The organism is Pseudomonas sp. (assembly GCF_036404235.1).
In the GTDB taxonomy this organism is placed as follows: domain Bacteria; phylum Pseudomonadota; class Gammaproteobacteria; order Pseudomonadales; family Pseudomonadaceae; genus Aquipseudomonas.
Genome location: NZ_DASWOT010000014.1, coordinates 57,672 through 106,635 on the forward strand (window position 1 = coordinate 57,672; position 48,964 = coordinate 106,635).

Here is a 48,964-nt window from a genome sequence, read left to right on the forward strand (position 1 = left end):
CAGGGCTGACGAGAAGGGTGCTATGCCATATCTCAGATCGAGAACCCATATATATATTTATGGGCTACTCGACATCCGCATTCTGTAACATTTGCGTTAGCCTTCGTCTGAGGCTCTCACTTTTAAATTCTGCCTGCACTTGCTTAGCAACATTAATGTGTTGTGTAAGCGAGCGCGCAAAAGTTGATGACAGTATTTATATCCGGCCAACTAATGGCGTAAAAATCGAGGAGATTACGATGCATATCAGCATCTTTGGTTTGGGCTATGTCGGCGCAGTATGCGCTGGTTGCCTCTCTGCGCGTGGTCATGATGTTGTGGGTGTGGATATTTCCAGCGCCAAGATCGATCTGATCAACCAGGGCAAGTCGCCTATCGTTGAACCGGGACTCGGCGAGCTTCTGGAACAGGGTATCAAGACCGGCAAACTGCGCGGTACCACGGACTTTTCCGAAGCCATTCGAGCCACTGACTTGTCGATGATCTGCGTCGGCACGCCAAGCAAGAAAAATGGCGATCTGGAGCTTGATTTCATAGAGTCGGTCTGCCGCGAAATCGGTTTCATCCTGCGTGAAAAGACCTCCCGCCACACCATCGTCGTGCGCAGCACCGTACTGCCAGGTACTGTCGCCAACGTGGTCATCCCGATCCTCGAAGACTGCTCCGGCAAAAAAGCCGGTATCGATTTCGGTGTTGCCGTAAACCCTGAATTCCTGCGCGAAAGCACCGCGATCAAAGACTACGATCATCCTCCGATGACTGTGATCGGCGAGTTCGACAAAGCGTCCGGCGACGTTCTGCAATCGCTGTACGAAGAACTCGACGCACCGATTATCCGCAAGGACATCGCCGTCGCGGAAATGATCAAGTACACCTGCAACGTCTGGCACGCGACCAAGGTCACCTTCGCCAACGAAATCGGCAACATCGCCAAGGCTGTCGGCGTTGATGGTCGTGAAGTGATGGAAGTGGTTTGCCAGGACAAAACCCTGAACCTGTCGCAGTACTACATGCGCCCAGGTTTCGCGTTCGGTGGCTCCTGCCTGCCGAAGGATGTTCGAGCCCTGACCTACCGCGCCAGTTCGCTGGATGTCGATGCGCCTTTGCTCAACTCGCTGATGCGCAGCAACGTGTCCCAAGTGCAAAACGCGTTCGATATCGTCGCCGCCCACGACAGTCGCAAAGTTGCGCTGCTGGGTCTGAGCTTCAAGGCGGGCACCGACGACCTGCGTGAAAGCCCACTGGTGGAACTGGCAGAGATGCTGATCGGCAAAGGCTTCGACCTGAGCATCTACGACAGCAACGTTGAATACGCCCGTGTTCACGGAGCCAACAAAGATTACATCGAGTCGAAAATCCCTCACGTGTCGTCCCTGCTCAATTCGGACTTCGACGCGGTGATCGACAACTCGGACGTGATCATCCTCGGCAACCGCGACGAGCGCTTCCGTGCCTTGGCCAATCAAGCGCCCGCTGGCAAGCGCGTCGTCGACCTGGTCGGCTTCATGACCAGCGCGACCGAAGAGAATGGTCAAACCGAAGGTATTTGCTGGTAAAGCACCTGTAGGAGCAAGGTCGGGCGGGCGTTCCGCTTGCCCGCGAAGCTCGCGACGCGGGCTTCTTTGACACACCGCGGCGCTTCATTCGCGCAAGCGGAACGCCGCCCGGCCTCGCTCTAACGGTCCTCAGTTGTTCACGATGCGGATACACACTATGCAAAGGCTCAAGCACGGCTTGCTCCAGGCCGCAGGTTGGCTGTTTTATCTAAGTTTGCTGGCCGCCATCGCGATGGCTTTGCCGGCAAGCCTGTTCGACTCGCAGTCCAAAGACTTTATTTTCCTGATCGGGATCGTCGGTATCTGGCGTTACTCGATGGGCGCAACGCACTTTGTGCGGGGCATGTTGTTTCTGTACGTGGTTTACCCGCACCTGCGTCGCAAAGTACGCAAGCTCGGCCACTCGGCAGACCCGTCCCATGTGTTCCTCATGGTCACCAGCTTTCGCATCGACGCATTGACCACTGCGCAGGTGTACAGCTCGGTGATTCGTGAGGCCATCGAGTGCGGTTTCCCGACCACGGTTGTGTGCTCGTTGGTGGAAATGTCCGACGAACTATTGGTCAAGTCCCTGTGGGCCAAGTACAACCCGCCGGAACACATCAAATTGGATTTCGTGCGCATCGCCGGCACCGGCAAGCGTGATGGCCTGGCCTTTGGTTTCCGCGCCATCTCGCGTCACCTGCCGGACGACCGTGCCGTCGTGGCAGTGATTGATGGCGACACTGTGCTCAGCGAAGGCGTCGTGCGCAAGACCGTGCCGTGGTTCCAGCTATTTGAGAATGTCGGTGGACTGACCACCAACGAGTTCTGCGAAGTGCGCGGTGGTTACATCATGAGCGAGTGGCACAAACTGCGTTTCGCCCAACGCCACATCAACATGTGCTCAATGGCGCTGTCCAAGCGCGTGCTGACCATGACAGGCCGTATGTCGGTGTTTCGCGCCACGGTGGTCACCAACCCTGATTTCATCGCCGACGTAGAAAGCGACTCGCTGCAGCATTGGCGCCTGGGCCGCTTCAAGTTCCTGACCGGCGATGACAAGTCCAGTTGGTTCAGCCTGATGCGCCTGGGCTACGACACATTCTATGTGCCGGACGCTGCGATCAATACGGTTGAACACCCGCCTGAGAAGAGCTTTCTCAAGGCCAGCCGCAAACTGATGTATCGCTGGTATGGCAACAACCTGCGCCAGAACTCTCGCGCCTTGGGTCTTGGCGTACGCCGCCTCGGCCTGTTCACCAGCATTGTGCTGTTCGATCAGCGCGTGTCGATGTGGACCTCCCTTCTGGGCCTGACCGTCGCGATGATCGCCAGCTTCAAGTACGGCATCGCGTTCCTGATGGTTTATCTGCTGTGGATCGGTATCACCCGCTTCATTCTCACGTTGTTGCTGTCTTGCTCCGGGCATGCCATCGGACCGGCTTATCCGATGATTCTCTATTACAACCAGATCGTCGGGGCGCTGATGAAAATCTACGTTTTCTTCCGCCTTGATCGCCAGTCCTGGACGCGCCAGGACACCAAACTCAGCCGCGACATGGCCAGTTTCCAGGGTTGGTTCAATACCTGGTCGTCTCGGACCATGACGTTTTCGGCTGGCAGCATCTTCGTCGCCGTGCTGCTGACGATGGTCTGACCGGGTCTGTGACCGAACGAATGGATCAACTCGATTAATCAGGAATTACCGCCATGAATACAGCCGTGAATGTGAATGTCGTCCATGAGTCCGAAGCCCAGCGCCAACATGCTCGGATCAAGATTCCCGCCAAACTGCGCTTGCTCAACGGGCAGCCTAACGCCCCGCTGGTACGCCTGGAAGACCTTTCCGCCGGAGGGCTGAGCTACGTTGCCCCCGCAAACCTGCGCCCTGCCGTGGGTGAAGTGATTAAAGGTCGTCTGCAATTTCTGATCGACAACCTCGGGTTGGCAATGGACGTTGAGTTGCAGGTCCGCTCGCTCGACTCGGCTACCGGCCGTGTCGGCTGCCAGTTCCAGCACCTGGAAGCCCAGGACATCGCCACCCTGCGCCACCTGATCACCTCGCACTTAAGCGGCGATATCGTGAGCATGGGTGAAGTACTGGCGACCTTGCAGCGCGACAACTTCACCAAGGCCCGCAAAGTGAAAGACGGCGGCAGCGGCATGTCCGCTTTCGGTCGTATGCGCGCCGTGACCTTCAGCGTCGGTATTTTCATTGTCGGACTGGCGGCATTTGGTTTTGTCTTCAAGTCGGTCTACGGCATGTACTTCGTCAGCCACTCGACGGCAGGTCTGGTCAGCGTACCGACCACCGACGTGACCATGCCCCGTGAAGGCACTGTCACCAGCCTGGTGGGCGCCGACGGCAACGTCGCAAAAGGCGCGCCACTGGCTTCGTTCACCACCAGCATGCTGGACATGCTCAAAGGCAATCTTGATCCGGACGAAATGCAACCGGCCAAGATTGAAGAGCTGTTCGGTCGCCAACTGGCCGGCACCCTGACCAGCCCATGCGATTGCGTGGTCGGCAAACAACTGGTGGCTAACGGTCAATACGCCAACAAGGGCCAGGTGATCTTCCAACTGACGCCGCGCAATGTCGCTGCCAATGTCGACGCCCGCTTCACCTATCGCCAGTTCGCCGATGTGCAACCGGGTGCTCGCGTCAACTTCCAGGTGGCCGGCGAAGGAGGCACTCGTGGTGGTCAGATCGTCAGCGCGACCAGTCTCAATCCAGTGGATCTGTCTTCGGACATTCGCGTACAGATCAAGCCGGACGAATCCATCAGCAGCAGCCTTGCTGGCCGCCCTGTAGAAGTCGTCAGCGACCGTGGCCCTTCGTTGAACTGGCTGATCGATAAAGCCACGGCCGCAGGTCTCTAAATATGGCTAGCCCACTACGAAGCTTGTCAGCCCCTACGTTATTGAGCCTGGCGATTGCGATGGGGATCAGCGGCTGCGCCGGTCTGCCCGATCAACGCCTGGCCAACGAAGCCCTCAAGCGCGGGGACACCGCGGTCGCGGAGCAAAACTATCGGCAACTGGCGGACCTGGGCTATAGCGATGCACAGGTCGGCCTGGCCGACATCCAGGTGGGCACCCGCGATCCAGAGCTGATCAAACAGGCCGAGGCCACTTACCGCGCCGCTGCCTCCACCTCGCCGCGTGCGCAATCGCGTCTGGGCAAGTTGCTGGCGGTCAAGCCGAACTCGACCGAAGCCGAGCAGCACGAGGCTGAAGGTCTGTTGAAACAGGCATTCGCCAATGGCGAACAAGGCACGCTGATCCCACTGGCCATGCTTTACCTGCAATACCCGCACAGTTTCCCGAACGTCAACGCGCAACAGAAAATCAGCCAATGGCGCGCTCAAGGCTACCCGGAGGCCGGTCTGGCCCAGGTGCTGCTCTATCGCACCCAAGGCACCTACGACCAGCATCTGGCAGACGTCGAGAGCATCTGCAAACAGGCGCTCAACACCACCGACATCTGCTACGTCGAGCTGGCGACCGTCTACCAGAAGCGCGGCGAAGCCGACAAGCAAGCAGCACTGCTTGATCAGATGCAAAAAGGGTATGCCCTGGGCTCGGTCACCGCACAACGCGTGGACAGCGTGGCGCGGGTGTTGTCCGACGCAACACTGGGCAAGCCTGACGAGAAAACCTCCCAGCAGTTGCTGGAAAAAGTCGCACCCACCTACCCCGCTTCATGGGTGAGCCTGGCGCAACTGCTATACGACTACCCCGAACTGGGTGACGTCGACAAGATGATGGAATACCTGGACAACGGTCGCGCAGCCGATCAACCGCGCGCCGAACTGCTGCTGGGGCGTCTGTATTACGAAGGCAAAATGGTGCTGCCCGATGCGCACAAGGCGCAGGAACATCTGCAAAAAGCTGCCGCCACTCAACTGTCCGCGCACTACTACCTGGGCCAGCTTTATCGCCGTGGCTACCTGGGCAACCCTGATCCGCAGAAAGCCGTAGATCAGTTGCTGACCGCCGCTCGCGGGGGGCAGGCCAGCGCCGATTTCGCCATTGCGCAGTTGTTCTCGCAAGGCAAAGGCATCAAGCCAGACCCTGTGAATGCTTGGGTATTCGGCCAGTTGGCGCTGGTTCAGGACACGCCTGAGGCCAAAGACCTTGCCGCGCAACTCAATGATCAATTGCCGCCGGAGAAGCGTGCGACAGCACAACGCCTTCTCCAACAAGAACAGCAGGTCCGTGGTGCCAGCGCTCAGAACGCTTTAGCCATGCAAGCCCTGCAACCAGAACAAGACGGCGAGGATGCACCTCTATGAAGCTGAAGTTAAATTCACTGATGGCTGCAGGCCTGGGCCTGGGGTTTTCCCTGGTGTGGGCAACCCCGACACTGGCAGCGCTCACCGAAGACAAGAACTTCGGCCTTGAAGCAAAACTTACCGGCCAGATGGAAGACGACCGCGACCTGGGCACTCGAGGCGGTGGTGACGTTAACGGTATCGGCCTGGACCTGCGCCCCTGGATGTACGGCCAATGGGGTAACTGGAGCGGTTACGCAATGGGCCAGGTGGTGACTGCCACCGACACCATCCAAACCGACCCGCTGCAACAGGAAACCACCAACAACCAAACCGGCCAGACCGGCCAGCGCGCTCGCGGCACCGCCGACAGCCGCAAGGTCTCGGACAGCTATGCCGCGCTGCGGGAATTCTGGGTCGGCTACAGCGGCTTCACGCCCTACCCTGGCGAAATCCTCAAGTTCGGTCGCCAGCGCCTGCGCAATGACGACGGCCAGTGGCACGACGTCAACATCGAAGCGCTGGACTGGACCTTCGACACCACGTTGCTCAAGGCAGAAGTCGGCGCCGCTCAGCGCTTGAGCGAATACCGCACCGACCTCACCGAACTGGACCCGCAAGACAAGGACCGTCAACACCTTTACGGCGATGTCAGCTACCAATGGGCCCCCGGTCACTGGGCCGGTATTCGCGGGCATTACAGCCATGACGACGGCAGCCTGAAACATCAGTGCGAGGCGCTGGATAATCTGGACAAAACCTCAACCGGCGATCTGACCTGGCTCGGTCTGCAAGCCAACAGCGACGCCTACAACTACCGCAACACCAACCCGATCAACTATTGGGGCAGCGTGACCTGGCTCAACGGCGACCGTGATCGGATCGGCGCAGCCTACGACGCCACCACCGATCAGTACCTGGCCGGCGCCAAAGACAAAAGCAACGTCAACGGCTGGGCCAGCGATCTGGGCCTGCGCTTTCGTCTCGATCCAATGTGGCAAGTCGGCGGCGCCTATTCACGCGCCAGCAAGAACTACGAACAGAACGGCCTGGAAAGCAACCGCTCGAACTGGACCGGCACCCGCTCACGGGTACACCGCTTCGGTGAGGCGTTCCAGGGCGAAATGGCCAACGTTGAATCCGGCTCGCTGTTCGCCTCCTGGCAACTGCGCGACGAATACGACGCGTCGCTGATCTACCACAAATTCCGTCGCGTCGATGGCCACACAGGTATCGGTGGCTCCGGGGTGAATCCGGCTCGCGATAACGTTGATGCAGACGGCGTCAGCACCGGCACGTTTGACTCGCTGCCACTCGAAGACGGCCGCAAGGACCTGGGTCAGGAATTGGACCTTGTCGTCACCAAGTATTTCAAACAAGGCCTGCTGCCCGCCTCGGTCAGCCAGTCGTTCGATGAGCCTTCGGCGCTGGTGCGTCTGCGCGCAGGCGTGTTCAAGCCCGGCGATGCGTATCACAACGGTGTGGATGAATACATGCACCGCGCCATCGTCGACGTCATCTGGCGCTTCTGATGCAAGCCGCGAAAGGAGTGCAATGAAATGAACAGTCAAGCAAGCAGATTGCGTAGCAGGGCATGGCCCCATGCCTTGCTCGAATGCGCCGTGCTGGGCAGCGCCTTGCTACTGGCGAGCACTGCGTCCATGGCCAACAGCGTCCCGGCAGCCCCCGTGGCTGCGGTCAACAAAGACGCCGCCAAGCCAGGTGTGGTCAAAGAGTTGCAGCAGGCGAAAACCTACACCATCAGCAGCCCGCCTACCGGGCCGCTGATGATGGACAAGCCCAAGCTGCCTGACCTGTCGGGCTATACCGCACAAGCGGTGGAAAAGAAGATCGTGCGCAGCAAGCCGGGCAAGGTCTCGATCAAGCGCATGATGCAGGAAGACTCGCTCAAGGAATTCATCGGCGGCGATAACAAGATGGCCGAGTGGGTCGCGCGTCAGCACGGCATACCACAGGCGATTTTCATCGACGACGGCTACATCAACCTTCGCGACCTCGCCAAAAAGGTGCCTAACCAGTACCTGAGCGAGACATCGCCTGGCGTGTTCATCGCACGCCTGCCGATTGTGGTCGGCAAAAAAGGCATCCTGGAGGTCGACAAAAAAACTCAGGAACTGCGCCTGTCCCAAGAGGCTGGCGCGTTCGTCGTCAACGACAACATGCTGTTCATCACCGACACCAAAGTGACGGGTTGGAGCGAGAAGGCCAACGGCCCTTCTGTCTACAAGACTCCCAAGGAGTTTCGTCCGTTCCTGCTGTCCTGGGGCGGGACCCAGACCTACATCGTCAATACCAAAATGGCGAGCCTGGGCTACAACAACAGCAAATCGTACGGGGTGAGTATTTCCCAATACACGCCAAACATGAAAGCCGTGATGAAGCGCCCCGACCCGACCGGCTGGATCGTCAATTCCGAGTTCTCTGATCTGTGGTACGGCTTCTACTGCTATGAGACCCGCAACTTCGTGGTCAAGGGCAGCACCTACCGTGACAACATCATTTACGGCATTGACCCGCATGACCGTTCGCACGGGCTGATCATCGCCGAGAACACGGTTTTCGGGACCAAAAAGAAGCACGGCATCATCGTCTCCAGGGAGGTGAACGACAGCTTCATCATCAACAACAAAAGCTACGACAACCACTTGTCCGGCGTCGTGCTCGACCGTAACAGCGTGAACAACCTGGTTGCCTACAACCAGATTTACCGCAACCACACCGACGGCATCACGCTGTATGAAAGCGGCGACAACCTGCTGTGGGGCAACCGAGTGTTCGCCAACAAGCGTCACGGCATCCGGGTTCGCAACAGCACCAACATCAAACTGTACGAGAACCTCGCCATCGGCAATGGCCTGATGGGTGTTTATGGCCACATCAAGGATCTGAGCGACACCGATCGCGACATCAAACTCGACCCGTTCGACGCCGAAGTGTCGCTGATCATGGTCGGCGGTGAGTTGGCCTCCAATGGCTCGGGACCTTTGTCCATTGATTCACCGCTCAGCGTCGAGCTGTACAAGGTGTCGATGATGGCCCCGACCAAATCCAGTGGCATCACCTTCAACGGGATACTGGGCGAGCGCCAGGACGAAATCCTCGACCTGCTGGTGCGCCAACAAAAAGCCGTATTGATCGACCCGGTCGAACGTCAGACAGACTTGCGGGACTGAGGAAGGTATTTCTATGCACGCTCAATTGATCAAGTTTCTCAGCCTCTCGGGCCTGACCGCAGCGCTGTTCGCCGCGGGTAACGCCTACGCGGACGATGCAGCCCTACCGACCTTCAAGGCCGAACCCTGCTGCAGCCTGTGCCCAGAGGCGCACGACGAGAAAAACTACGTCTCACGCTATCAGCAAAACTTCACCACGCTGGTCCAGGCCCAGGGTGACTGGCTGTTTCGCACCAAGGAAGATTTACGCACCGAGTTCGACACCACGCCTGAAGGCTACGCGCGGATGAAAGAACTGCACGACGCGTTCAAGAGCAAGGGTGTGGAGCTGGTAGTGGTTTATCAGCCGACTCGTGGCCTGGTGGATCGCAACAAACTGTTCCCCTCCGAGCGCGACAAGTTCGACTACGACACGGCGCTTAAAAACTATCAGGCAATGCTCGGCCGCTTCGCGAAAATGGGCTACACCGTGCCGGACTTGTCGCCGTTGACCAACGAGCAACAGGCGCATGATTTCTACTTCCGTGGCGATCAACACTGGACACCCTACGGCGCCCAGCGCACGGCGAAGATCGTCGCCGAATCAGTAAAAAAACTGCCGCAGTTTGCCAGTGTTCCCAAACGAGAATTCGAAACGCACCTCTCAGGGCGCATGGGCAAGAAAGGCACCTTGCATAACATGGCCGGGCAACTGTGTGGCTCCAGCTACGCGATCCAGTACATGGACATGTTCGAGACCGAACCCAAAGGTGAAGCCGCCGACGGCGATCTGTTCGGCGATTCCGGCACCCCGGAAATCACCCTGGTGGGGACCAGCCACAGCGGCAAGAACTACAACTTCGCCGGTTTTCTTCAGGAATACATGGGCGCCGACGTGTTGAACGTGGCGTTCCCGGGGGGTGGTCTTGAAGGCTCGATGCTGCAATACCTGGGCAGCGAAGACTTCCAGAAACACCCACCGAAGATTCTCATCTGGGAGTTCTCGCCGCTGTACCGCCTGGATCAGGAGACCATCTACCGCCAGATGATGTCGCTGCTGGACAACGGCTGCGAAGGCAAACCGGCGCTGATGAGTACCAGCACCTCGCTCAAGCCAGGCACCAACGAGCTGTTGGTGAACGGCAAAAATGGCATCAAGGACGTGCGTAACGGCAGTAATCAGATCGATATCAAATTCGCCGACACCTCGGTGAAAACCCTTCAGGCCCGACTCTGGTACATGAACGGCCGCCACGAAGACTTGAAGATCGAGAAACCTGAAACATCCGATACCGACGGGCGCTTCGCCTTCGAACTGCGCGATGACAAAGACTGGGCCGACCAGCAATTGCTCGCGTTGGAAGTGCAGGGTCCCGAAGCGGGCACTGCGCCACAGCAAGTCGAAGCCAAAGTATGCAAACGCAACGTGTTCCCGAATGTCGCGCGTAGCACCGCGCAAGCCGGGTTATGAGGCTCCTATGCACATGCCAAAAATGATGCTCCCAACCCTTCTGTCGCTGGCAATGCTGTCATCGGCAGTGTTTGCCACCAGCGCCAGCGCTGCCGCGACCCTCGTCCCGCCGCAGGGCTATTACGAAGGCGTGGAGAAATTCAAAAGCAGTGAAGGCAAATTCACCTGCGAGGCCATTCCCCAACCGTACACCGACAAACTGGTGTTTCGCAGCAAGTACGAAGGCTCGGACAAAGCCCGTGCCACGCTGAACAAGGACTCGGAACAAGCGTTCCGGGATGCCACTAAAAGCATCACCACCCTGGAGCGCAACACCAGCAAGGTGGTCATGCAATACATGCGCGACGGTCGTCCCGAACAACTCGACTGCGCGCTGAACATGCTGACCACTTGGGCCAAGGCCGATGCGCTGGAGTCCACGGATTTCAATCACACGGGCAAGTCCATGCGCAAATGGGCGCTGGGCAGCATGGCGTCCTCGTATCTGCGCCTGAAATTCTCCAACTCGCACCCGTTGGCCACCCGCCAACAGGACGCACAAGTGATCGAAGCCTGGTTCAGCAAGTTGGGCGACCAGGTCGTCAGCGACTGGAACAACCTGCCACTCGACAAGACCAACAACCATTCGTACTGGGCGGCCTGGTCAGTGATGGCAACGTCTATCGCCACCAACCGCAAGGACTTGTTCGACTGGTCGGTGAAAGAGTTCCGTATCGCCGCCAATCAGGTTGACCCGCAAGGCTTCCTGCCAAACGAACTCAAGCGCAAACAACGCGCCCTCGCCTATCACAACTATGCCCTGCCGCCGCTGGCGATGATCGCCAGTTTCGCTCAGGCCAATGGGGTGGATTTGCGTCCGGAAAACAACGGCGCGCTGAAACGCCTGGGTGATCGCGTATTGGCCGGGGTCAAGGATTCCGATGACTTCGCCGCTCGTGGTGGCGAAAAACAAGACATGACGGACCTGAAAACCGACATGAAATTCGCCTGGCTGGAACCGTACTGCTCGCTCTATGACTGCGGCCCGGACGTGCTGGAACAAAAACACAAGATGCAACCGTTCAAGAACTTCCGCCTCGGCGGCGACCTGACCCGCACCTATGACCCGACGCATGAGAAGGGTGAGAAAGGCGGTTCTTAAGCTACGTACCTGATCTGTAGGCGCCGCCGCAGGCCGCGATGCCGTGTGCCGCTGAAGATGCAGGAGTGCCTGCGCTTCGCAGCCTTCGTCAGCGCCTACAGGGATCAGCGCCAGCTGTGAGATTTATGTTTTACCTCCTCCACTTTTCAGTGGGGGGTTTGGGGGGGCTTCGGCCCTTGGATGTTGGACAAACGGAGATATCAGGATGGTTTTCTCATCCAACGTGTTCCTGTTCTTGTTCTTGCCGGTGTTTCTCGGCTTGTACTACTTGAGCGGGCAACGCTATCGCAACCTGCTGCTGCTGATCGCCAGCTATGTGTTTTATGCCTGGTGGCGAGTGGACTTCCTGGCCCTGTTTGCAGCGGTGACGCTGTGGAACTACTGGATCGGCCTCAAGGTGGGCGCGGCTGGCGTTCGGACCAAACCGGCGCAGCGTTGGCTGCTGCTCGGCGTGGCCGTCGACCTGTGCATCCTGGGCTACTTCAAATACGCCAACTTCGGCGTCGACAGCATCAACGCGATGATGACCTCGGTCGGTCTGGAACCGTTCATCCTGACCCACGTGCTGTTGCCCATTGGGATCTCGTTCTACATCTTCGAGTCCATCAGCTACATCATCGACGTCTACCGCGGCGATACGCCGGCGACGCGCAACCTGATCGACTTTGCGGCGTTCGTCGCGATCTTCCCGCACCTGATCGCGGGCCCCGTATTGCGTTTTCGCGACCTGGCCGATCAGTTCAACAACCGCACGCACACGCTGGACAAGTTCTCCGAAGGCGCCACGCGCTTCATGCAGGGCTTCATCAAGAAAGTCTTCATTGCCGATACCCTGGCGGTGGTCGCCGACCATTGCTTCGCTTTGCAACATCCCACCACCGGCGATGCATGGCTGGGCGCACTGGCCTATACCGCGCAGTTGTATTTCGACTTCTCCGGCTACAGCGACATGGCCATCGGCTTGGGCCTGATGATGGGTTTCCGCTTCATGGAAAACTTCAAACAGCCCTATATCAGCCAGTCGATCACCGAGTTCTGGCGGCGCTGGCACATCAGCCTGTCCACCTGGCTGCGCGACTATCTGTACATCACCCTGGGTGGCAATCGTGGTGGCAAAGTCGCGACCTACCGCAACCTGTTCCTGACCATGCTGCTGGGCGGTTTGTGGCACGGCGCGAACATCACCTACATCGTGTGGGGCGCCTGGCACGGGATCTGGCTGGCGATTGAAAAAGCGCTGGGCATCAACACCACGCCACGCAGTTTCAACCCGATTCGCTGGGCGCTGACCTTCCTGCTGGTGATCATGGGTTGGGTGATTTTCCGCTCCGAGAACCTGCACGTTGCGGGGCGCATGTACGGCGCGATGTTCAGCTTCGGTGAGTGGCAACTGTCGGAACTCAATCAGGCCAGCCTGACCGGGCTACAAGTCGCGACCCTGGTGGTCGCTTACATCACCTTGGCGTTCTTCGGCCTGCGCGACTTCTACAAGAACCGCGCACCGTTAAAAACCGACCGGAACAAGCCGGTGCAAGCCGATGGCGCTGTGCGAGCAGATGGTCCTGGCACCGCGCAGCCGGGCCTGATCAAAGCCGTGCCGGGCGACAAGCCGGGCAGCATTCATCAACCCGGCTACACCGTCGGCGTCGAGGCTCAGGTTCAGCCTGCCTACTGGACCGTCAACTGGTCACGCTATGTCATGCGCGGTTTGATCCTGCTGATGTTCGTGGCCTCGATTCTCAAACTCTCGGCGGCCAGTTTCTCGCCGTTCCTGTACTTCCAGTTCTGAGGAGCCTGACATGACCCGCTCATTACGAATCCTCTACATCGCGCTGTTCCTGGCGATTCTGCTGGCGCTGGGGCTGTGGTCGTTACGCAGCTTCATCGGCTTCACGACTTCGAAGGAAACCACGGTGCTCAACGGTCACTGGACCAAGGCCCTGGAAACCCATTACGACGAAGAGTTTCCGATCAAGCGCCTGGGCACCAACCTCTGGGCTGCGCTGGACTACAAGGTGTTCAACGAAGGCCGTCCGGGCGTGGTGCTGGGCAAGGACCAGTGGCTGTATACCGACGAAGAGTTCGATGCGGTGGCCAATGGCGAGCAGAACGAAGCGGACAACCTGGCGCTTATCCAGGGCGTGCGCGACCAGCTGAAAAAACAAGGCACGCAACTGGTACTGGCGATCATCCCAGCCAAGACCCGTCTTTACCCGGAACACATCGGCGACAACCGGCCCGCGACGCTGCACACCGATCTGTATCAGCAGTTTCATGCGCAAGTCAGTCAGGCCGGTATCTTCGCCCCTGATCTGCTGGCGCCCCTGGAAATCGCGAAAAACAACGGTCAGGTGTTCCTGCGCACCGACACCCACTGGACGCCGATGGGCGCCGAAGTGGTCGCGCAGCAACTGGGCGCCGCCATCTCCAGGCAAACCCCGTTGGACGGCGAGCCGCAGACCTTCATCACCGAAGCGAAAGCGACTGAACCGTACAAGGGCGACCTGACCACCTTCCTGCCGCTGGACCCGCTGTTCAGCAACTTGCTGCCAAAACCCGATGACCTGCAACAACGCAGCACCAACCCTGCCGAGCCTGAGGCCGACAGTGGCGATGCGTTGTTTGCCGATAACCAGGTCGCCGTTGGTCTGGTCGGCACCAGCTACAGCGCCAACCCCAACTGGAACTTTGCTGGCGCCCTCAAACAGGCCCTGCACAGCGATGTGGTGAATTACGCCGAAGACGGCCATGGCCCGATCTTGCCGATGCTCAAATATCTGCAGACCGATGCCTTTAAGAGCAGCCCGCCGCAGGTGCTGATCTGGGAATTCCCGGAGCGTTACCTGCCCGCTCACAACGACCTTGCCGAGTTCGATCCGCAGTGGATCGCTGAACTGAAAAAGGCGCGTGACCCTCAACAAAATCTGGCGCAAAACGCCAACAACTCCGAGTCGCCCAGCCGGGCGCAAAACTGAGAGGACTCTCAAATGACCTTACAGAACCCAGCTCACACGACCGCCCTTAAAGCCAAAGGCAGCCTGCTCAAAACCTGTGTCCTGGCTGCCAGCCTGGGCTTGGTATCTCTGCAAGCCTACGCCGGTGATTCCGCCCTCTACGGCCCGACCGCGCCGAAAGGCTCGACCTTCGTGCGCGTCTATAACGCCAGCAATACCGAAGTCAGCGCCACCGTTGGCAACACCAACCTGAGTGAAATCGGCCCACTTGCCAGCAGCGATTTCAGCTTCATGCCACAGGGTGACTACAGCGCCAAAATCGGCAGCCAGACGCTACCGGTGAAGCTTGCGGGCGATCACTACTACACCCTCGTCAACAACACGTCCGGCGCGCCCCAACTGGTCGAGGAGCCGCCCTTCAAGAACAAGCAAAAATCCCTGGTGCGCGTGCAGAACCTAAGTGACAAGCCACTGACCCTGAAAACCGCCGACGGCAAGACCAACGTGGTTGAAGCAGTCAAGCCCAAAGGCAGCGGCGAACGTGAAATCAACCCGGTCAAAGTCAGCCTGGCCTTGTACGAAGGCGACAAGAAAGTCAGCGACGTCAAACCCGTCGCGCTGGAGCGTGGCGAAGCCGCGGTCCTGTATGTCACTGGCAGCGGAAGCAGCTTGTCGCCGGTCTGGGTAAAGCGCCCGACCGCGACTCGATAAACGATTTTTAGTGAACGCGCTGGTTCGGATACGCCGTGATCTCAGGATTACGACGGGTTCCCCCCCGATCGCCGGCAAGCCAGGCTCCTACGCCTTTGGCAGAAGCCCGAATAGCGACCGGCGCTAGGCATTGTTGCCAAGAGAGCGCCGACCGATGCAGCACAAAAAGAAGTTGCTTCATAGAAAGAAACACCGAAACGACAGAAACCGATTACAGCCCTTTCGAACGCTTTTGCTATTGGAGAAACAAAATGATTCCAGTGATCTTGTCAGGTGGCAGCGGTTCCCGACTCTGGCCGCTTTCGCGTAAACAGTTCCCTAAACAGTTCCTGGCACTGACCGGCGAACACACCCTCTTCCAGCAGACCCTTGAACGTCTGGTGTTCGAAGGTATGCAAGAGCCGATCGTGGTCTGCAACAAGGACCACCGTTTCATCGTCAACGAGCAACTGGGGGCACTGAATCTGGAAACCCAAGGCATCATCATGGAACCGTTCGGACGCAATACGGCGCCAGCCGTTGCCCTGACCGCCATGATGCTGGCCAACGAAGGCCGCGATGAGCTGATGCTGGTGCTGCCAGCCGACCACGTCATCGACGATCAAAAGGCCCTGCAACGCGCGCTGGCCCTTGCGACCGTTGCCGCCGAGCATGGCGAAATGGTGCTGTTCGGTGTCCCGGCGACCAAGCCGGAAACCGGCTACGGCTACATCAAGTCCACCGCCGATGCGCTGCTGCCTGAAGGCGTGAGCCGCGTGTCGCACTTCGTCGAAAAACCTGATGAAAAACGCGCCACTGAATTCGTCGAAGCCGGTGGTTATTTCTGGAACAGTGGCATGTTCCTGTTTCGCGCCAGCCGCTTCCTTGAGGAGCTGAAAAAGCACGATCCCGACATCTACGACACTTGCCTGCTGACCCTTGAACGCAGCAAACGTGACAGCGACACCATCGAGATCGACGAAGCCACCTTCGCCCAGTGCCCGGACAACTCCATCGACTACGCCGTGATGGAAAAAACCCAACGCGCCTGCGTGGTGCCGTTGTCGGCTGGCTGGAACGATGTCGGCTGCTGGGCTTCGTTGTGGGAAGTGCATGACAAAGACGTCAACGGCAACGTCAGCAAAGGCGATGTGGTCATCCAAGACAGCCGTAATTGCATGATTCACGGCAACGGCAAACTGGTGTCGGTGATCGGCCTGGACAACATCGTCGTCGTCGAAACCAAAGACGCCATGATGATCGCCCACAAAGACAAGGTTCAGGGCGTCAAACAGATGGTCAATACCCTGAACGAACAGGGTCGTAGCGAAACCCAGAACCACCTTGAAGTCTACCGCCCATGGGGCTCGTACGACTCCGTGGACATGGGTGGCCGTTTCCAGGTCAAGCGCATTTCAGTCAAGCCGGGCGCCAGCCTGTCGCTGCAAATGCACCACCACCGTGCCGAACACTGGATCGTGGTCTCGGGCACCGCTCAAGTCACCTGCGACGAGAACGTGTTCCTGCTCACCGAAAACCAGTCCACCTACATCCCGATCGCCTCGGTCCACCGCTTGCGCAACCCTGGCAAGATTCCGCTGGAAATCATCGAAGTGCAATCGGGCAGCTATTTGGGTGAAGACGACATCGAGCGCTTTGAAGACGTTTACGGTCGTTCCAATAACAGCATAGAGGCAGGCGTGAAGACTCAGACCATCGCGCGTTGACGCTTTTGCTCTGAGCCTCGACCACTTTCTGCGTATTTCCCATTCGCAGAAGGTGGTCGAGTTTTTTACATCCAGTATCCCGGCACAAGGACCGCAAACTGAAATAGCCACTTCCGGGCCTGACAAATACCGCCTAAAACACTTCCTTGTATTTTTTGCCAAAGCTAGACGAACTGGCTGCTGCATTTTTTTTACGCATGATTCGAGCAGGTAATTTGGTGCCCATAACGAAAGACGAGTAGGTATCAGCATTGCGAAGCAATACGGAGGCTCGGACAAAGGGGTTGCCAATAAATTCAAGGTTTTGCATGGCGGGGGTAATTGAATGCCCAGCCGCGTGATCCATAATATTCGAATAATGCGTAGCGTTAACTGATACGCCTTCAAGACCTCTACTAGCAACGGTTCTCAAACCTGCCCTAATACTTTTAGACCATCCCTCAACTGCTTGGGAGTCAGCGCCCTGAGGCAACTGAGGTGTTCTATTATAAAAAACATCCACCGTATCTGCTGTAGCGTGACTGCTTTCATGAATAAGAGTTCTTGCGACGTGTAATATATGATCACTTTCTATACTGGCTGCCGACAAAGCAATTACCTTTTCGGGTTGATAACTGTTTTTATTATACGTTATACCTTCTATATGAGGCGCCCCTGTAAAAAGGCTAATCTTCCAACTAGACTCGCCCGAAAGCGACCTTATATAGCTTTGCTGTTCATCCAGTGAAAGCTTCAGGGTGTTGACTATATAGCTGCCATGTTCTTGACTAACTTCGCCAAACATATTCTCAAGCACTTTCTGGACTCCTTTACCGGGCACCTCCTTAGAAAGCTCGACACTCACCCTACCCAACAAGTTACCGGCTAGCTTCATCCCCTTCAACACGGTACTCTTTTGGCTAGGACTAAACTCCGAAAGCCCTCTAGCAACATTTTTTAATCCATACTTCTCAGAGACTGATACTTCCTGTTCACCCAGCACATCGTAAGGAGCCTCTCCCTCTCTATCACCAAACCTCAGTGGAGAATTCCTGACGAACCGAAATCTATTCAACCCATCCACCACCCCCGCCGGGTCCGGATTAATCCACCTCATCAACCAAGGCGCGTAATACCTCAAGCCATAATAATAAAGCCCTGTGGCATCCCGCTCTTTACCTGAATAGCGCACCGTCTTATAGCGTGCGTCAACCTCACTTCTGCCCGCCCACCACGATGTGCCGCCAAACGGGTAATAACTTTCCTGGCTGATGCGTTGCGCTTGCTGGTCCAGTTCCAAGGTGCAGGACCCCAGATGGTCGGTCAGTGCATAACGATACTGATCATTGTCGATGCCATCAGGCTTGTCACTTTGCCAATGCAATACACGCACCGAGTTGCGCCCAGCCTGGACCGTGATCACCTGCAACACCTCGCCGGTTGCGGTATTACTGCGAACTTCCAGTCCCGGCAGGTAACGTACCTCGTCCGTATGCACAACGGCCTTGGCTTGGGTCATGCGTATTTTCCGCATGCGCTGGCCGCTGGCGTCGTAGATGTAACGCTCACAGTCGTCATTGCCTGATTCCCGAACAACAGGACGTACTTGCTGCAACTGGTTACGCAAATCCCACTCAAGCGTTTGTCCCGGTTGCAGTGCTCGCAAATTGCCATTGGCATCAAAACCGTCCGCGATGTCCGCCTCAGTGGGTGGTATGTCATCAACGACCGGCAAGCTACGGTTGCTCTGGTTCGCCGTCACCATGACGATGGAGTGGTTCTGCGCACCGACATGGCTGAGCTTTTGTAGATTGCCTCCCGCATCGTATTGGTAAGTTTGTGTGTAGTTAGCGAGTTGCGATGGATCTGCCGGAGACTGAAACGAAGGGAAGACCGGGCCTTGATTAACAACTGCCGCCTCGCGTCCGGTGGCTTCGATCAACTGGTAAAGCGTGTCGTAGGCAAAGGTGCTGACCGCGTCGATCTTCTGGTTGGCAAAGTACCGCGTCGATTGAGCGTGGTCTTCGATACGGGTTACGTTGCCCACCGGGTCGTAGGCGTAATTAAGATCCTGAAGCATCCCGCCCTCTTCACGCAGTGCTTGAAGCTGGATCAGGCGACCGTCTTCTTCTCGATATCGGGCGGTGGTTACAACACCATTACCTGCGGCTTGCGATTCAATCCGGCCTTGGGCGTCATAACGAATGCGACTGACCAGTGCCTGTTCAGGCTGATCCTTGAGTTGCAAGCGACATTCCTTTAACTGCCCTGCGACCATGTGGGCAAATGATTGAACATTGCCCAGCGTGTCGGTTTGCGCGATTGCCTCGCCCAAGGGGTTATAAGCCCAGCGCGTCGTCGCCCCGGTACCCGGCTCCCGCAAGGCATCACGCTCAGCCAGCGGTTCAGGCCAGTCGGGGTGGTCGAATGCGCCAACAAAGTGCTGCGTTTGCTCAAGCGCGCCCCCGGCGAGGGTGAATTCGGTACTCAGCCTCGTGCCTGCCGGGTCATCGTGGCGAATCAACTGCCCGCATTGGTTGGCCGAGCTTAAATCGGCCCCGCCATAGGACAAGCGCTCAACACACTGACCATTTTCGAAAACAGCCGAGGGCCTGAGCAGGCCGTCGTATGCGGTCTGCAGAACCGTGCCTCGACTGTCCCAGACCTGCAACGGCTTCCCACTTTCACCCGACAACGAAATACGCCAACCAGCGTCGACACTTTCGCTGAGCAGAACCTGTCCGCTGACGGAGTGAATAGAGGTGAGGTTGGCCGGCGCCTGATCACGCCAAAGCCTGGCGTCCCAACGATTGACCAGTCGACCAGCTTGATCAAACGTTGAACCGTTGATACGCACCTCAGGCGAGTCGAACACTTGGGTACGGCACCAGTCCACCGAGCGCACGGGCAAGCGGCGTGGGTCAATGACAGAAATTGTCGGCGTACCTCGATGCAGCGCTACGGACTGGCCATCCATGACTTGAGCCTTCGCGTTCGGTTGCTTAAAGCCTAGTCCACCCCTAGAGAGTTAGCCCGTCGTGCAGCAAACACGGAGTCTAACTGGAGCGAGGCTTGCCCGCGAAGGTATCCTGCCTGAAAAATCCACGGCGATTGAAACACCGCCATTCGCGGGCAAGCCTGCAACAGGTGAGTTACCGTCTGCTAAATCAATGACCTATTTCTTGGGATGAGAGCCTTGCACAGGCGCGTCAGCGCCTACCGCCAATTAAGGGCGCGACGACATCAGCGATTTGGTCTATCCCTCCCCTTTCGGTACGATGCGCTCATCTGCCTGCTCCGGAATCACCTCATGTTCATCGGTGTCATCCTCATTTTCACTTGGCTCATCCTGCTTTTGCGTTATCCGGCCAAGGCATTGTCGGTTTCGCTCGCGGCAGCCGTTGGGCTGGGCATCGTTGCCTCGTTCGTGATCTGGCAGGACAGCCGCGATACGCAGCGACTGTCACGGCTGCAATTGCGCCTGGACTATGCTCCGCAACAATGCCCGGCGGGCCGACCGTTGTTGGTCCTGATTGACAACGGCAATAACGTGCCGCTTAGTGAACTGCGCTGGCAGGTCGCCGCCTATGCGCCGGGCGACACCGTCAATCTCGCCGAGGACACTTACACCGCACCACGTTATCGCGGCCCCGGCGAACTGCTCCCGGGCAGTCAGTGGCAAGACTGCCTGCCGCTACCGCCATTGCGCGCAGGTTACCGCCCGCAAACCCTGGAGTTTCGCGCCGAGCATTTGCAGGGTAGTTTTTCGGGTTAGATGTGTTCCCGTCTCGCCTCTACACAAGGAAGAATAGGCATATGCCCGTCGTCCTCATCACCGGTTGCTCCAGCGGCATGGGCCGCGCCATGGCGGATGCCTTCAAGTCGGCCGGTTACAACGTCTGGGCCACGGCCCGTAAGCCTGCAGATGTCGCGGACTTGAACGCTGCTGGCTTCACCGGGATCGAACTGGACGTCAACGACGCACCAGCGATCAAACGTCTGGTGGCGGCGCTGGAACAACAAAACACCCCACTGGACGTGTTGATCAACAACGCCGGTTACGGCGGCATGGGCCCGCTGCTCGACGGCGGTGTCAACGCCCTGCACAGGCAGTTCGAAACCAATGTGTTTTCCATCGTCGGCATGACCCAGGCATTGTTCCCGGCCCTGCGCCGCAGCAAGGGGTTGGTGGTCAATATCGGCAGTGTTTCCGGGGTATTGGTCACACCGTTTGCTGGCGCCTATTGCGCGTCAAAGGCCGCCGTTCACGCAATGAGCGAGGCGTTGCGCCTTGAGCTGGCACCCTTTGGCATCCGCGTCATGGAAGTGCAGCCCGGCGCCATCGACACCCAGTTCGCCAACAACGCCAAGCGCGAAGCCGAGCAGGTGATTCATGAGGATTCCGCCTGGTGGCCATTGCGCGAAGGCATCCTCGCCAGGGCCAACGCTTCGCAAAACAACCCGACCCCCGCCAGCGATGTCGCCCGCGATGTACTCAAGGCCGTTCAACAACCGAAACCGCCCGCCCTGCTGAGGTCTGGCAATGGCAGCCGCGCATTGCCATTGATCGCAAGATTTCTGCCCAAAGGGTTGCTGGATCGAGTCCTGAGCAAACGCTTCAAACTCGACACCAAGTTGTAATACGCAGCCCGGACCGAGTTGGTCCCGCAGCGCGGCTCACAACCAAGCGCAAGAGGAACTGACCGAGCGCCTGGATACCCGCCGTGTCGGGCAAACTGCGCCCGACAAGATGTCTACCTTTGAGCGACGAGAGTCGAACCTGACCTGATCACTCAGGATTCACGATCACCGTACAGGTAATCCCCGCTGCCAGCACCACACCTTCAGGTACGTGATCCAGGTGAATGCGTACCGGTACTCGCTGGGCCAGGCGCACCCAGTTAAAGGTTGGGTTGACGTCGGCGATCAGTTCGCGGCTTTCCGGGTTGTCGCGGTCGTAGATGGCGCGAGCGATGCTTTCGACATGGCCTTTCATGACTTCGCCGCTCATCAACTGCATGACCGCCGGGTCACCGACACTGACATGAGGGAGTTTGGTTTCTTCGAAGAAGCCATACACCCAGAACGAGTTCATGTCGACCACGGCCATCTTCGCTTCGCCAATACGTGCATAGTCCCCGCGGTGGACGTTGAGGTTGGTCACATAACCGTCCACCGCGGCCAGCACGCGAGTGCGCTTGAGGTTGAGTTCAGCGGCTTCCAGTTGCGCCTGGGCCAATTGATAATCCGCCTGCGCCGAACTGGCGACGTTGGAGGCGTCCTCACGGTTTTCAGCGGATATCACCAGATTGTCCATGTCGGCCCGGCGGCTGGCGTTGACCTTGCGCATTTCCCAGGTGGCCTTGCGGGAGGCGACCAGCGCCTGAGCCTGCTTGACTGCCAACTGATAGTGCTCGGGGTCGATCTGCATCAGCAAATCACCTTTTTTCACTTGCTGGTTATCGCGTACCGGCACATCCACCACTTCCCCGGTAACGTCCGCCGCGACGTTGATCACGTCGGCACGCACCCGTCCATCGCGGGTCCAGGGCGTGTCCATGTAATGAATCCACAGTAGGCGACCCAACCAGATGGCCAGTGCCAGCACTAACAAAGTGGCAATCAGACTGAAAAGCTTTTTCATCTCAACCAACGTGCCTCAACGGTAAACAGTGAGCGCCATAGCGCCAAAAATGCAGCAGAACAAACTCAGGCGTAACAACGCCGGGTGCCAGAAAAATTGGTACAGATCGAGCGCTGACATCAACCGATCCAAGGCCCAGGAGAGCACCATCGCGACCAGAAACATCACTGTCACGGTCGGCATGTAAACGCCATGGAAAGCAAATTCACGAGTCATGCAGAAGTCCTTGCGGCTCATGGTTTGGAGCGTAGACCGCCAGTGGCGATTGCGGGTCGAGCAGCGAGGTGCGGATGAAGTGCAGATAGCTCTTGACCCGACGCAGCGCCGAGGTGTCGAAGTGCGGCGCGAATGGCTCGTCTGTCTGCGCAACGCAGGTAATCGCGTGGTCGACAGCATACAGACTGCGCGCCAGATTATTGCGATCGGGCTGAATGAACAGACGAATCAACGAACGCCCCATCACCCGGATTGCCTGACGCCAAGGCTGCCACTCGGCATAGCTTGGGTGGACCGGCAGAATATCTTGCTCGCGGCGCAGCTCGATAATCGACTGGCCGATTTCCAGCACCACGAACATCCAGCGCAGCAGATTGCGCTGGACTTCAGGTCTGCCCGCCGCCAAACCGTAAGCTTGATTCATCAAGTCACGCGTACGGCTTTCGAAGCTTGAGCGCATGCCTCGCAATGGAGCACTGATGGCAAAAACCACTTGTCTGCGCAAATCATCTTCCAGGCGCCGCCACAGCCAACGACTGTTGGGCGGCAGAATGACCGCTCCCGCCGCCGCACAGAGCAGCATGCCGATGACCATGGCGATGTAGTCGTTGATGAACACGTACGGGTTGTAGACCGTGAGATTGTCCGGCACAGAACCCATGCCGAAAAAGATCAGCAATCCCAATCCATAGCCTGCCCACTGCGGGCGCGAAGTGAGAAAAGCCCCAAGCATAAACACTGGCGCCAGCACCAGGCACAGCAGTGGAAAGCCGTCGATCTGCGGAAACACGAAGAACGTTACAAAGAACCCCAGCACGGCGCCCAGCGCGGTACCACAGGCCATCTGAAACGACATGCGTCGCGGATTGGGTGTGGTAGCCGACAACGCCACGGTCGCGGCCGACACCAGGGTCATGGTGGCGCCACTGGGCCAGGCGGTTGCCACCCAATACACCGACATCACGCCCAGGATAAACGTCGCACGAATGCCCGATGCCGCCGACGTCATCCAGTTGGTCTTGGACATAAACGGTTCGACCCATTTTTCCCGCGCGTGGTTGTGATCGGCCAACGAGGCATGGGTCAAGGCGTAATCGTGCATATCGTCAACGAAGCGATAGAGCAGTTCGTAAGCGGTATGAAAGTCCAGCTGTTCATCGTCGCTCGGGGCGCCCTTGAGAAACTCACCGCGCAAGCTGCGAACGCGCTCAGGCAGATCGGCCTTGTAGCTACTCAGGCGATTGGCAAGTAACGCGGCGTCCGCATTGGTCAGTGCGCGCGCAGCAAAATGGTCGAGCAGATCCGCCAGCGCCTCCAGGCCAGGCTCAATGGCCTTGAGCACCGTATTGTCGCTATGACTGCGCAAGCGTTCGAGCAACTGATGCAGCGCATTAAAGCGCGTGGTGATCGTCATGAACTCGCTGTTGAGGCGGTTGAGTCGCCCGTTGCGCCGACGCATGTGCGGGTCTTCAAACACCGTGACCGCACGCAGCCCTTCCAACCCGACGGCATCGGCAATGAAGCGCACGTTATTGGCTTCAAAGGCTGCGGGGTCCGCCGTGCCACGCAAACCGTTATTGACGAATTGGGCGAACACGCCGAAACGCCGGTACAGCGCGTTGCGCATGGCCGCAGCGGAGCTTTGCGGCAGGATCGCAGCACTGACCACCGCCGAGCAGGCAATCCCCAGGGAGATTTCCAGTACCCGCCACATGGCAGCCATAAATGAGGTTTCCGGATGCGCCAATGCGGGCAGACCGGTCATTGCTGCGGTGTAACCGGCGAGGACGAAGCCGTAGGCGCGAAAGTTGCGATAGCGCGCCGCGCCAGCACAGCAGAAACCGACCCAGATCGTCAGACTGCCGAGGAACAGTTCGCTGTTCTGCGCGAACAGCGCCATCAATAGCACCATCACGGCCGAGCCGGCCACGGTGCCGAGGAAACGGTAAAAGCTCTTGGCAAACACGTGCCCGCTTTGCGGCTGCATGACGATAAAAACGGTGATCATCGCCGTGCGCGGCTGCGGTAGTTCCAGGCGCATCGCCAGCCAGTAGGTGAGAAACGCGGCGATCAGGACCTTGAAGATATAGATCCAGGTCACCCCATCGCTGCGCGCCCAGCCGTTGAATTCGCGTCGCCATTCCAGGGATTTTAACCAGTGCAGGGCGTTAGTCATTGGTTTGCGCATGCCATGAAGATCGCAGCCCTGTAGGAGCGTGGCGTGTCCCGAGATCGGATTGAGCCAACACTGAATGGGATGACTGAACTGACGAAATCGCGGGACACGCCACGCGCCTACAGTTCGAAAAACGCGTCATCATCGATCAAACACCGTCAGCGCTTTCGGTGTCTTCGGTGCCTGAGTCTTGTCTTCGGCTGGCGTATCGTTGCCCGCCATCAGACCGCCGCCCAACGCCACCACCAACTCCGCATGCACGGTCAAACGCTCCGCTTGCACTCGCTGCTGGACCTGCTGTTGATGGAACAACAAAGTCTGGGCATTGAGCACATTCAGGTAATCGGTCAGCCCGCGTTGGTAAGCAACCATCGCGATGTCGTAGGTCTTCTGTGCTGAGGCCACAGACTCGTTAGAGAAGCCTAGTTGCTTGTCCATCGAGGCGCGACGAATCAGTTGATCGGAAATGCTCTTCAACGCATTCACCAGTGTCTGGTTGTACTGCGCGACCGCTTCGTCGTATCCCGCCGACGCCTCACCCAACTCAGAACGCAAACGCCCGCCATCGAAGATCGGCAAGGTAATCGCCGGTCCCACGCTGTAGTTGAATTTCTTACCGGCCAAAAACTCCAGCATGCCGCCGCCGGTGGCCATGTAACCGAGGCTGCCCACCAGGTCGACGTTGGGGTAAAAACCAGCATGCGCGACGTCAATGCCACGCGCCTGAGCCGCTACCCGCCACCGACTGGCGACCACGTCAGGACGCTGACCCAGCAACTGGGCAGGCACTGTCGACGGTAACTTCAGCGCTGCTTGCAGGGACAAGGTCGGACGCTGCAACTGTGCGCCTTCTCCCGGCCCTTTGCCCGCCAAGGCCGCAATCTGGTTACGACTCAATTCAATGGCCTCGTCCAGCTCATCAATCTGTCGATGGGTTTCCGGCAACGGCGTTTCAGCCTGGCTGACCTCGAAATGGGTGCCGATGCCGCCCCGCAGACGACGCTGCGCCAATTCAAGAATCTGCTGTTGCTGCGCCAGGGTAGCCTCAACGATGTCGCGCTGGGCGTAATTAAGCGATAACTGGATATACGCGCGGACTATGTTGTCCTGCAACTCCAACTGCGCCTGGCGCTCTTGGGCCACGCTCATGTGCGCAAGGTCCAGCGCGCGTTCGGTGTTGTTGCTCTCGCGGCCCCACAGATCCAGAGAGTAACTCAGGCCCAGCGACGCGTTGTTGTCCCAGGTGCTGGTGTTCGACAACGTGCCCGGACCGTAAAACTGGTCAGCGGGCCAATTGTGCCGTTTGAGGGTGCTATCGGCATTGATCTGCAGCGATTCTGCCGACTCGGCAACACCTGCCATGGATTTGGCTTGGCGCACTCGCGCAGCCGCAATCGCCAAACTCGGACTGCCCTGTGCGGCCAGATCGATCCAGTGATTGAGCTGAGCATCGCCATACGCACGCCACCATTGGCCTGATGGCCAGTGGGCGTCGTTGGCGGCGTGTTTAATAGCCTCATCGGTCGCCAACGCGTTAGCGGGCATTGATGTGCCTTGGGGGCCAATTCCGCCGGTTCCGATGCAGCCGCTGATGAGTAACGTTAAAGCCCAGACACTGAGAGGCTTGAGCCCCCTGATGATGCGACGCGGCACAGCTGCAATTACCCGAATGAGGAGGAATATAAATTCTGCAGGGATTCTAGGATGCGTCTGCCACGGCGATAAGCCGGGACTTATGCGATTCTTTGTTACCGAACGGAGAATAATCCTTTGGTATGGCTGACATGGATCAGTTACTTCATGTCACAATTTGCTATCTCTCCAGAGAATAGCCAATGGACACTCTGCAAAACATGCGCGCTTTCAGTTGCGTGGCACAAGCGGGAAGCTTCACTGCTGCTGCAGCTCAGTTGGACACCACTACCGCTAACGTTTCGCGGGCAGTCTCTAATCTTGAAGCACACCTGCAAACCCGGCTTCTCAACCGCACCACACGACGCATCGCCCTGACCGAAGCAGGCAAGCGTTATTTGCTCCGCTGCGAGCAGATTCTCACTTACGTCGAAGAAGCCGAAGCCGAAGCCAGCGATGCCCATGCGCGCCCTTCCGGGCAGCTCAAGGTCCACTCGATGACCGGCGTCGGTCAGCATTATGTGATTGATGCTATTGCGCGTTATCGGCGTAATCACCCGGACGTCTCGTTCGACCTGACCATGACCAACAGCGTGCCCGATCTGCTTGAAGAGGGCTACGACGTGTCAATCGTGTTGGCCAGCGAACTGCCCGATTCGGGTTTCGTATCGCAGCGCCTGGGCATTACCTACAGCATCGTTTGCGCATCGCCCGCCTACGTTAAAGCGTTTGGTCTCGCGCAAAAGCCAGTGGACCTTTTGAATCACGCCTGTCTACGCCTGGTAAGCCCGGTATTTCCCCTTGAAAAATGGGCGTTCGACGGTCCGGATGGCCAGGAAATGGTAACGATCAACAGCTCGCCGTTTCTGGTGAACTCCGCTGACGCCATGAAGACTGCAATCAGTAGTGGCATGGGGATTGGCATTCTGCCGATCTATTCGGCCATCGAAGGCCTGCGCAACGGCACACTGGTGCGGGTGCTGCCGAGCTACAGATCGCATGAATTGAATCTGTACGCCATCTATCCCTCAAGGCAGTACCTGGACGCAAAGATCAAGACCTGGGTCGAGTACCTGCGCGGCTCGCTGCCGGAAATCATGGCGGCCCACGAGGCAGACCTGCAAACCCATGCGCTGCTAGAGTCGGTCTGACACGCCATTATTTACTGTAGGAGCCAACTTGTTGGCGAGACGCCTGAGACACCGCCTCGCGAATAAGTTCTCTAGAGTGCGTTTTGGCCCTGTCCCCCCTTGAACTGCTGTCGGAGCGCGGCTTGTCCCGCGACCGATGGGGAACCCGTCGTAAACCTGCGCACGCGGTATGACAGGCAGACCGCACGTATCGGGTTTACTGCCGCTGCTCGCCAGGTCGCGGGACAAGCCGCACTCCTACAGCTGATCACCCGCCATATTGAAGACATACGCCATCCGCCGTGGCGAAGCATTTGATACGGCCACGCCTTTCAGAAAAAACACCGCCTGAAAGCTTGACCGGAAACAGAGTATCTACAGAGACCACATGACATCTCCCGCTGCCAATCGCCCGGCAAGAATGTTAGCGTGCTACGCACTGTCTATCTGAACTGCCCGAGAGAAGCTATCCGATGAAAAAGACCGTCCTTGCCTTCAGTCGCGTGTCCCCGGAAATGGCCGAGCGCTTGCAGCAAGATTTCAACGTGATCATCCCCGACCCCAAAAACGGCGACCTGAACCAACAGTTCAACGACGCGCTGCCGCACACCCACGGCATGATCGGTGCGGGTCGACCGTTGGGCCGCGAGCAATTGGCGAGCGCCACGCAGTTGGAAGTGGTGTCGAGCATCTCGGTCGGCTACGACAATTATGACGTTGGCTACCTGACCGAACGCGGCATCATGCTCACCAACACCCCGGATGTGTTGACCGAAAGCACCGCCGACCTGGGTTTCTCGCTGATCATGAGCAGCGCCCGTCGCGTGGCCGAATTGGACGCCTGGACCAAAGCCGGCCACTGGAAGCGCAGCATCGAAGCAGCACAGTTCGGCACCGATGTGCATGGCAAAACGCTGGGTATCGTCGGCATGGGCAACATCGGCGCAGCCGTTGCGCGTCGTGGACGCCTGGGTTTCAACATGCCGATCATTTACAGCGGTAACAGCCGCAAGACCGACGTCGAGCAGGAACTGGGCGCGCAATTTCGCACGCTGGATCAACTGTTGGCTGAAGCGGATTTCGTGTGTCTGGTGGTGCCGCTGAGCGAGAAGACCAAACACTTGATCAGCACCCGTGAGCTGTCATTGATGAAGAAGAGCGCGATCCTGATCAATATCGCGCGCGGTCCGATTGTCGATGAGCCGGCGCTGATCGAAGCGCTGCGCAACGGCACCATTCGTGGCGCGGGTCTGGATGTGTACGAGAAAGAGCCGCTGTCGGAGTCGCCGCTGTATCAGTTGAGCAATGCCGTGACCCTGCCACACATCGGCTCAGCCACCCACGAAACCCGCCAGGCCATGGCCGATCGTGCCTACGCCAACCTGCGTGCCGCGCTGTTGGGCGATAAACCGCAAGACCTGGTGAATCAGCAGGTGTGGAAAGGTTGAAACTGGTCATCGCCTGAACCGAGCCTGCGATTGCGGTCCGTCATGTAAACCGCATCGCAGCCTTTATCCAGTGTTTGCTGCGCGACCGTGTGGCGTCTGGACGACGGGCAATCTCCTTTCTCAAGCCAGCTTGGCGGCCACCGGCACAACGGCTTTGGGTTTCCTGAACACCAGCACATTCCCCAGCATCACCAACACCAACCCGATCAGCGCAGGCGTGGTCCATTGGTAGCCTTCGGCAAACGCCGAGACATTCAGCGCCACCACCGGGAACAACACCGTGCAGTACGCCGCGCGTTCTGGCCCCATGCGCCCGACCAGTGTCAGGTAAGCGGTGAAGCCAATCACCGAGCCCGGAATCACTAGATACAGCAGCGAGCCGATGTACCGCGTATTCCACTCAAACGCGAACGGCGTACCACTGACCAAGCAATACACGCCCAACATTGCCGCACCGTAGAGCATGCCGTAGGCGTTAGTGGTTAACGGACGCAAGCCGGCTTTCTGCTGCAAGCTCGACAGCATGTTCCCGGCAGAGAAGCACAAGGTGCCCAACAACGCTAACCCCAAGCCAATCAGGGTTTCGCGACTGGCGGTATGTCCCGACAATTCAGGCCAGAATAAACACGCCAACCCGACCAGGCCCAAAGCGCCGCCAGCGATCACGTTCCGAGCCACTTTTTGCTTGAAGAAAACTCGCGCGTTCAGGGCATTCCACAATGTCGAGGTGGAGAACACCACCGCGATCAGCCCGCTGGGAATCCACTGACTGGCAGTGTAAAAACACATGAAGTTGATGCAGAACAGGCACAACCCCTGCGCCAGGCAAATCAACTGACCACGACGATTGACCGGCTGCAGCTTGCCGCTGAGCAGCAGCATGACGAACAGGATCAGCGCAGCAAGACCGAAGCGATAAACGATCGAGACGGCAATCTCCACGTCACCCAATTGCAGTTTCAAGGCGATCCAGGTGGTGCCCCAAATCAACACGGTGAGCAGATACAGCGAGATGTTCATGGCAGGCTCCTTAATGAAACCCTAGTTTGAACAGTCATTACGCGGGGCATTTGCACAATCTTGCGCATTTGATCGCCGGGTAGCTGGCAGCGCGGGCGCTACAAGGTAGGATGCTGAGCCTGACCGACGAAACTTTTCCGTAGGAGCGAATTTATTCGCGAGGTACCTTCCTGGCGTACCGGCGCCAATCCTTCGCCAACACGTTGGCTCCTACAGAAAACGCTGGATCTGACACATCGAGTTAAACCCATATGCCATCACTCGACACCCTCCAGGTTTTCCAATCCCTGAACAGTTCGCCCAATGCCCGACTGGAGCAAAGTGCGTCGCTGGGAGACGGGATGGTTGCGGCGTTGTGGAACAACCGGCACGACGCGCAGGAATATCACGCGCCCAGTCACCACACGCTGTCGTGCTATATCGACGGCGGCCTTGATACGTTTCGCCGCGAACAGCCTGGTAACAAAGGGGCACCGGGCAAACTGTGCATCCTGCCCGCTGGGCATCAGTCAGCCTGGGTGGTCAACGGTGAACTGCGACTGGCGCACCTGTACGTCAGTCCTGAACAATTCGCCCTCATCTGCGTGACGATGCTGGACCGTGAGCCACGCGAGTTGGCGCTGCGGGAAAAAACCTTTATCGACGATCCCCTCCAGGCTCAGCGCTTTGGGCAGTTGATCCAGATGAACTGGAGCGAACCTGGCGAGCGCCTGCTGACCAGCAGCCTGGCCCACGACATGCTCAATCACACCATGCTCAATCAGGTCGGACTGCGCAACGGCCTGCGCTTGAAAGGCGGACTTGCGCCGCATCTGCGTCGGCAGTTGATCGAATTCATCGACAGCCATTTGGCCGACCCATTGAGCCTTGGGCAATTGGCCGGGATGTGCGCGTTATCCGAATACCATTTCGCCCGGATGTTCCGTGAAAGCTTCGGCCTGCCGCCGCATCAATATTTGCTGGCACGCCGCCTGCATCGAGCCAGGCACTTGCTGCGCAGCGGCACACAAGCCTTTGGCGACATCGCGCTGGACTGTGGATTCGCCAGTGCCAGCCATTTTAGCAATCGGTTTCGGCAGGCCGTTGGGGCCACGCCGGGGGAGTATCGGTTGGCGTTTGCCTGACGGTAGGAGCGAATTTATTCGCGAGACGGCGTCACATCCGACGAACCTCTCTCGCCTGATATATTTTTCGCCAATGAATTCTCTCCTACAGAGAGTCCCATTGCAGTCGTCCCGCTTTAAAACTCCAGCGTGGTCGCCACCACAACCTGACGCGAATCGCCCATCGACACGAAATAGCGGCTCACTGCTGAGCTGTAATAGGTGCGATCAAATAGGTTCTTTACGTTGAGCTGAAACTTGACCTTTTGCCCGTCGAGCTTCGTTTCGTAGGTCGCGAACGCATCCGCGACGGTGTAACCCGGCAGGTCGAAATCGTTGTCGGGATTACCAGCGCGTTCGCCGACATAATGCGCGCCGCCTCCCAGACGCAACCGGTCGCCTCCCAGCAGCGCACCAACCTCATACACCGCCGACAGCGAGCCGCTGTGTTTGGGCACGTTCTGCAGGCGATTGCCTTTGAGCGTCGGATCCTCGATCACGTGTGCGTCAGTGAACGCATAGCCGCCAATCAGGCTCCAGCGCTCGGACAACTGCCCACTCACATCCAACTCCAACCCACGCGAGCGAACTTCGCCCGCCGTGCTGTAAACCGTATTGGCCGTCAGAGAGTCGAAATTCGCTACCAACACGTTGCGCTTTTTGACGTCGAACAGCGCCAGGGTTGCACTCAACGCGCCCGATCTGTCCCATTTCGCGCCTAACTCCCAGGACTTGGCTCGCTCTGGCAACGTCCCGGAGTCCAGCGTCGTGCCCCCGGCCAGCGCTGCAATGCTGGAATTGGGCTTGAAGGATTCGGTGTAGCTGCCATAAAACGACAGCTCATCATCGACGCGATAAACCAGACCGGCACGGGGTATCCACTTCTGTCCATTGAGATCGGTGTTGACGGAGAAAGGCCGCCCTTTGCCAGCCACTTGGTCATAGGTCTGAAAACGTGCGCCCGTCACCAGAATCCAGTGCTCGGCTAAATGAATCGAGTCTTGGGCGAACACCGAGTCGGTCCGCAAGATGTCGCTTTGATTACTGTCGGCCGGGCTGGCGAAGGTGCCTTCGGGCTCCAGCCCATAAACCGGATCGAGGTAACTGAACGTGGTCTGGCTTTTCTGGCGAATCAGATCGGCGCGGTAAATCTTGCGGTACTCGTCATCGAAACCGAGCAACAGATCGTGCTGCATTCCCAGAAAATCCGCGCTACCGTTAAGGGTCAATGTAGTGAAGCGATCAGTGCTCAGCGCGCCACCCGTGCCGTCCATGGAGCGGGTCAAGGTGCCGCTCGCCGAATTGACAGCAGTAACGCGCACCTGACTGGCGTCGTAGGTTTCCCGGTTGTAGCTGTAGCCCAGGTGGCCTTTCCAGTTGTCATCGAATTGATGATCGGCCTCGAAACGATAAAGGTCCGAGCGCCCTTGCATGCTGTTGAACGGCTCATCCAGACGGCGGGTGGCCGGGATATCCAGCGGGTGGTTGGTAAGCGGATCGATGGCGGTGCCGCGATCGAATGGATAGACAAACTCGCGATGTTCATAGGCGGCGAGTAACTGCGTGGTGTCGCCATTCCAGGCCAGTGACGGCGCCACCAGCGACTCACGATGCACACCGTAATTGCGCCAGTAATCCTCGTCTTGGTGATCGATGATTATCCGGTAGGCAAAGCCCTGCCCTTCCCATTCAGAGCCGCCCAAGGGGCCGGTGCTGTCGAGGGTGCCGCCGCTACCATTCTTGCCATCGCCAAACGTTGAGCCGCGAGCGGTCAGTGCGTTGTAGGCAGTCATCTCCGGGCGCTTGCTAATGACGTTAATCACCCCGCCCGGGTCCTGAATGCCATACAGCAAGCTCGACGGCCCTTTGAGCACTTCAATGCGTTCGGCGCTGGCGTTCAGATTGCGGCCCTGCACCACGGGCATGCCGTCACGCATGATCGAGCCGTCGCGGTTGTCGCCAAAACCACGCTTCATCAAGGTGTCCTGCGTGCTGCCCAAGGTGTTGCCTTGGGTGACGCCGCTGACGTTGTTCAGCGCGTCATCAAGATTGCGGGGGGCCTGATCGCGCAACACCTGCGCCGGGACCACGCTGATGGCTTGCGCGATGTCGAGCGTCGGCGTGGAAGAGCGCGTCACCGAGTTGCCGGGCGGCTGGTGGCCGGTTATCGATTGCCAGCGCGAGTCAACGTTGGTCGCCTGGAGCGTGATCGCGCCATGAGTGGCAAGCGGTTCCAGGGTGAAGGTTCGCTCGGTGGCGCGTCGGTAGGTCAAGCCAGAATTGCCCAACAGCCTCTTGAGTGCTTGTTCGGGGCTATACGCACCATTGAGTGCCGGGGCGTCGATGGCATAGGGCGTTTCCTGGGTGTAGACAACGCTCAGGCCAGTGATGCGAGTGAAATCACTGAGGGCCTGCGGCAACGGCTTGGCGGAGATGGAAAAACTGAAAGCGGAGTCGGTCGCTTGGGCGTAGATACTCCAAAGCGCGAAAGTAATTGCGAACCAGACTTTCAACTTTCCGGCCTCATGCCACGTGCTGTCATGAACATCGCAAAACTGTTGGCGCGAGTCTCACCCGCAAAGTGCTCAGTCCATTCAGCAGATGTCTTCGCGGGCAAGCCTGGCGCCAACTCATTCTGCTCCGGTGCGCCACTGTGCGGCATTGAGGACAAATGCTTCACCGCAGCACAATCACACGCCCCAACAGCTCGTACTGCTCGAAACCGACCACCGATTTCAGCGCGTCGAGTACAGCGTGCGGGTCATTGCTGGGGAAGCTGCCGCTGACGCGTTTGGCAGCCAACTGATCATTGAGCAGCACAATCCGGCCGGGGTAATAGCGGCTCAGGTCACTGATGACGTCGGCAAGCGGTGCGCGGTAGTAATTCAACCAGCCCTGGCGCCAGGCCAGTTGGTTCTCGCTGTCGATCATGGCCGGAACCGTGGTAGTGCGCTCGTCATAAGTCACGCGCTGACCCGCCGTCAGCACCTGTTGCGGTTGAGCACCGACCGCGCTGACACCGACCTTGCCCGACAGCACGGTCACCTGCGCACCGACCGCTTGCAGCCGGACTTCAAATTGGGTGCCCAACACACGCGTCTGCCCCGCCTGCGCGTCAACCACAAACGGCGCCCCGGTGTGGGTCACCTGAAAAAACGCAGCGCCACGCCGCAGTTGCACATGGCGCTCGCCTCGCTTGAAGTCGACTGCGATGGCGCTGTCGGCATCGAGCGTGATCTGGGATTGATCGGCCAGCGTTACGGTTCGAACCTGACCCGGCGCCGAGACATAATCGGCACCCAAATCATCCACCCAGCGCTGCGGCTGCCACCCCATTCCGACACTGATCATCAACACCAGACACGCCGCCATCGCCACACCAGCCGACCAGCGTGGCAAGGCGCGGCGCCTGCGTGTGGGCTCGGGAGCGTCCATGGCAGCCAGCAACGCCTGGAGCGCGGCGTCATCAGCGCGAGCGAGCCGCATGGCGGGCTCTTCGCTCAACTCCCACAGTACTTGCGCCTGAGCATAGGCCTCAGCGTGCGCCGGATCAGTTTGCAACCAGCGACTGAAATCCGCCTGAACGGCTGCGCTGGGCTGGTCATGCAAGCGGCTCAACCAAGTCAACGCAGCATCATGTTGATCTTGGGAGACGGAAATGAATTCAGATGGCGCTTTCATCGGCGAGCGTCCTCTGACTTCGCACGCAAGGAGCTGGCCGGTAATGCATCAAGATCAAGACTCGCCTTGCAGGCCTGCAGGGCGCGCATCATATGTTTTTCCACCGCACTTTGCGAAAGCCCCATGACCTTGGCGATCTCGGCGTACTTGCGCCCGTGAATGCGATTGAGCAGGAAAATCTGCCGGGTCTTTTCCGGCAATCCGCGCAAGGCGGCTTCGACGTGGCGCAGATCATTGTTGGCCTCCAGCGCCGCGTGGGGCTGATCGTCGAGCACGTCCTGCGGCTGCGCCATGCACTCTTCACTGACCCGCGCTCGCGCGCCCTCATTACGCAGATGGTCAATCGCGATGTTCCCTGCGCAACGCAGCAGATAAGTGCTGAGCTCTTCAACTTGTACCAGCGGCCGGCGCCAGAATCTGACGAACAAATCCTGCACCAGATCGGCTGCCGTCGCCCGACACCCCACGCGACGGCTCACCAGCGCTTCCATTTGCGAACGCTGGGACAAAAACACTTTGAGAAAGTGCGCGCGGCCACCGTCTTGCTCGGCGCCAGCTTGATGGGAGTCGGGCGTCTCAGGGGGCGGAGACGTCATCAGGCTCACCTCAGGCAAACCATTGGCTGACAACGGCGAACGGGCTGATCAGTAAAACAACCCCGGCCAAAAGCAGGGCCAGCCTTGGCCGATAAGACATCGCCATCAACAGCAACACCGCACTGCCCATGAGCGCGGCAAACCACTGCACAAGCCCGAGCCCCCAGCCACCGGCCTCGACACCCGCCCACAGCGACAGCAGCAACACCGTCCACCCCAGCACACGCAAGGTTAACTGACGCCGAGGCGCCAGTTTGCTGCCGGTGAGATCAGCGTAATGACGGCTCATCGAGAGGCTCAGTGCGGTAAATCCCAGGTAGCACAGCAGCGCGGCGAGGAGCATCAGCGGGCCTCACGATGGACGATGTTCGAGGGGATGCCTTCGCCAGCACGCTCACCTGCTGGACCTTCGGCCAGCATCGGTTTCACGCCACTCGCAGACTCTGCTGGTGAACCGTGCTGCGCATCGGTACTGGCGACCCGATGAATGAGCCCACTCACCTGGCCTTCGCCCAGATGCAGTTTTTGGCTGTTATGGGGCTCTTTGGGAGCACGCTTGCTCACAGCGTTTTTGTGCCGCCCCGGACGGAACTTCATCGCCGCCCAGCCCAGAAAAATCCCGGTCGCTAACGCCGTCAAATCCAGACCCGGGAGAGCCCAGTGACCTTGCTGCAGCGCGGCCAACAGATACGGCCCGGTGGTCAACGCATCGAGCACTGGCAAGGTGCCGAACAGCAAGGCGCCCAATCCCAGTTGTTCACGCCACGCCGTTGCGCCCTTGCGCAGCAGTGCATGCAACAACGCCAAGCCCCAGACGATGAAAAATGCTTTGACCTCCCATGCTTCTCGTCCGGCAAGGATGGGTGGCAACAGGCGATTGGCCCAGAAAAAACTCGCGACCGCCAGCATCAGCCCAGACATGCTGGCAACGTTCAGCACCTCCACCAAGCGCAACTCGAACGGCAACACGCCACTGCTCGCATGCTTGAGCCGGCGCTTGCCAAGCCACATCACCAACCCGGTGCCAATCAATGCAGTGCCACCGATACCGAACACAAAGTACAACCAACGCAGCAACGGCCCAGCGAAATGCCCCATGTGCAGGCCGTAGAGCGCTCCTGCCAGTTTCAACGGCGCGGAGGTCATCGAGTTTTCGCTGTTTAGCTCGCCCGTGGTGCCGTTGAAGGTCAGTCCGGAACCCGGCTCGTAGACGATCTGGTCGTCGCGGCGACGCACAAACGTAACATTGGCGTTGGCATCCCCCGGTCTATTCACCACAAGACGCGCTATCGGTGCGCCCTGCCAATGCTCACGGGCGACCTCCATCATGGGTCGTAATGGCGCCAGTGGCGCAGAGGTCCCGGAGGCTTGCACGGTCTTGAAGGAAGGGAACAGGTCATTGAAAAAGGCCTGAGTGTCATTGTCGTACTTGGTGAGAATGCTCGCAGGCATGATCATCGTCATGAAAATCACCAGGCTGCTGTAGGTAATCATCAAATGAAACGGCAAGACCAGCACACCGACCGCGTTATGGCCGTCCAGCCAGGAGCGCTGGCCTTTGCCCGGCCTGAAGGTGAAGAACTCCTTGAAAATCTTCTTGTGGATAATCACGCCGCTGATCATCGTGACTAACATCACCATCGCCGCGATAGACGCCAGCCAACGCCCCCAGGGGTAAGGCATTTGCAACTGGAAATGAAACCGGTAGAAAAAATCGCCGCCTTTGGTTTCTCGTGCATTGACTTCGGCGCCCGTCAGGGGGTCAAGGGTCTTTTCCTTGAACGCACCGCCAGGTGGCTGCCACATCACCGATAAACCGGGCGAACGGGCGTCGGGCAGATTAATGAACCAGCGCGAGGCATCGGCGCCGTTTTTTTGCAGCCAGCCCTGCGCCAGTTCGAGACTGGCGCCTGCGTCCACGTCTCGAACCGGTACTTCAGGTTGTGCCCATTGGGTGATTTCATCTTTGAAATACGAAAGCGTGCCGGTCAGAAATATCGCGAACAACAGCCAGCCGAACACCAGCCCAGCCCAAGTGTGCAGCCAACTCATGGACTGACGGAATCCCTCCTTCATGACAGCCACCGACCGATGCCATACAGCGCTGCGAACACTGCGGCAGGCATCAACACGCCCAACCATGCACGCCAAGCGCTGCGACACGCAAAACACCACAGGACGACGAGCAACCAGGCGACGAACGAGACCGTCATGGCCAGCACCACCGACTCTGCACGAGAGAATGGCAACCATTGCGCCAGACACACGCTAAACAGCGCGGCAACCAGATAACCGCCCAGGGCCGCAGCCAGTACGCGGGAGGCAACAGCGAATCGCCACCCCAGGGAAACCTCGCCCCGCTTGGCCTTCGCAGGTTTGCGCCGCCCCGACGCAATGCCCTCCATCAGCAGACGACGCCCAATGGCGCCGGGTAGGAAATATCTTCAATATTTGCCTGAATCAACATCGGGTTGTGTTTCCTGATGGCGGCTTAATCCGTGGGAATTTGCCGAGATGCAAAAGAACACAATATTAATGATAAATATTCTCATATGCAAAGAAGTCTGTGTTGATCGCCTGCATTCACGGGCTAGCGCGTACAGCACGGGCTCCGGCTCCCGTTGCGTTTTTATCGACAAGGCCGGACCTGCCTTCAAAGCGCCTACCCGCCCGAAATATATTCTCTGTCGTTAGGGGTTGAATTGTTTCCTAATTGGCGCCAACACTGTGAGGGAGGGCAGACGAAACGTCAGTGACGTCAAGACTCTCCCGAGCAAGCCAAAGTAAGGGAAGAACTATGCAAATCCAGGTCAATAGCGATAACCACATCGAAAGCAGTGTCCGACTGGAGGAGTGGGTACGAAACACCGTTGAAAGCACGCTCGACCGCTACGAAGAAGACCTCACCCGCATCGAAGTCCACATCCAGGACGAAAACGGCGATAAGCCAGGCCCGCATGACATCCGCTGCCAAATGGAAGCCCGGCCAAAAGGACACCAACCTGTTTCTGTCACCCATAAAGCCAGCTCGCTGGACCTGGCCGTAGACGGCGCCGCCGTGAAGCTCGATCACGCACTGGAGCACCTGTTCGGTAAATTGCGCAGCAAACGAGGTGGCGTCTCGGCCATCAGCACTGCCAAAGACGGCGATGCGCAAAGTCCGGATGCGCTGCTGCAGGAAGAATTTCTGGAGAAAGACGACGCCCTGCACGGTTGACCCGGCGGCGTAAATCGGTCGACTGACAGCAGCCGATACAACACTTGAGCATCAGATAAGGGCGGCCCTGTGGAGACAGGTCTGCCCTTTTTCGTTGAGGGAGATCATCCCAAGGCCGCAGCCACGGCGGCTCGCACACAAAGTAGGCATCGCCGTGCATTAATGGTGCTTGCCCTGAAAGAAAGCGGCAAATGGCCTTTATGCATTGAGGGATTTGCTGTCGGTGACAAGTTCGTTCATGCCGCATTTACTCGCTGAACCGATTCGTCAGGGCCGTTCATCGCAGGTGGCCCAAACCGTGCAAGCGCTGTATTGCAACCCTTACACCGGTGCGCAGCCGCGCGTAGCCCGCCTAAATAAATAATGGTTACTTCGCTCAATAGATTGCACATCAACGGATCAATAACAGGACAAACCGTTACGTCAGCGATAACGGCCAAGGCATGATTTTTTCTACCGTTGATCAGCGTCGAGAACTAAAGGGACTAACACCCGGTCAACTTATGCAGAATCGATAACCAGGTACCAGGCCATGGACAATCCTTTTCAACAGATCACCGATGCATTCCACCCAGATTATCGGGTTAACTTAAGTATCCAAGGCCTTGACGGCACCATCATGCTGACGCTTTCCAACGAGTCAGGGGTGGTCGCGAAACGTTTGATCAGTGCAGAACAGCGCAACTCGCCCAAACGTATGCGTCGCTTGATTGAAAGCGTGCAATTTGGCATCGCCATCGAACAAGGCCACAGTGCAATCAAAATCCTCGCCGCCATGACCGACGGTGATCTCAGGCAACTGACGCCCACCGCTGCCAAAAACGACGTATTCAACAGGCCGACCTTAGCAGCTGGCTTGTAAACATCCACCGGAGGCGGTCATCCATCGCCTCCCACCTGCGCCACGGCGATCGGTTTACGCGTCGCATCGTCCAGCGCAAGAATGGTGTGAGCATTGGTCACCGTCGTCGCCAGCGTGTTGATCACCCCTGAACGCAACGCCCCCAACGTCGCCGCCGCCTTGGTGTTTTCGCTGGCAATTGCCACCACGTCCGGGATTCGTGCCAGCTCCTGCACATTCAAACCGATGATCCGCCCCTGCATGGCGTTGATCGCCGGCTGACCGTGAATGTCGATAAAGTCGTACCCCATCATGTCGCCCACGGTTCCAGACAACCTTGCCTGGGCGATCTCTTGTGGCGAGAACCAGCCCATGCGCACCATGTTGCTGTTCTCACTCATGTCGCCGATGCCTATCAAGGCCATGTCGGCGCGACGTGCGCGATCAAGGGTCGATCGCACCGTGTCGTTACTGATCAGCGCGCTACGCAGTTCGGGATTGGCTACCAGCGCGGGCGCGTACAAGGTTTCACTTTCCGCGCTGAAGCGCAGGGCCAAACGTCGGCAGATGTGATCGGGGTTCATGTACTCCCCCGCTTTCAACGAGCCACCAATTGCGCAGACGAATGTGCAGTTACGGCTCACAGGCAGGAACACGTTGTCCGCCACCGCCCCGACGTTTCGCCCCATGCCGACTGCGACGATCATGCCATCGCTCAAGGTCTTGTTGAGGTAGTTCGCAACCAGGCTGGCCACCGCCGAACGCTGGGTATCGGCATCGCTGTGGTCCACCGCAATCAATGCACGGTCCAGCTTGAAGCGCTTGACCAGCGTCTGTTCCAACTCGTTGTTCATGGTCGGATGCTGCAACACTCGCACCTCGACGATACCTTCATCGCGGGCACGCTTGAGCAGACGACTGACTTTTGCCCGCGACAAGTCGAACCGCTTGGCAATGGCTTCCTGCGTGACGTTCTCGAGGTAATAGAGCATGGCGACGTCGGTCATCAGATCGATATCGCTGACCCCGGCTTGAGTACTGTCACTCATGAGAACTGGCTTCCGTTTCAACTTCAAAGGCGCATTCTCGCTATTCCCTGTCTCCGGCGTCCAGCCACGTCTGACTTCCCCGACTATTAACTAATGGCCCTCACGCTCGATGGCGTTAATCCGATCCACCTTGGCGCCAGAGCGGGCCGCTTCGAATTCCGACTGCAAAAACGAACTGACGACGCTTTTGGCCAACTCCGGGCCGATCACCCGCGCACCAATGGACAGAATCTGCGCGTTGTTGCTTTTGCGCGCACGTTCGGCGGAATAGGTGTCGTGGGCTTGAGCGGCGCGAATGCCCATCACCTTGTTGGCCGAGATGGCCATGCCGATGCCCGTGCCGCAGACCAATACGCCCAGCCGGTGATGGCCATCATTGATAGCATTCGCGACAGCCAGGGCGATGTCGGGATAGAGCACCGGCTCCAGGGAGTGGGTGCCGAAATCCTCAATGGGATGCCCCAGGGACTGGATGTGCCGCTTCAGCAACTCCTTCAACTCGAACCCCGCTTCGTCACAGCCGATAGCCACCGAAAAAGGTGTATTCATGGCGTCTTCACTCCGTTGCCGAAAGAAACGCAAAATCGATCATATGATCACTGCGTGAAATTATGTTCAGATATTTCGCAGTGAATCAGCCCCTTCTGTCAAGCAAGATCACACATCAAAAAAGTTAGAGTCCTCAAGAAATCCCACAAACACCCGGCATAAAGCCTAAAAACAGCCTTATTTGAAAAATTAACAGGAAACGAGTTGACTGATCAGAATTTCATTTGATAAACATATGCTCACTTCAAGCCGCGATCAATTGCTGACACGGCGTGAAACCTAATAAGAATTCACAGCACGAGGACACGCCAATGGCCCCGCCATTACTGCTCCAGGCTGAATGCATCGCCAAGGCCTATGCTGGCATTCCGGCATTGCGCGAGGGCCGACTCTCTTTAAGCGCTGGCAGCGTCCACGCCTTGTGCGGCGGCAATGGCGCCGGTAAATCCACCTTCCTTGGCATCCTCATGGGCATCACTCAACGCGATGCAGGGACCATCACCCTCAACGGCAAAACCGTACACTTCAATCGCCCAAGTGATGCGCTGGCGGCGGGCATCGCGATGATCACTCAGGAACTGGAACCCATCCCCTACATGACCGTGGCGGAGAACATCTGGCTGGGTCGCGAGCCGCGCCATGCGGGGTGCATCGTCGATTACAAGGAACTGAACCGGCGCACCCGCGCGCTCCTCGAAGAGCTGGAATTCGACGTCGACGCCACCAGCCCGATGCACCGGCTGAGCGTGGCGCAGATTCAATTGGTAGAAATCGCCAAGGCATTCAGCCACGACTGTCAGGTGATGATCATGGACGAGCCCACCTCGGCCATTGGCGAACGCGAAACAGAAACGTTGTTCAAGGCCATTCGCCGCCTGACCGAGCGTGGCGCCGGAATCATTTACGTCTCGCATCGTCTTAGCGAACTGGCGCAAATCGCCGACCACTACACGATCCTGCGCGATGGGGCCTTCGTCGAAACCGGGCGCATGGCCGACATCGACCGTGCGCACCTGGTACGCGGCATCGTGGGCCAGGAGTTACAGACCATCGATCACAAAATCGGCCGCCAATGCCAAGACCAGGCGTGTCTGGAGATCGATCAACTGAGTCGTAATGGCGAATTCCAGGACATCAGCCTGCAAGTCCGTCCTGGGGAAATCCTCGGCATTTATGGCTTGATGGGATCAGGTCGCAGCGAGTTTCTCAATTGCGTTTATGGCCTGACCCTGCCCGATTCCGGAAGCGTGACGCTCAAAGGTCATGCATTGCCCGTCGGCCTCCCGGCGTCGACCATCGCTGCCGGCATGTCACTGGTCACCGAAGACCGCAAGGACAGCGGCCTGGTCCTCACCGGCAGCGTCATGGCCAACATCGCCCTCTCTGCCTACAAACACTTGTCGAGCTGGTCGTTGATCAATGCACGCAAGGAAAACGAACTGGCACAACGCATGATCAAGCGCCTGCACATCAAGACCGCCTCACTGGACCTGCCGGTTGAATCGATGAGCGGCGGTAATCAGCAGAAAGTAGTGCTCGCCAAATGCCTGTCCACGCAACCGATTTGCTTGCTGTGCGACGAGCCCACTCGCGGTATCGACGAGGGCGCCAAACAGGAGATTTATCACCTGCTGGACGAGTTTGTCCGAGCCGGTGGCGCGGCCATTGTGGTCTCGTCCGAGGCCCCGGAACTGCTGCATTTGAGTGATCGCATCGCGGTGTTCAAGGGTGGCCGCCTGGTCACCATCAGCACCGACACTGCCCTGTCCCAGGAAGCCTTGTTGAGTCTCGCCTCATGAACGCCAAGACCTTATCCGCCCCGCTCAACGCCACCGCACCGCGCAACCGTCTGCGCCTGACCCTGGACCGCTTCGGACTGCCACTGGTGTTCATTGTGTTGTGCATCGTCATGGCGTTCGCCAGCGAGTACTTCATAACCTGGCGCAACTGGATGGACATCCTGCGCCAGACCTCGATCAACGGCATTCTCGCCGTGGGCATGACCTACGTGATCCTGACCAAAGGCATCGACCTGTCGGTGGGCTCGATCCTGGCCTTTGCCGGGTTATGCAGCGCATTGGTGGCGACTCAGGGCTATGGCTTGCTGGTGGCCGTCAGCGCCGGAATGTTCGCCGGCGCTATGCTTGGGGTCGTCAACGGTTTCATGGTGGCCAATCTGTCGATTCCGCCGTTTGTCGCCACCCTCGGCATGCTCAGCATTGCACGCGGCATGACCTTCATCCTCAACGATGGCAGCCCGGTCACCGACTTGCCTGAAGCCTATCTGGCGCTGGGCATCGGTAAGTTCGGGCCCATCGGCATTCCGATTGTGATCTTCGCCGTGGTTGCGCTGATCTTCTGGATGATTCTGCGTTACACCACCTATGGCCGCTATGTGTATGCAGTCGGCGGCAACGAAAAGAGCGCTCGTACTTCCGGCATCGGCGTGCGCAAGGTGATGTTTTCGGTGTACGTGGTTTCCGGCTTGCTCGCAGGGCTGGCAGGCGTGGTCTTGTCGGCGCGCACCACGTCAGCGCTGCCACAGGCGGGTATGTCTTACGAACTGGACGCCATCGCCGCCGTGGTCATTGGCGGCACCAGCTTGTCCGGAGGTACTGGCAGCATCGTCGGCACGTTATTCGGAGCGCTGTTGATTGGCGTGATCAACAACGGCCTGAACCTGCTCGGTGTCTCGTCTTATTACCAGCAAGTCGCCAAGGGCCTGATCATCGTGCTCGCCGTGCTGATCGATGTCTGGCGCAAGAAAAAACGTTAAGCCCGCAACACCTCATCAGTGCAACAGAACGATTACAACAATAAGGAGTTCTTTCATGAAAGCAGGCAAAACCCTACTCGCCGCGATGGCTCTTTCTGCCCTTGCCAGCGGCATCGCCCAGGCGCAGACCTACAAGATTGGCGCTGCTGTCTACGGCCTAAAAGGCCAGTTCATGCAGAACTGGGTACGCGAAATCAAAGAGCACCCTGCGGTCAAGGACGGCACCGTGCAGATCACCGTGTTCGATGGTAACTACGACGCGCTGACCCAGAACAACCAGATCGAAACCATGGTGACCCAACACTACGACGCGATCATTTTCGTGCCCATCGACACCAAGGCAGGCGTGGGTGCCGTGGCCCGTGCAGAAGAAGCCGGGGTTGCGGTCATTGCCTCCAACACAAAGGTGGCTGGCGACAAGGTGCCTTATGTCGGCAATGACGACGTAGAAGGCGGCCGCCTGCAAGCTCAGGCAATGGTCGACAAGCTCGGCGGCAAGGGCAACGTGGTGATCATCCAGGGCCCTATCGGCCAGTCCGCGCAGATTGATCGCGAGAAAGGCGAAATGGATATCCTGAAGAAAAACCCGAACATCAAAGTCATTGAAATGAAAACCGCCAACTGGTCCCGCGCCGAATCCCTGACCTTTACCGAGGATTGGCTCAATGCACACCCCAATGGCGGCATCTCCGGGATCATCGCGCAGAACGACGACATGGCCCTGGGCGCATTACAAGCGGTGAAGTCCCATGGACTGTCGCCTACAGACTTACCGATCACCTCTATCGACGGTATGCCTGACGCCATTCAGGCGGCGAAAAAAGGCGAAGTCACTACGTTCTTACAGGACGCTCAAGCGCAATCCCAAGGCGCCCTTGATGTCGCGTTGAAAAAACTGATCGGCGACGACTACAAGCCGCGCTCGGTGATTTGGGAACGCTACGCCAAAGACGTGAAATGGGCTGATGGCAAGGAGAAGTCGTACATCCTGCCTTGGGTACCGGTGCTCGACAGCAACGCCGACGCTCTTTACCAACAAGTCACTGCAACCAAATAACGACAGCCACTGCCATTGAAACAACGACCGCGGGCCGCAATGACTCGCCAGGAGTGAAACCATGTCTGGATTCTTGAACCGGGCGTTCGACCTCAAAGGCCGCTGCGCCGTAATCACTGGCGGTGGCGCCGGTATCGGGCTGGCCTGCGCCACATTGCTGGTGGAGTGCGGCGCCCGGGTTGCCTTGATCGACCGCGATCCTGGCGTCGAAGCGGTCGCCGTGAATCTGGGCAGCGAACACCTCGGACTGGTCGCCGACCTGAGTCGCCCTGATCAGATTCAGACCACTATCAACAGCATCGCGACCCGCTTCGGGCGCCTCGATTTCCTCGTCAACAGCGCAGGTGTCGTGTTTCTCGACAAAGCGCTGAACGTGACCGAACAAACGTGGGACACCACCCTGGACATCAACCTCAAGGCGAGCTTTTTCGTGGCCCAAGCCTGCGCTCGACACATGATTGAGCAAGGTTGCGGGCGCATCGTCAACCTGGCCTCGCAAGCCGCAATCGTCGGCCTCGATCAGCACGTTGCCTACTGCGCTAGCAAGGCCGCAGTGGTCGGAATGACCAAAGTCCTGGCGATGGAATGGGCGCCTTATGGCATCACCGTCAACGCTGTCTCGCCGACCATCGTCGAAACCGCGCTGGGCAAAAAAGCCTGGGCGGGCGAGCGTGGCGAACAGGCAAAAAAACAGATTCCCGTGGGCCGTTTTGCCCAGCCCGAGGAAGTGGCGGGATTGGTGCTGTACCTGCTTAGCGGGGTTGCACATATGGTCACTGGCGAAAACGTGGTGATCGATGGCGGTTACAGCATTCAGTGAGGCGGCGTGCCCTCCCGATGTTTCCTTTCAGCTTTTTGTGAGGTGTTTATGTCCACTGTTATCGAACGCCAACCTGCTGCAGTTGAGTCCGACGACCGTTTCAACCCAGTGATTCCGGCCACCATGCAGGCCGTGGTTTGCTATGGGCCAGAAGATTACCGCCTGGAAGAAGTCGCCGTGCCAACACCCGGTCCAGAGGAAATCCTGACCAAAGTCGAGCTGTGCGGTATCTGTATGGGCGATATCAAGACCTACCGAGGCGCGCCCTCGTTCTGGGGGGATGATCAACAGCCGCGCTACGTCAAACCGCCAATGATCCCCGGTCATGAATTCGTCTGCCGCGTCGTTGCTCTGGGGCCTGGCGCCGAGAAGCGCGGCGTCAAGGTGGGCGACCGGGTGATCTCCGAACAAATCGTGCCATGTTGGGGCTGCCGATTCTGCAACCACGGTCAATACTGGATGTGCCAGAAACACGACCTTTACGGATTCCAGAACAACGTTCAGGGCGCCATGGCGCAATACATGATTTTCACCAAGGAAGGCATCGTGCATCAGGTGCCGGACGCGATTGCGCCGGACGAAGCGATCCTCATCGAACCCCTCGCCTGCTCGCTGCATGCAGCCGATCGCGCCGATGTCGGCCTGGATGATGTAGTGGTAGTTGCCGGTGCCGGTACTTTGGGGCTGGGCATCATCGGTGCGGTCCGGCTGCGCAATCCGAAACGTCTGATCGTATTGGACATGAAACCCGAGCGCGCCGAACTGGCCCTGCGCATCGGAGCTGACGCGGTATGGAATCCGGCTGAAGAAGACGTACTGAAGAAGATTCGCGACATCACCGAAGGCTATGGTTGCGACATCTATATAGAAGCCACCGGCCACCACAAAGCGGTCAATCAAGGTTTGGCGATGCTGCGCAAACTGGGACGCTTCGTCGAGTTCAGCGTGTTCAACGATGAAACCACCGTGGACTGGTCGATCATTGGCGATCGCAAAGAGCTTGACGTACTCGGTTCGCACCTGGGTCCGTACATGTATCCACGCGCCATAGACTTCATCGGCAATCGCAAGATTGACATGCGCGACGTGGTCACGCACAAATTCGCCCTGGCCGACTTCAAAGAAGCGTTCGCGGTCATGGAACGTGGAGATCGTTCGCTGAAGGTCGTCCTGCAACCCTGATCCGACTGTTCGTTCGCACAAGAAAAAGAACAAGGAAATGCGTCATGAATCGAGTAATCAATGATCCGGATCTGGTGGTCGAAGACATGCTGAGCGGCATCCTCGTCGCCCATCCGCAGTTGACCCAAAGCGGCATCAACCCCCGCGTCATCAGTAAAACCAAACCTTCGAAAGCCGGCCAAGTGGGCGTCGTCACCGGTGGCGGCTCGGGCCACGAACCGGCGTTTCTTGGCTATGTTGGGCCTGGTTTGGTGGACGCAGTGGCAGTGGGCGAAATCTTCTCTTCACCCACTGCCAAGAGTTTTTTCGACGCCTTTCGCGCAGCAGATCATGGAGCGGGGATCGCGTGCCTGTATGGCAACTATGCCGGCGATAACATGAACGTGAAGCTAGCGATGAAAATGGCCGCCAGCAAGGATCTGCAAGTCCGCACCGTGGTCGCCAACGATGACGTTGCCTCAGCGCCAATTCAGGATATCTCCAAGCGGCGCGGTGTAGCGGGCGAGATCTTCATGTGGAAGGTTGGCGGCGCAGCAGCGGCTCAAGGCTACGATCTCGACGGCGTGATTCGCGTCGCACAAAAAGCGGTCGATCACTGCCGTTCGATTGGTGTCGGGCTCACGCCCTGCACCATTCCGGCGGTGGGTAAACCGAACTTCCAGATCGCCGATGGGCAGATGGAAGTGGGCATCGGTCATCACGGCGAGCCCGGCATCGAGATCGTCCCGACCGAATCCGCCTCGGCCATGGCTGAGCGCATGCTCAAGCCGATCCTCGTCGATCGCGATTTCAGCCAGGACAACAGCGTTGTAGTGCTGGTCTCCGGCCTTGGCGCCACGCCAGTGATGGAGCTGTACATTTTTTATGCGCAGGTCGAGCGCTTGTTGACCGAAAAAGGGCTAAAGATCCATCGCTGCTACGTTGGCAATTACTTTACGTCACTGGAAATGATGGGCGTGACCCTGACCCTGCTCGGTCTGGACGACGAGCTGACAAAACTGATTGACCACCCCTGCCAATCCATCGGCATGACCCAAGCGGAGTGACCCATGAACCAGCATTTCTCAAGTGCCTACGGCAGCGCCATTGTCGGCGACCTGGTCAGCGTGATCGTCGCCAACCGCGAATACCTCAGCGAAGTGGACGGTGCCATTGGTGACGGCGACCACGGCATCAACATGGCCAAGGGTTTCGCCCATTGCGGCAGAACGATAGAAGGTCGTCAACTGAGCTTGGCCGAAGCCCTCGATGAACTGACCCTAAGCCTGATGGAGGGTATCGGAGGCTCCATGGGGCCACTTTATGGCAGCCTTTTTATCGGCATGGCCGATGAAATCCGGAATAGTGAAACCATCGACGCCGTGCAATTCGCCAGGCTGCTGCGCGGCGGCCTGACATCGCTGCAAGACATCACCCAAGCAGGTGTCGGCGATAAGTGCCTGATGGACACTTTGATCCCGGCGGTCGAAGCGGCAGAAAAGGCCAGCAGCGAGGGCGCCTCGTTCAAGGAGATGTTGCGCCAGATCAAAGCGGCAGCATCGCGGGGCCGAGACTCAACCAGGGATCTGGTGGCCAAAATTGGCCGCGCGAGCCGCCTGGGCGAACGCTCGCTGGGCGTGCTGGACGCTGGAGCCGTGTCGTGCTGTTTGATTCTCACAAGGCTGGCGGACTCGGTGGAGACCCGGTTGCAGGGGTGACTTTTCCTTGGCTGGCACAACCCTGTGGGTGTAGGGGTTAATTGATCCGAAACGTGCCTACGCAAATCAAAGCGCCCCGACTCGACGGGGCACTTCATTACGGCACCCCACGTCAGGCGTCACGTAAAGTCATAATTGGGCGCTTCCCACAACCTTAATAAGTCAGCCAGATACCCGGCA

The 48,964-nt window shown here is 58.3% G+C and carries 40 protein-coding genes; 26 read left to right on the top strand and 14 right to left on the bottom strand.

The window, feature by feature from the left end; translation table 11 throughout:
• The first annotated feature begins 239 nt into the window (after nucleotides 1-239).
• The 12 genes from VGC62_RS01510 to VGC62_RS01565 all read left to right on the top strand — a co-directional run bounded on the left by VGC62_RS01510 (nucleotide 240) and on the right by VGC62_RS01565 (nucleotide 16,971).
• Entirely contained in the window at nucleotides 240-1,556 is a 1,317-nt protein-coding gene (locus VGC62_RS01510) for a nucleotide sugar dehydrogenase (RefSeq protein WP_331185332.1), read from the top strand.
• 157 nt (nucleotides 1,557-1,713) lie between these two features.
• Complete coding sequence (gene alg8, locus VGC62_RS01515) at nucleotides 1,714-3,195, top strand: mannuronan synthase (RefSeq protein WP_331185333.1); 1,482 nt, start codon at nucleotides 1,714-1,716, stop codon at nucleotides 3,193-3,195.
• A 53-nt stretch (nucleotides 3,196-3,248) separates the two neighbouring features.
• A complete protein-coding gene (locus tag VGC62_RS01520; RefSeq protein ID WP_331185334.1) occupies nucleotides 3,249-4,421 on the top strand; it encodes a PilZ domain-containing protein in 1,173 nt (390 codons plus the stop codon).
• A 2-nt stretch (nucleotides 4,422-4,423) separates the two neighbouring features.
• Nucleotides 4,424-5,836, top strand: coding sequence for an alginate biosynthesis TPR repeat lipoprotein AlgK (gene algK / locus VGC62_RS01525; protein WP_331185335.1), 1,413 nt, complete (start codon nucleotides 4,424-4,426; stop codon nucleotides 5,834-5,836).
• A complete protein-coding gene (locus VGC62_RS01530) occupies nucleotides 5,833-7,347 on the top strand; it encodes an alginate export family protein (protein ID WP_414705727.1) in 1,515 nt (504 codons plus the stop codon). The genes algK and VGC62_RS01530 overlap by 4 nt, the downstream gene beginning before the upstream one ends.
• Nucleotides 7,348-7,374: 27 nt before the next feature.
• On the top strand, nucleotides 7,375-9,009 hold the full coding sequence (algG, locus tag VGC62_RS01535; protein ID WP_331185336.1) for a mannuronan 5-epimerase AlgG: 1,635 nt from the start codon (nucleotides 7,375-7,377) through the stop codon (nucleotides 9,007-9,009).
• A 13-nt stretch (nucleotides 9,010-9,022) separates the two neighbouring features.
• On the top strand, nucleotides 9,023-10,459 hold the full coding sequence (locus VGC62_RS01540; protein ID WP_331185337.1) for an alginate O-acetyltransferase AlgX-related protein: 1,437 nt from the start codon (nucleotides 9,023-9,025) through the stop codon (nucleotides 10,457-10,459).
• A gap of 7 nt (nucleotides 10,460-10,466) precedes the next feature.
• Nucleotides 10,467-11,600, top strand: coding sequence for a mannuronate-specific alginate lyase (locus VGC62_RS01545; protein ID WP_331185338.1), 1,134 nt, complete (start codon nucleotides 10,467-10,469; stop codon nucleotides 11,598-11,600).
• A gap of 205 nt (nucleotides 11,601-11,805) precedes the next feature.
• Nucleotides 11,806-13,389: an MBOAT family protein gene (locus VGC62_RS01550; protein ID WP_331185339.1), complete on the top strand. Its 1,584-nt coding sequence runs from the start codon at nucleotides 11,806-11,808 to the stop codon at nucleotides 13,387-13,389.
• 10 nt (nucleotides 13,390-13,399) lie between these two features.
• Nucleotides 13,400-14,575: an alginate O-acetyltransferase gene (locus VGC62_RS01555; RefSeq protein WP_331185340.1), complete on the top strand. Its 1,176-nt coding sequence runs from the start codon at nucleotides 13,400-13,402 to the stop codon at nucleotides 14,573-14,575.
• Between the two features lie 12 nt (nucleotides 14,576-14,587).
• Nucleotides 14,588-15,265: an alginate O-acetyltransferase AlgF gene (locus tag VGC62_RS01560; protein WP_331185341.1), complete on the top strand. Its 678-nt coding sequence runs from the start codon at nucleotides 14,588-14,590 to the stop codon at nucleotides 15,263-15,265.
• Between the two features lie 251 nt (nucleotides 15,266-15,516).
• Entirely contained in the window at nucleotides 15,517-16,971 is a 1,455-nt protein-coding gene (locus VGC62_RS01565) for a mannose-1-phosphate guanylyltransferase/mannose-6-phosphate isomerase (protein WP_331185342.1), read from the top strand.
• 133 nt (nucleotides 16,972-17,104) lie between these two features.
• On the opposite strand, the gene VGC62_RS01570 is transcribed toward VGC62_RS01565, so the two are convergent.
• A complete protein-coding gene (locus tag VGC62_RS01570; protein WP_331185343.1) occupies nucleotides 17,105-19,927 on the bottom strand; it encodes an RHS repeat-associated core domain-containing protein in 2,823 nt (940 codons plus the stop codon).
• Between the two features lie 333 nt (nucleotides 19,928-20,260).
• On the opposite strand from VGC62_RS01570, the gene VGC62_RS01575 reads away from it, so the two are divergent.
• Nucleotides 20,261-20,725 (top strand): multidrug transporter, encoded by a 465-nt coding sequence (locus VGC62_RS01575; protein ID WP_331185344.1) that lies wholly within the window; start codon nucleotides 20,261-20,263, stop codon nucleotides 20,723-20,725.
• A gap of 41 nt (nucleotides 20,726-20,766) precedes the next feature.
• Nucleotides 20,767-21,591: an SDR family oxidoreductase gene (locus VGC62_RS01580; RefSeq protein WP_331185345.1), complete on the top strand. Its 825-nt coding sequence runs from the start codon at nucleotides 20,767-20,769 to the stop codon at nucleotides 21,589-21,591.
• 148 nt (nucleotides 21,592-21,739) lie between these two features.
• Here the strand turns inward: VGC62_RS01580 and VGC62_RS01585 are convergent, their stop codons facing one another.
• The 4 genes from VGC62_RS01585 to VGC62_RS01600 form a co-directional block, all read right to left on the bottom strand.
• A complete protein-coding gene (locus VGC62_RS01585) occupies nucleotides 21,740-22,594 on the bottom strand; it encodes an HlyD family secretion protein (protein WP_331185346.1) in 855 nt (284 codons plus the stop codon).
• A gap of 15 nt (nucleotides 22,595-22,609) precedes the next feature.
• On the bottom strand, nucleotides 22,610-22,810 hold the full coding sequence (locus VGC62_RS01590; protein WP_331185347.1) for a DUF1656 domain-containing protein: 201 nt from the start codon (nucleotides 22,808-22,810) through the stop codon (nucleotides 22,610-22,612).
• Nucleotides 22,800-24,986 carry an FUSC family protein gene (locus VGC62_RS01595; protein ID WP_331185348.1) on the bottom strand — a complete coding sequence of 729 codons (2,187 nt, stop codon included), beginning with the start codon at nucleotides 24,984-24,986 and terminating at the stop codon, nucleotides 22,800-22,802. The genes VGC62_RS01590 and VGC62_RS01595 overlap by 11 nt, the downstream gene beginning before the upstream one ends.
• Nucleotides 24,987-25,127: 141 nt before the next feature.
• Complete coding sequence (locus tag VGC62_RS01600; RefSeq protein ID WP_331185349.1) at nucleotides 25,128-26,639, bottom strand: efflux transporter outer membrane subunit; 1,512 nt, start codon at nucleotides 26,637-26,639, stop codon at nucleotides 25,128-25,130.
• A 182-nt stretch (nucleotides 26,640-26,821) separates the two neighbouring features.
• On the opposite strand from VGC62_RS01600, the gene VGC62_RS01605 reads away from it, so the two are divergent.
• Nucleotides 26,822-27,769, top strand: a complete 948-nt coding sequence (locus tag VGC62_RS01605) for a LysR family transcriptional regulator (RefSeq protein ID WP_331185350.1) — start codon at nucleotides 26,822-26,824, stop codon at nucleotides 27,767-27,769.
• A 452-nt stretch (nucleotides 27,770-28,221) separates the two neighbouring features.
• Nucleotides 28,222-29,196: a D-glycerate dehydrogenase gene (locus VGC62_RS01610; protein WP_331185351.1), complete on the top strand. Its 975-nt coding sequence runs from the start codon at nucleotides 28,222-28,224 to the stop codon at nucleotides 29,194-29,196.
• Nucleotides 29,197-29,316: 120 nt separating this feature from the next.
• Here the strand turns inward: VGC62_RS01610 and VGC62_RS01615 are convergent, their stop codons facing one another.
• Nucleotides 29,317-30,216 carry a DMT family transporter gene (locus VGC62_RS01615; RefSeq protein ID WP_331185352.1) on the bottom strand — a complete coding sequence of 300 codons (900 nt, stop codon included), beginning with the start codon at nucleotides 30,214-30,216 and terminating at the stop codon, nucleotides 29,317-29,319.
• Between the two features lie 251 nt (nucleotides 30,217-30,467).
• Here VGC62_RS01615 and VGC62_RS01620 point away from each other — a divergent pair, with 251 nt between their 5' ends.
• A complete protein-coding gene (locus tag VGC62_RS01620) occupies nucleotides 30,468-31,340 on the top strand; it encodes an AraC family transcriptional regulator (protein WP_331185353.1) in 873 nt (290 codons plus the stop codon).
• 116 nt (nucleotides 31,341-31,456) lie between these two features.
• On the opposite strand, the gene VGC62_RS01625 is transcribed toward VGC62_RS01620, so the two are convergent.
• From VGC62_RS01625 to VGC62_RS01650, 6 genes are all read right to left on the bottom strand, one after another.
• Nucleotides 31,457-33,793: a TonB-dependent siderophore receptor gene (locus VGC62_RS01625; RefSeq protein WP_414705729.1), complete on the bottom strand. Its 2,337-nt coding sequence runs from the start codon at nucleotides 33,791-33,793 to the stop codon at nucleotides 31,457-31,459.
• A gap of 202 nt (nucleotides 33,794-33,995) precedes the next feature.
• Entirely contained in the window at nucleotides 33,996-35,000 is a 1,005-nt protein-coding gene (locus tag VGC62_RS01630; RefSeq protein ID WP_331185354.1) for a FecR family protein, read from the bottom strand.
• Nucleotides 34,997-35,599, bottom strand: coding sequence for an RNA polymerase sigma factor (locus tag VGC62_RS01635; protein WP_331185374.1), 603 nt, complete (start codon nucleotides 35,597-35,599; stop codon nucleotides 34,997-34,999). The genes VGC62_RS01630 and VGC62_RS01635 overlap by 4 nt, the downstream gene beginning before the upstream one ends.
• 7 nt (nucleotides 35,600-35,606) lie before the next feature.
• Nucleotides 35,607-35,939: a DUF3325 domain-containing protein gene (locus VGC62_RS01640; RefSeq protein ID WP_331185355.1), complete on the bottom strand. Its 333-nt coding sequence runs from the start codon at nucleotides 35,937-35,939 to the stop codon at nucleotides 35,607-35,609.
• Nucleotides 35,939-37,672 carry a PepSY-associated TM helix domain-containing protein gene (locus VGC62_RS01645; protein WP_331185356.1) on the bottom strand — a complete coding sequence of 578 codons (1,734 nt, stop codon included), beginning with the start codon at nucleotides 37,670-37,672 and terminating at the stop codon, nucleotides 35,939-35,941. The genes VGC62_RS01640 and VGC62_RS01645 overlap by 1 nt, the downstream gene beginning before the upstream one ends.
• Nucleotides 37,669-38,001, bottom strand: coding sequence for a DUF3649 domain-containing protein (locus VGC62_RS01650; RefSeq protein ID WP_331185357.1), 333 nt, complete (start codon nucleotides 37,999-38,001; stop codon nucleotides 37,669-37,671). Before VGC62_RS01650 ends, VGC62_RS01645 begins: the two co-directional genes overlap by 4 nt.
• 392 nt (nucleotides 38,002-38,393) lie before the next feature.
• On the opposite strand from VGC62_RS01650, the gene VGC62_RS01655 reads away from it, so the two are divergent.
• Nucleotides 38,394-38,813 (top strand): HPF/RaiA family ribosome-associated protein, encoded by a 420-nt coding sequence (locus VGC62_RS01655; RefSeq protein WP_331185358.1) that lies wholly within the window; start codon nucleotides 38,394-38,396, stop codon nucleotides 38,811-38,813.
• Between the two features lie 532 nt (nucleotides 38,814-39,345).
• Nucleotides 39,346-39,675, top strand: coding sequence for a DUF3509 domain-containing protein (locus VGC62_RS01660; RefSeq protein WP_331185359.1), 330 nt, complete (start codon nucleotides 39,346-39,348; stop codon nucleotides 39,673-39,675).
• 17 nt (nucleotides 39,676-39,692) lie between these two features.
• Here VGC62_RS01660 and VGC62_RS01665 read toward each other — a convergent pair whose 3' ends face one another.
• Nucleotides 39,693-40,703, bottom strand: coding sequence for a sugar-binding transcriptional regulator (locus VGC62_RS01665; RefSeq protein WP_331185360.1), 1,011 nt, complete (start codon nucleotides 40,701-40,703; stop codon nucleotides 39,693-39,695).
• Between the two features lie 90 nt (nucleotides 40,704-40,793).
• Nucleotides 40,794-41,252 (bottom strand): ribose 5-phosphate isomerase B, encoded by a 459-nt coding sequence (gene rpiB, locus VGC62_RS01670; RefSeq protein WP_331185361.1) that lies wholly within the window; start codon nucleotides 41,250-41,252, stop codon nucleotides 40,794-40,796.
• A gap of 311 nt (nucleotides 41,253-41,563) precedes the next feature.
• Here rpiB and VGC62_RS01675 point away from each other — a divergent pair, with 311 nt between their 5' ends.
• The 7 genes from VGC62_RS01675 (at nucleotide 41,564) to dhaL (ending at nucleotide 48,784) form a co-directional block, all read left to right on the top strand.
• Nucleotides 41,564-43,051: a sugar ABC transporter ATP-binding protein gene (locus tag VGC62_RS01675; protein ID WP_331185362.1), complete on the top strand. Its 1,488-nt coding sequence runs from the start codon at nucleotides 41,564-41,566 to the stop codon at nucleotides 43,049-43,051.
• Nucleotides 43,048-44,028, top strand: coding sequence for an ABC transporter permease (locus tag VGC62_RS01680; RefSeq protein WP_331185363.1), 981 nt, complete (start codon nucleotides 43,048-43,050; stop codon nucleotides 44,026-44,028). Before VGC62_RS01675 ends, VGC62_RS01680 begins: the two co-directional genes overlap by 4 nt.
• 55 nt (nucleotides 44,029-44,083) lie before the next feature.
• Nucleotides 44,084-45,085 carry a substrate-binding domain-containing protein gene (locus VGC62_RS01685; RefSeq protein WP_331185364.1) on the top strand — a complete coding sequence of 334 codons (1,002 nt, stop codon included), beginning with the start codon at nucleotides 44,084-44,086 and terminating at the stop codon, nucleotides 45,083-45,085.
• A gap of 61 nt (nucleotides 45,086-45,146) precedes the next feature.
• Entirely contained in the window at nucleotides 45,147-45,905 is a 759-nt protein-coding gene (locus VGC62_RS01690) for a GolD/DthD family dehydrogenase (RefSeq protein ID WP_331185365.1), read from the top strand.
• Nucleotides 45,906-45,953: 48 nt separating this feature from the next.
• A complete protein-coding gene (locus VGC62_RS01695; RefSeq protein WP_331185366.1) occupies nucleotides 45,954-47,087 on the top strand; it encodes an MDR/zinc-dependent alcohol dehydrogenase-like family protein in 1,134 nt (377 codons plus the stop codon).
• Between the two features lie 44 nt (nucleotides 47,088-47,131).
• Complete coding sequence (locus tag VGC62_RS01700; protein WP_331185367.1) at nucleotides 47,132-48,133, top strand: dihydroxyacetone kinase subunit DhaK; 1,002 nt, start codon at nucleotides 47,132-47,134, stop codon at nucleotides 48,131-48,133.
• Between the two features lie 3 nt (nucleotides 48,134-48,136).
• Nucleotides 48,137-48,784 (top strand): dihydroxyacetone kinase subunit DhaL, encoded by a 648-nt coding sequence (gene dhaL / locus VGC62_RS01705; RefSeq protein WP_331185368.1) that lies wholly within the window; start codon nucleotides 48,137-48,139, stop codon nucleotides 48,782-48,784.
• The last annotated feature ends 180 nt before the right edge of the window (nucleotides 48,785-48,964 follow it).

What these genes read in the sequence shown, in the direction of transcription:
- VGC62_RS01530 (WP_414705727.1), top strand. Translation starts at nt 5,833, where the DNA reads ATGAAGCTGAAGTTAAATTCACTGATGGCTGCAGGCCTGGGCCTGGGG.
- VGC62_RS01550 (WP_331185339.1), top strand. Translation starts at nt 11,806, where the DNA reads ATGGTTTTCTCATCCAACGTGTTCCTGTTCTTGTTCTTGCCGGTGTTT.
- VGC62_RS01645 (WP_331185356.1), bottom strand. Translation starts at nt 37,672, where the DNA reads ATGAAGGAGGGATTCCGTCAGTCCATGAGTTGGCTGCACACTTGGGCT.
- VGC62_RS01580 (WP_331185345.1), top strand. Translation starts at nt 20,767, where the DNA reads ATGCCCGTCGTCCTCATCACCGGTTGCTCCAGCGGCATGGGCCGCGCC.
- VGC62_RS01565 (WP_331185342.1), top strand. Translation starts at nt 15,517, where the DNA reads ATGATTCCAGTGATCTTGTCAGGTGGCAGCGGTTCCCGACTCTGGCCG.
- VGC62_RS01660 (WP_331185359.1), top strand. Translation starts at nt 39,346, where the DNA reads ATGGACAATCCTTTTCAACAGATCACCGATGCATTCCACCCAGATTAT.
- algG (WP_331185336.1), top strand. Translation starts at nt 7,375, where the DNA reads ATGAACAGTCAAGCAAGCAGATTGCGTAGCAGGGCATGGCCCCATGCC.
- VGC62_RS01680 (WP_331185363.1), top strand. Translation starts at nt 43,048, where the DNA reads ATGAACGCCAAGACCTTATCCGCCCCGCTCAACGCCACCGCACCGCGC.
- VGC62_RS01675 (WP_331185362.1), top strand. Translation starts at nt 41,564, where the DNA reads ATGGCCCCGCCATTACTGCTCCAGGCTGAATGCATCGCCAAGGCCTAT.
- VGC62_RS01650 (WP_331185357.1), bottom strand. Translation starts at nt 38,001, where the DNA reads ATGGAGGGCATTGCGTCGGGGCGGCGCAAACCTGCGAAGGCCAAGCGG.
- VGC62_RS01640 (WP_331185355.1), bottom strand. Translation starts at nt 35,939, where the DNA reads ATGCTCCTCGCCGCGCTGCTGTGCTACCTGGGATTTACCGCACTGAGC.
- VGC62_RS01595 (WP_331185348.1), bottom strand. Translation starts at nt 24,986, where the DNA reads ATGACTAACGCCCTGCACTGGTTAAAATCCCTGGAATGGCGACGCGAA.
- alg8 (WP_331185333.1), top strand. Translation starts at nt 1,714, where the DNA reads ATGCAAAGGCTCAAGCACGGCTTGCTCCAGGCCGCAGGTTGGCTGTTT.
- VGC62_RS01510 (WP_331185332.1), top strand. Translation starts at nt 240, where the DNA reads ATGCATATCAGCATCTTTGGTTTGGGCTATGTCGGCGCAGTATGCGCT.
- algK (WP_331185335.1), top strand. Translation starts at nt 4,424, where the DNA reads ATGGCTAGCCCACTACGAAGCTTGTCAGCCCCTACGTTATTGAGCCTG.
- VGC62_RS01570 (WP_331185343.1), bottom strand. Translation starts at nt 19,927, where the DNA reads ATGGATGGCCAGTCCGTAGCGCTGCATCGAGGTACGCCGACAATTTCT.
- dhaL (WP_331185368.1), top strand. Translation starts at nt 48,137, where the DNA reads ATGAACCAGCATTTCTCAAGTGCCTACGGCAGCGCCATTGTCGGCGAC.
- VGC62_RS01555 (WP_331185340.1), top strand. Translation starts at nt 13,400, where the DNA reads ATGACCCGCTCATTACGAATCCTCTACATCGCGCTGTTCCTGGCGATT.
- VGC62_RS01540 (WP_331185337.1), top strand. Translation starts at nt 9,023, where the DNA reads ATGCACGCTCAATTGATCAAGTTTCTCAGCCTCTCGGGCCTGACCGCA.
- VGC62_RS01700 (WP_331185367.1), top strand. Translation starts at nt 47,132, where the DNA reads ATGAATCGAGTAATCAATGATCCGGATCTGGTGGTCGAAGACATGCTG.
- VGC62_RS01695 (WP_331185366.1), top strand. Translation starts at nt 45,954, where the DNA reads ATGTCCACTGTTATCGAACGCCAACCTGCTGCAGTTGAGTCCGACGAC.
- VGC62_RS01605 (WP_331185350.1), top strand. Translation starts at nt 26,822, where the DNA reads ATGGACACTCTGCAAAACATGCGCGCTTTCAGTTGCGTGGCACAAGCG.
- rpiB (WP_331185361.1), bottom strand. Translation starts at nt 41,252, where the DNA reads ATGAATACACCTTTTTCGGTGGCTATCGGCTGTGACGAAGCGGGGTTC.
- VGC62_RS01585 (WP_331185346.1), bottom strand. Translation starts at nt 22,594, where the DNA reads ATGAAAAAGCTTTTCAGTCTGATTGCCACTTTGTTAGTGCTGGCACTG.
- VGC62_RS01655 (WP_331185358.1), top strand. Translation starts at nt 38,394, where the DNA reads ATGCAAATCCAGGTCAATAGCGATAACCACATCGAAAGCAGTGTCCGA.
- VGC62_RS01590 (WP_331185347.1), bottom strand. Translation starts at nt 22,810, where the DNA reads ATGACTCGTGAATTTGCTTTCCATGGCGTTTACATGCCGACCGTGACA.
- VGC62_RS01630 (WP_331185354.1), bottom strand. Translation starts at nt 35,000, where the DNA reads ATGAAAGCGCCATCTGAATTCATTTCCGTCTCCCAAGATCAACATGAT.
- VGC62_RS01665 (WP_331185360.1), bottom strand. Translation starts at nt 40,703, where the DNA reads ATGAGTGACAGTACTCAAGCCGGGGTCAGCGATATCGATCTGATGACC.
- VGC62_RS01615 (WP_331185352.1), bottom strand. Translation starts at nt 30,216, where the DNA reads ATGAACATCTCGCTGTATCTGCTCACCGTGTTGATTTGGGGCACCACC.
- VGC62_RS01545 (WP_331185338.1), top strand. Translation starts at nt 10,467, where the DNA reads ATGCACATGCCAAAAATGATGCTCCCAACCCTTCTGTCGCTGGCAATG.
- VGC62_RS01560 (WP_331185341.1), top strand. Translation starts at nt 14,588, where the DNA reads ATGACCTTACAGAACCCAGCTCACACGACCGCCCTTAAAGCCAAAGGC.
- VGC62_RS01610 (WP_331185351.1), top strand. Translation starts at nt 28,222, where the DNA reads ATGAAAAAGACCGTCCTTGCCTTCAGTCGCGTGTCCCCGGAAATGGCC.
- VGC62_RS01575 (WP_331185344.1), top strand. Translation starts at nt 20,261, where the DNA reads ATGTTCATCGGTGTCATCCTCATTTTCACTTGGCTCATCCTGCTTTTG.
- VGC62_RS01690 (WP_331185365.1), top strand. Translation starts at nt 45,147, where the DNA reads ATGTCTGGATTCTTGAACCGGGCGTTCGACCTCAAAGGCCGCTGCGCC.
- VGC62_RS01520 (WP_331185334.1), top strand. Translation starts at nt 3,249, where the DNA reads ATGAATACAGCCGTGAATGTGAATGTCGTCCATGAGTCCGAAGCCCAG.
- VGC62_RS01620 (WP_331185353.1), top strand. Translation starts at nt 30,468, where the DNA reads ATGCCATCACTCGACACCCTCCAGGTTTTCCAATCCCTGAACAGTTCG.
- VGC62_RS01685 (WP_331185364.1), top strand. Translation starts at nt 44,084, where the DNA reads ATGAAAGCAGGCAAAACCCTACTCGCCGCGATGGCTCTTTCTGCCCTT.